Genomic DNA, 57,671 nt, shown 5'->3' on the forward strand with positions numbered 1-57,671 from the left:
CCAGCTCGTGATAGCCTCCCAGGCGAAAACATTCGCTCAGGGAGTTCCAGGCCTTGCGACTTTCCATCACAGGAAACAATCGAGCCGCCTGATGTAACGGTTCAATCGCTTCGTTATACTTTTCCTGACGGAGGTACGCTTCGCCAATCAGATAGAGCCGCATTGCTTCGAGTACCCCAGCATCTTCCAGTGAATGAAGTGTATCCAGTGCCTGGATGGGCATGCCCAGTTCCAGATATCCTTCAGCGGCCATAATCTTGTGTATGATTTTCGAAGAAACATTTTCTAACATGTTCAATTCCTTTTTTTACCGGTGGGGCAAGCAATCCATTGCCCGGCTGCATTTCTGTTTCCATAACTGGTCTCAATCCTCTGAGACACAAACACTCATACTGGTTCTCAAAAGCAACACTCGTACCAAACCGAAGTCCATCAGGAACAAATTCGCCTATCTTGCTTCCCACAAACGCCTTCCAGCAACAAGAATATTTCCTCGTATCGCAAGGATCAGGGAAGAATGCACTTTCTACTCCCCAGACGTCTGTAATTTCTACATCACCCTTTTTTGATGTCTCTTCATGCAATCATCTTCCCAATGAATCACAAAACTTGCACTTCCCCCTTGAAACCTGCATGATAGAAGTCAAATTCAATCATAATTTTCCTGCTTGATACCAGCCATCAATGCCCTGAGACTGAGGATGAAGCCTATGTTGCCGCGTTTGAAGCCATCACCCCGATTTTCCCCTTCACTCATTCTGAGTCTGGTCTTCTATTGTTCTCTCACAGTAATGGACGTGGGGCTTTCAAAGGCTCATGCCGCAGAACAGCAACAACCGAACATCCTTTTCATTTTTACCGATGACCACGCGTCACACGCGATGAGCTGTTACGGTTCCAAAGTTAATCAGACCCCGAATCTCGATCGGATTGCCCGTGAAGGAATGCTGTTTAATAACTGCTTCTGTACGAACAGTATTTGTGGCCCCAGCCGCGCCGTAATTTTGACTGGCAAGCACAGCCATCTGAACGGCTTCAAACAGAACGGCAACAAGTTTGACGGCACCCAGCAGACCTTTCCCAAGATCCTCAGAAAAAACAATTACCAGACCGCCATCGTCGGGAAATGGCATCTTGCAACGCAACCCACGGGATTTGATTACTCGGAAATTCTGATTGGTCAAGGCCCCTATTATAATCCCCCCATGATCCGTAATGGCGAGCGAATCAAGCATGTCGGCTATACGACCGACATCATTACGGATCTGGCCCTTGACTACCTCAAAAACAGCCGCGATCCGAATAAGCCATTTATGCTGATGTTCCAGCACAAGGCGCCGCATCGCAACTGGCAACCCGGTCCCAAATACTTACACATGTACGATGACGTGACCATCCCCGAACCCGATAACCTGTTTGACAACTATGAAGGGCGCGGGACAGCTGCTAAGCAGCAGGACATGACAATCGCGAAAACCATGACTGCCTTCGACCTGAAATTAACGCCGCCAAAAAACCTGACTCCCGAACAGTTAAAGGTCTGGAATGCCGCTTACGACCCGAAAAACGCAGCATTCCGTAAAGCCAATCTCACCGGGAAAGATCTGGTCCGCTGGAAATATCAGCGTTACATGAAAGACTATTTGCGATGTGTCGCTTCGGTCGATGACAACGTCGGACGGATGCTCGACTACCTGGAAGAATCGGGCCTTGCGAAAAACACCATTGTGATTTATTCATCAGACCAGGGCTTTTACCTCGGAGATCATGGCTGGTTTGACAAACGTTTCATGTACGAAGAATCCTATCGAATGCCGTTTCTGGTGCGTTGGCCGGGCGTCATCAAACCAGGCAGCGTGAATAACGAACTGGTCTCCAATCTCGATTTCGCGGAAACCTTTCTCGATCTGGCCGGTGCCCCCATTCCCGATGACATGCAGGGAGTCAGTCTGGTTCCCCTCTTCAAAGGGACAGCCGAAAAATGGCGCGACAGTCTTTACTATCATTATTATGAATTTTACAACCAACGCCGGTCAGCTCACATGGTACGTCGTCACAATGGAGTCCGCACAAATCGCTATAAGCTGATCGACTTCTATAATCTCGGCGAATGGGAACTCTACGATCTGAAAAAAGATCCGCGCGAGATGAAAAACGTCTATGCAGATCCGGAATACGCTCAGGTGGTCACTGATCTGAAAGCAGAATTAAAACGCCTGCAAACACAATATCAGGTCCCTGATGACACGGGCTCGGTAGAGAAAGATCCCCCCTCACTCCGTCTCAAGCCCCGCAACAGTGGCGCGGGACAGAAAAAGAAACCAGCCAGGAAAAACTAAACCCGGCGGCCCCTTTAGCTTGAAATCAGTGTCGAGGCAGGCGATGAAATTGGATCGCGGCAACCGCATATTGTCGTGATCCGAGATCCCAGCGCCACGGCGGTAGCATTTTGACATTCTGGACCAGAGCAGCCAGCGGGGTATTCCCTTTCAGTTGGGAAAACAAGATGCCCGGATGCACGCCATGAAAGAAGTTGCGCGACGAGAGTAACTGGGAGAGATATTGGGTGAATTGAAAATCGGGCACTTCCTTCATGTCGGTGGCAGATTCGGAAGAAACAAAATCACTCACGACGAAACCAGCCCCACCATCGTTGATGAACTCCACGATGGTTTGAAAATGCTGAGAGCGAATCGCAACCATCAGTTCTTCAAACTGGGGATGAGTATCTCCAACCGCATTCACGGTCTGAAGAATCAACTGGCTCAGCACACACGTCGAACAGACCACATCAAACGGATCAGGCAAATCCAACGCAGCAGGTTGAGAGAACCGCTGAATGATCTCACTCAAATCGGTCTCTGGCTGAACGCCCGCCGCTTCGCAGGCAGCCAGTTCCTGACCGACCCCGGTGATATCCCGCACATATCGAAAGACACGCGGATCATCTGACACTGCCTGCGATTCAACGCCGTACTCTAAAGCACTCTCATCCAAGTCGACCAGATGAATCTCACTATACACCTGCAACAGCTGCTTCAGATCAAGATCATTGCTGTTCCCCGCTCCCAGCACACAGAGTCGCCCATTACGGTCTGCCGCCAGACCAGTCAGATATCCCGTCACTTTTTCACGATGCCTTGCCCCCTGTTCCCAGTTGGGTCGGCTGGCCAGATTAAATCGAATCTCTTCCTCAAATAATTTGTTCATTGACGCAGTTTGATAGCTCCATAATGCTTAGCGATTTCACAGGTTATACAGATAGAATCAACTTTAAGTCATACACCAGATATATCAATCGAAAACTGACGAGAATTGCATTTTTCGCTACCACTAAATCCATTCTTCAGCCAAACTAAGGCATATATCGCAAGACTCTCTATTTCTTATCCTGAATGTCAGCTGTAATGTTATTCTTTGTAATTGCTTGCCTGGTCCCTGCGTTTCTGATTTCGTTCCTGTCCACAGCGGCAATGCGCAAACTGGCACCCAAATGGGGGCTCATCGATCAGCCCGCGCATAGAAAAGTGCATACCACTCCGACTCCCCTGGGAGGCGGCGTTGGCATCTGGCTGGGAGTGATTATCCCCATTGCCGTTGCCCAGTTGACCGTTCTGCTGATTCTGAAAACAGGCCTCAGCACCACCTGGATCCCTCAAGAACTGGTCCCGCATTTGGAAGGAGTCCTTTATCGCTCCGGTCAATTATGGACCGTGCTCGCAGGTGGTACCGTTCTGGCCGTCATGGGTCTGCTGGACGACAAACACAATATTTCCTGGAAACCCCGTCTGGCCATTCAACTACTGGTTGCAGTAGGACTGGTTCTGGCCGGCGTGCGAGGCACACTCTTTATCCAGCAACCCTGGGTCGGCATCGTACTGACGGTGGCCTGGATCATCGTACTGGTCAATTCATTGAACTTCCTGGATAACATGGACGGACTCACGTCAGGCATCGGATTGATCGCGGCGGTTTTATTCGCGTTGATCATGCTGAGATTCACGGGTGAACCACGGTGGCTCGTGGCGGGTGTGTTGCTGGTGCTTGCCGGTTCGATTGCCGGTTTTTTATGTCACAACTGGCCTCCGGCAAAAATTTTCATGGGAGATTCCGGCAGTTACTTCATCGGCTTGATTCTCTCAACCATGACTATTCTAGGCACATTTTACCCCGGAGACGCTCCGACGGGAGAGTCAGTCGCCAGTCGTCATGTCATTCTGGCACCGCTTTGCATTCTGGCAATCCCTCTGTATGATTTCTGTACGGTCATGATTATTCGCCTGAAAGAAGGACGCAGCCCGTTTCATGCAGACAAAAGCCATTTTTCACACCGGTTAGTCGAATTGGGACTCAGTAAACGCGATACCGTCCTGACCATCCATCTGGCGACATTGACGACCGGTGTTGGGGGACTGATTTTATATGAAGTCACGTCTTGGAATGCTGCTCTACTCGTTATTCTAATGATTTTGTGCGTACTGTGCATCGTGACGATCTTGGAGAACGTAGGTCGGAAAAATCGGGAATGAGTAAACACCGAAAACAAAACCGATCGCAGTCGCCTCAAACAAAACCCACGCCGTCTGCGCCCCCACTCCCTCGACTACCCGGGCTACTCAACGGAATTCAGCTGTTTCTGATTGGCTCTCTGATCACGGCCCGCTATTTACTCCCCGCCGAATCGGCGCCCCAGGGAGAGACTCTGCCCATTACATTCGGGTGGTTCATCGTGGCGATTCTGTTTTGTGGCACTCTACTCACTGAGCGTGCCCGCAGCTTTCAGTTAGACCGATATGACCTTGGAGTCTGGCTGCTGGTTTCGGGACAAGTGATCTCGACACTGGTCATGATCTATACTGCAGAAGGTCAGCAACGAGCCGCGTTGAACATGATGTGGGAATGGATCGGCTTAGGGCTGACCTTTTCTCTGACTCGACGGCTGATTGCAACGACATCGCTTCGCGGCACATTATTGCAGGGATTCTTAACCACAATAGTGCTGCTCTCCCTCTACGGAATCTGGCAACACCATTGGATGTATGATCAACTGGCAGAAGAATACCTGGCAGTGCGTCAGCAATATGATGTGGCTGCTTCTCCCTCAGAACGTGCCCGGTTCCAACAACAACTGTTCGCCATGGGCGTTCCTGCCGATTCTGTGACAGGCAGTGGACGGCAATTGTTTGAACAACGGCTGCTCAGCAGTTCTGAACCCCTGGGAATGTTTGCGCTCGCGAATACATTCGCCGGATTGCTGGCAGTTGGCTTCCTGATTACGTTTGCTCAAACGATTCATATTTTATTTTCCAAAACAGTAAACGCCACTTCGAAACCAGATCGGTTTAAATCCTGGATCCTGGTGCTTCCCACGATTCTGATTGGCTACTGCTTAGTCCTGACCAAAAGCCGCACCGCCTGGGTCGGCGTGATGGGAGGCCTGGTCAGTCTGGCACTCTTAAAACTGATTCAAAAACGACAAAACACAAGCGAACCACGACCACTCTGGAAAAAACAGGCCCTCAAATGGGGCATCCCCGGCGTGATTGTCGTCCTGGGATTGTTTCTGCTGGCAACATTTAGTGGTGGCTTAGACCGGGCCGTTTTGACCGAAGCTCCCAAATCACTCCAGTATCGCCTGGAATATTGGACTGGTACCTGGGATATCATTCAAGAAAACCCTCTGTGGGGCACTGGTCCGGGAAATTTCCGCAATCATTATCTCAAGTACAAATTGCCCGGCTCCAGCGAAGAAATTTCTGATCCCCATAACCTGTTTCTCGATGTCTGGGCGAATGCCGGCATCATCGCATTCGCAGGGCTACTGGTCATTCTCGGACTGGCAGGTTATCGCTGGCTGATCAAGCCCATAACGGTCTCTGAGAATTCTGAATTAGAAAACATTGAATCCAGCCATCCAATCTCACGGGATCAGATTCTGCTATTACTCGGCTTTGCACTCTCATTTCCTCTGTTGTGGGGTGAGCAATTATTTCTGCAATCCATTGATCAAGTCCTGCTCTGGCTGTTCTGCCTGGGCTGGCTGGCAATTTATTTTGTGCTCAACATCGGCTGGCAAGCCTTGAATGAGACAGACCGAGTGAATTCGAATTTCTCATTCGTGCCTCTGGCCTTAGCAGCTGCCTTTGTTGCACTTTGCATTCATCTGTTGGGCGCCGGTGGAATTGCCATGCCGGCGGTAACACAAACCTGGCTGCTGCTCCTGGCGTTGGCATTCCCTGTAAGCCTGTTACAGACGGACATCGACGCAAACACCACAGCCGAAAGCACTTCAACTTCAACACGGCCCTTAAACCCTATACATTTGAAAACTGCGGGAGTCATTATTTGCCTCCTGTTGACAGTTTTCTTTATCAGGTCATCATTTGCGCCAACAATCGAGAGAAAAAATCTCGTAAGAGAAGGAGAGCAAGTACTCTTGCGCGGACAGTCCGCTCGAATAGCACAACGATACTTAAATCAAGCCAGCCAGGCAGATCCCCTGTCTCCAGCCCCTTGGCAGGCATTGGCTGAACTACAGTTTCGTCAAGGAGTGGATGACCGGGATGCGTTTGAACAAGGGGTCAAACTGAAACAGGCGGCCATTCAGCGAGATCCAGTGAACCCGCTTAACTATTTTCAGTTAGGACAACGCTTTTATCAGCAGTATCAAACATCACAGAAACAAGAGGATCTAAATAACGCCATCGAATATCTGAAACAGGCTGTCAGCGGTTACCCCAATAATGCCCTTTATCGGGCTGCTTTTGCGGATGCCCTGTCTGCTGCCGACCAAACCAGAAACAGTCAGGAACAGGCACAGCGGGCAATCGAGTTGGATGAAGCCAATCGCCGGGCTCAGCATGTCGACAAATATTTGACGGAAAAGACACTAAATCGGCTGAAAGTAATAATTAACGTAAGACGAACGAATCAGAATTGAACTCAGGCGGTCTGCGCCTCATAATAAAAGACAGGTACCAAAAGTAGTACCTCAGCTCCAACACCGAATTTTTTCTTTTTTCTTGTATCCGCTTTAACGACTTCTTTGCTGGTGAAATTATGAATCTTCGTACCATTCTCACAACAATCGTTGTTCTCATCGTCGCACTTGTCGGTACTGTCTGGCTAGGACGGGGTAATAGCGATCTCGAGTCAACAAAACCTGCCAGACCTGCAGGAGACCCTAGTGCCGATCTCCCTAAGATCGCAGAAAAGGGCCCCTACCCCAAAGCCGTCGTCGAACAGCCACTCTATAATTTCGGTGAGATGGCCGTCGGACAATCTCTGTCGCATAAGTTTATCTTAAAAAATGAGGGTGAAGTTCCGCTGGAAGTGAAGAAAGGGAGCACCACCTGTAAATGCACGCTCAGCGAAATGAATGACAATTCAGTCGCCCCTGGCAAATCCATTGAAATCGAACTAACCTGGACTCCCAAAAGTCCGCAGGAACATTTCGGACAGACGGCAACCATCTTTACAAACGATCCGAAAAACCAGGAATTCAAACTCCAGATCGAAGGCACCGCCAATAGCCTGATTGCCTTTAGCGGAGATATGCGAGGCAGCGCCCATTGGGCTCTTCCCACCATGTCGAACAGTGACCCCGTTTCGTATTCAGGATCAATTCACACCAAGTTTATGGACGAGTTCAAAATAACAGAAATCGAGTCCGACAGCACTGGTTTGAAGACTTCCTTCAAACCGCTCACACCTGAGGAACTGAAAGAAGTCGATGCCAAGTCCGGGTATTCGATTGACGTCACAGCTGATCCCGCGAAATTTCCTCTGGGAGGATTCACCAAACGCCTGACTGTTAAAACGGATATTCCCAATGATCTGAAACCGGCTAAACCTGAAGCGGAACACAAACACCCTGAAGGACACGACCACAAGCATGAACCACAGCCCGGTAATCGAACGTTCGTGATTCAAGTATCGGGAAATCATACAGGTCCCATTCGAATTGTCCCGACATTTGGCGTTCACTGGAACCCGCAATCCATGGTATTGATCCTGGGAGATTTTTCTGCCAAAGAGGGAAAAGAGGTCATGCTATCCATGTTTGTGGAAGGCATCGATCAACCCCTGGAAATTCTCAACCAGGAAATTTCACCTGATTTTCTGAAATTCGAACTCAAAAAAGATGACAGCTTCCAATCGAAGACCAAACAACGCTACGTATTGAAATTTGCCGTCCCCGCTGGTCTACCTGCCGTATCCTTTGGACGAAATAATCTGGCGAAAGTCAAATTGCAAACAAATCATCCGAACGCCAAAGAAATTGAGTTCCGGGTCCAGTTTGTATCCTTATAATCACTGAGTCTGGCTTGGCTCTGCCTCCATACTCATTCTCCTCTGTTCATTTTTCTCTGTTTTATATTCCACTTTTCAGGGCCACCGTCAGATCCACTTTGACGCAACAACATGTTATGAGCTAAGATAAACAGCGAGGAACCCCCTACTTTGTTTATTCTCCTCATTCATTCCCATGGAAGGTCGCATTGAATGCTATCGAAACGAATCTCAGACCAACATTGTCTGCTTGCCCTGCTCTGCGTGCTACTACTCGCTGGCTGCGAAAACAAATCACCGAAGCCAGCTACAACTACTTCAGATTCAACCGTTTCTGAAACACAGTCTAAGCAACAGAGTCCAGAAAGCTCACATGCTGAAAAACAGCATTCCGATGCGACACCGGCCGACGCGACACCGAAAAAACCAGCCGTCACAAATACGAACAAAAACACCGCTAAGAAAAACCAAGCCGCTTCACATACGAAAACAACGGCGGCTTCCAAAAGACCCCCGAAGCCATTGTTTAAGGACTGGCCAGCACCTGCGCTGGCGATCGTTTTAACGGGGGAACGTCATGGCTATCTGGAACCCTGTGGGTGTACTCAGAACCAGACAGGGGGCGTCTCCCTGCTGGCCAATCTCTTCAAGCAAATCGAAGAGCGCAAATGGCCTGTCACTGCCTTTGATCTGGGAGGCCTCGTCAAACGGAATCGTCGACAGAGCCAGATCAAATATGAAACCATTCTGGCTTCGATGAAAGATATGAAGTACGCCGGGGTCGGCCTCGGACCGGAAGAGCTCCGCTTTGGTGCCGATATTTTTCTACAACTGCATAATCCCGAACCCACTTCCCCTAACACAACCCCCACATTCCTAGCCGCAAATATCCTGGTTCTGGACACTCCCGATCTGGGCAAAAGCCACTTCAAAATCATTGACGTCGGTGGCGTCAAAATGGCAGTCACTTCCATCATCGGCAAAAGTCACATGGAAAAAGTGCCGGACATCACCTGGCAGGAACCGGCCAAAGTCTTGCCTGAACTGATCAAAAAGATGGAAGCAGCTAAGCCGGATCTGATGATTCTGCTTTCCCAGTCCAACAAGGATGAATCGAAAGCACTGGCTGAGAAATTCCCCGTCTTTGATATTCTGTTAACGGCAGGCGGCGTGGAAGACCCACTCGGCGAGCCGAAATTCCTCGGCAAAACGATGATAGTTGATGTCGGCCACAAAGGGAAAAGTGCCGGCGTCGTTGGCTTCTATCCAAAACAGGCAAGCAAAGACGATCCTTCAAAACGGTTCCGATTCACGGTCATCGAACTCGATAAACAACGCTTCAAAGACACACCCCGCATGGCCGATCACATGCAGTTCTATCAGGACCGTCTGAAACAGGAAGATCTGGCGGCAAAAGAACTTCCCATTGACCATCCGCGTGGTGCAACATTCGTCGGAGCAGAGAAATGCGGCGAGTGCCATACAAAAGCCTATGAAAAATGGCTCACCACGGCGCATGCCAATGCCTACGAAAGCCTGATTAACGGCCGCAAAGATCAGATTGAACGAGGTGAGAAAATTATTTCACGCATCTATGATCCCGAATGTCTCTCCTGCCATGTGACCGGCTGGCATCCTCAGGATGTAATTCGTTACAAAAGTGGTTTTGTGAACAAGCAGGAATCGCCACACCTGTTAGGTCAGCAGTGTGAAAACTGTCACGGCCCGGGCAGCGGACACATCGAACTCGTCGATATGGACAAACTCGAAGAAGCCAAAAAAACCATGCGGGTCACGCTCGCCGAAGCCAAAAAAAACACCTGCTACAAGTGCCACGATCTCGACAACAGTCCCAAGTTTGAATTCGACTCCTACTGGGAAAAGATCAAACATCCCTGGAGCGACTAAACTCTTCGCTTAATCATCTTGAACAATCGCACCTCAACCATAGAGTCTTCAAATGCTGGAAGTAGAACAGAAATTTTTACTCGCTGACAAAGACGCTCTGTTCGATCAACTGGAGCATCTCGGCGCGACACGAGGCACGAATCTGGAACAAGAGGATCTCTACTTCACTCACCCCGTTCGGAATTTTGCCGAGACCGACGAAGCGATTCGTATTCGCCGCAATGGATTTGACAACCGGATCACCTATAAAGGTCCGAAACGGGCGACTGTCAGCAAAGTGCGCAAAGAAATTGAACTGGCGTTTGAATCTGGTCAGCTTGCTTTTGAACAACTATCAGAAATGCTCGAACTTCTGGGATTTTGCCCTTTAAGAGTCGTCAGAAAACTGCGTATCCCCTTCAACTATCTACATCATCAACATTCTTTTGAAATCACCGTTGATGAAGTCGAAGGACTGGGCATCTTTGTCGAAATTGAACTGCTGGCAGAAGAATCAGAACTTCAGGAAGCAGATGCTGCCATCATCCAACTGGCTGCCTCTCTGGGACTGACTCACCCCATCCGCGCATCTTATCTGGGTATGTTGATCGAACAGGAAACACAGTCCGATTCAGTCTGAGCTTATTGTGAATTTTCGAAGCTTTCCCTCCATTTATTCCTTTTCAGACTGGCTGAATTCTGAAATAATTGCCGACAGATATAATTGTCTCATGTTTGCTATTGTGACAGGAGAAAAATTAACTAGTATCTTTTAGTTCACATTAGTCACTTCTTTTTAGAATCCATGGGTCGAGACGGCGTTCAATAATAGCGTCCCCGCAATTCTCGATAAATTGGGCACTTGCTTCGCCTGACGAACTCGAACTCATTTGCGGGGCAAATGCCATATTATTGAAGGAAGACCTTAATGGCTGCAAAAGCACGATCAAAACGAGCCGCAACTCCCCCTCCCACTAACAATAACGGTTCTGAGGGGATGCTTGATAACGCGCTCGGACAAATTGAGCAGGCGTTTGGCAAAGGCGCGATCATGAAACTGACGGGCGAGAATGCCCAAGTCGTTCCCTCGATCGCCAGCGGCGCACTCTCACTCGACTTGGCCCTTGGTGGCACAGGCTTTCCCCGCGGACGGGTCATCGAACTGTATGGCCCAGAATCGAGTGGAAAAACAACCCTTGCATTACATGTGATTGCCAATGCCCAAAAAGAAGGAGGCATCGCCGCCTTTATCGATGCCGAGCATGCCCTGGATCCGATCTGGGCCAAAAAACTCGGAGTCAACCTTTCCGAAATGCTAGTCAGCCAACCCAGCTATGGGGAAGAAGGGCTCCAAATTGCGGAAATGCTGATCAAATCAAACTCTGTTGACGTCATCGTTGTCGACTCGGTCGCAGCTCTGGTTCCCAAAGCTGAACTGGATGGTGAAATCGGCGATACCCATGTCGGCCTGCAAGCCCGGATGATGAGTCAGGCCATGCGGAAATTAACCGGCGCCATTTCCAAATCCAAAACAACCGTGATTTTCATCAACCAGATTCGTGAGAAAATTGGCGTGATGTTCGGGAGCCCCGAAACAACACCCGGCGGTCGTGCTCTGAAATTTTACAGTTCGGTTCGTGTGGATGTCCGCCGGATCGCGACTCTGAAAGACGGAGATACCGTCACCGGTATTCGCATGAAAGCCAAGATTGTCAAAAACAAAATCGCGCCTCCTTTCCGGATCGCCGAATTTGACATGCTGACGACGGGCGGAATCAATTTTGAACTGGACCTCCTGGATCTGGCCGTCGAAAATAAAGTTGTTAAAAAGGCCGGAAGCTGGTTCAGTTACGGAGAAACACGTCTCGGACAAGGTCGCGACCGTTCCAAAACAGTACTGGAAGAGAACCCCGATATCTGCCAGGAAATCAAGCAGAAAGTGCTGGAAGCCCGTGGGCTCGCTCCTTCATCCAAGCCGGAAAAGCCGGAAGCAGTCGAAGCCTGATTTCAAACACGTTCTGTAAACGGAATCGATGATTAAGAATCGCACAAACGACCTTGATACCAGCAATGGTATTCGAGGTCGTTTTGCATTGGGTTATGCCCGAAAACAGAGTAAAATCAGGAGTTAGCAACGTCAGGCTGAATGGAAACAAGTTCACCTGTATCGCAGAACATTTCCCTTTGATTCAATCCAGGTCAATGCATGCTTAATGCTCAACCAGCACAATTTGCTCGCAGTCGTCTATTGCCAGTCATTGTATTTCTGATGGGGCTACTGCTACTCTCTCAAAGTCAGTCCCTGTATGCACAAAATCTGGATGCACGTGCCATTGCCTTTGCTGTTCAACAGCAGCTAGTTCAAGCGATTGAAAAGTCCGAAAAGTCTGTCGTCGCCATTTCAAAGATCAAAACGAAACGACAAGAGATTCGATCGCGGGTTCCTGCTCCCTTCGGTCTCGATCCGAATCAGGGGTTAAATTTATCACAAGATCCCAAAAGCCTGAATTTTATCCCTAATGAATTTGGCGCCGGAATTTTGATTCCTGATCCCACAAAACAAAACCGTGTTTTGATACTGACAAACTATCATCTCACAGAGGGAGGACCGGTTGCAGGCCGGAAAGCCATTTCGGAAAATCGACTCTATGTGCACTCCGCCAACCGACAGGGGTTTTATGCGGAACTGATCGCCGCTGACCCTCGCAGTGATCTAGCAGTCCTCACGCCCGTAAAAGGGCTTCCCAATGAGCGTCTCCGCACACTCACCCCCATCAAGTACGGAAACACCGAATCGATTCGCAAAGGCCAGTTTGTGATTGCGCTAGGAAATCCGTACGCGATCGCCCGCGATGGCTCACCCAGCGCGAGCTGGGGAATCGTAAGCAATTTTCATCGTTACCCGGTGCCTGTCTTCAAACATTTTTTAAATCAGGAACTGGATAAAGAAGAAACTCTGCACCATTTTGGAACATTGTTACAGGTCGACACACACCTCGACCTCGGAACCAGTGGCGGCGCCTTACTGGACCTTGACGGAAATTTAATCGGCGTGACAACATCCCTCGCCGCATTGGAAGGTTATGAAAAGTCGACCGGCTACGCCATTCCGATTGACCAAGCCACCCTGCGGATCATCAACAGTCTTGCTGCCGGAATGGAGCCCGAATATGGTTTTCTGGGCATCCACCCCCTGACCATTGAACGAGATCAGGCAAGACATCTCTTCGTAAGGAATTCTGTACTGCCAGACCCCTATTATGTGAAAGCCGAGAGTGTCAAGCAGTACTCCCCCGCCCAAATCGCCGGCATGCTGCCCGGTGACCTGATTCTCTCCATTGAGGGGCAAAAACTGACCCGTGAACTCGATTTAATGCGTGAAGTGGGTAAAGCAGGCGCAGGAAAGGAAGTAAAGCTTCAAATCTTGAGAGGAAAAAAACCGCGTGAGTTGACTCTGACCGTGAAACTAGGAAAATGGCCAGTGGCAGACGATGAGGGGGTTGTACAAACCCAATTTCACCATCCCCTCTGGCGCGGACTTAGAGTTGATTTTCCAACCGCGCGCAAGAAATATACCTTCAGTCCGTTTAGTTATCCGCCTGCGGTCGTCGTGACGCATGTCGCTCCGGAAAGCCCCGCACAACAGGCTGGCCTCAAAGAAGGAAACTTCATCAGCCAGATTAATAATCAAGCGGTCAGGATGCCTGATTCGTTTTACCAGGAAACACAAAAAGCAAACAATTCACCAGTAACATTACAACTTTTGGATGGCCGAAAGGTGATCCTGTCTCCCCAAGAAGCAATCAAAAAACAATGAAAACAGACGAACTTCGCGAGAGTTATCTTTCCTTCTTTGAAGAAAAAGGTTGTGTCAGAAGACCATCCGATGTCCTGGTCCCACGCGATGATCCTACCGTGTTATTTACACCAGCAGGGATGAACCAGTTTAAAGATCAGTTCCTGGGGGTTGGTAAACTCGAATTCACGCGCGCCACAACCTGCCAGATGTGCCTCCGCACGGGTGACATTCAAAACGTGGGAGTCACCGCCTATCATCACACGTTTTTTGAAATGCTGGGTAACTTCTCGTTCGGAGATTATTTCAAACGTGAAGCCATCCACTGGGCTTGGGAATATCTGACGGATAAAAAATGGCTGGGGCTCGACCCTAAACTGCTGTCCGTCACCGTCTACAAGGAAGATGACGAAGCCTACAATATCTGGCACGACGAAATCAAACTTCCCGCCAATCGTATCAGTCGCGAAAATGAACACGAAAACTTCTGGCCCGCCGGGGCGCCTTCATTAGGTCCCGATGGCGTATGTGGCCCGTGCAGTGAAATTTTCTATCACCCCAATGGTGGAAAAGACAACGTCGAAATCTGGAATCTGGTCTTCACGCAATTCAATCGTGTCGGAGATCCCCCTGATAATTTGAAACCACTCCCGAAGCAAAACATCGATACCGGCATGGGACTCGAACGAACCGCATCGGTTCTGCAGGGTGTCCCCAGTAACTTTGAGATCGATACACTCAAACAACTCTGCCTGGCGACCGCTGATACAATCGGCACCGCCTATAAGTATGAAGCTCCTGACGGGCGCCCCATCCGGCGTATTTCTGACCACGTCCGCGCTGTCACCTTCAGCATTCATGAAGGAGTCAATCCCGGCAGTCTCAAAGAGAGTTACGTGGTACGGCAATTACTCAGGCGCGCGCTGCTCGAAGGTTACCTGCTTGGTAAAAATGAACCCTTCCTGTATCAGCTTGTCCCCGCGGTCGTTGAGATTATGAAAACGCCCTATCCGGACATCGCCAAAACGGTTGAAAATGTGCAGAGCACAATCAAAAACGAAGAAGAACAGTTTCTCGACGTCATTGAAAAAGGACTCACACGTTTCGCTGGCTTTCTGAAGAAAGCAGAACAGGAAGGGAAGTCGCAAATCTCTGGTGAAGATGCCTTTGATCTGCACCAGACAGATGGATTTTTAATCGAACTGACCGAAGCACTGGCCGCCAAAAATAATATTGCCGTGAATCGGAATGAATTTAATACCTTGATGGACCGACATCAGAAAGATAGCGGCAGAGGCGCCTTCGCGAACTCGGTCATGTCGGAAGGCCCGCTCACAGCGCTACATAAAACAACCAGTGATACTGATTTCAAAGGTTATGAAACCACAGAAGCTGAAGGGAAAATCGTCGGGATTATCGCAGAAGATCGGCTAGTCGATTCGGTCGTAGAAAAAGGGCACGCACATCCCGTTGCCGTCGTCATCGACCAGACCCCCTTCTATGCAGAAGCCGGCGGCCAGGTGGGTGACACAGGTTTCATGGAAGCAGACGGAGTGAAATTCGAAGTCATGAATACCCAGAAAAATGGGGGACTGACTCTGCATCTCGGTCATCTGTTAGAAGGTCAGCTTAAGCTGGGACAAACGCTGAAAACAACCGTGGTTGAAACGCGGCGTGCAGGCATCCAGCGTGCCCACTCAGCAACACACTTGCTGCATCATGCCCTGCGAACAGTCCTGGGTGACAACGCCATGCAGCGTGGCTCCAAAGTGGAAGAAGACACACTCCGCTTTGACTTTTCGCACAGCAAAGCGGTGACCCCCGATGAACTCAGCCAGATCGAAGACATCATCAATCAACGCGTTTCCGAGGGTGCCAATGTCAGTACAGATCTAATGAAGCTGCAGAAAGCCCGTGATCTCGGAGCGATGGCGTTATTTGGTGAAAAATATCCCGATAACGTGCGCGTGGTCCAAATGGGAGATTTCAGTATTGAATTGTGTGGGGGAACTCACTTGTCTAATACTGGTCAGGTCGGCCTCTGCAAAATCGTCAATGAAGAACCGGTTGCCAAAGGGGTTCGCCGGATTCATGCATTGACTGGCGCCAAAGCCCTGGAGAAAACCAGAAACACAGAGAAACTGATCCAGGAAATTGCGGCACAGCTCAAAGAGCCTCGCCCCGAGGAACTACCGCAGCGAATCGCACATCTTCAAGAGGAATTGCGGGACACGAAAAAACAACTTTTGAAATATTCCAGCAAGTCCCTCTCAGGAACTGCAAATGAGTTGCTGGAACGCGCACCAATTGTAAACGATGTCAAAATCGTGTCTTACCATGCACAGGATGCCTCACGCGATCAACTGCGGGAACTGGCGGATCTCCTGCGTAAAAAAGGAAAGCAGGTCGCTCTGATTCTGGGTACTGTTATTGACGGAAAAGTTGCCCTGATGGCAGCCGTCAACCAAGACCTGGTAAAACAGGGACTCAAGGCCGGCGATTGCGTGAAAGCCGCCGCCAAGGTGGTAGGCGGCGGTGGTGGTGGACGACCTGATATGGCAGAAGCTGGTGGCAAAGACCCGGAAAAACTGGCTGACGCACTGGCGACAGGCGCAGACTACTACCGCGGTCAACTCAAAGCTTAGGCCTTGATGATCGGTTAAATCAACTTCCGACGGTTGAGTTCGGCAACGACGCGTTGAACAATTTGTGACACATCGTTGTTGCCAAGCTCTTCCGTGATTCCAGTAGAGCAGCCACCAATGGGCTCATTCGTAAAACCGTGTTCGGATAACATGCACTGCAGCGTTCGGCTCAGTGTGGAAATATCGGTCTGCTGCTCTGAAGTAATTGGTTGGCGGCCCTGCCCCATCTGAAAACCACGTAGTTCCACTGCTGCCCGAAATCCTTCTGGGAACTCGGCAGAATAAATCATCGTGTCAAACAGGGTCAATAAATCGTATTGCACACGACGGGCCTCATCCAGTTGGGCCGACATCGTCAGATCGTAAAGCTTGCGTGTCAGTTCAGGAACCACTCCCGAACTGGCATTGGTTCCCCCATCGGCTCCGATTAATAACAGAGGCATCAAAGCCGCATCCCAGCCCGTCAGAAATGAAAAATCGGGACGGTTCGGACGCACAGCCTGAATCATGCGAATCATATTGGGAATATCTCCCGATGAATCTTTAATCGCCACGATCTTTTCGCACTCCTCGGAGAGACGCTGGATCGTAGGCACATCAATCGGGCTGGCAAACATCGGAATGTTATACAAGGTCACATCGATCGGAGTATTATCGCCAATTTCCTTAAAATAGGCATAAACCGAAGCCGGGCTCAGCTTGTAATAAAAGGGAGCCACAATCGCCACGGCTCGAATTCCGAGACCATGATAATACTCACACGCTTTAATCGTTTCGCGTACATTGGCTTCTGCCGCTCCTGCCAAAATCGGCACGCGACCTCTAGTCTGGTCTGCAATGATCGCGACAATCCGGCGGCGTTCTTCGGGAGTGAATCGGGTAAACTCGCCGGTGGAACCATTGGGATAAAGCCCGTGAACCCCTTTTTCAATGAGCCAATCAATATAACGCCGTAATTCGGGCTCGTTGATTTCGCCTTTGGAGTCGTAGGGGACCAGATTCGGGGTAAAAATTCCACTGAGTTTTTGCTGGGGATGCATTCGGGGGACGCCTATACACTAAAACAATCAAGTTGCCAATTTACGGAGTATAGGGGAATTATAGCATACAAATCAGTAAGACGACACAGATTCAGGCCTCTTCTACGGGCTCTTCTGTAGACTCTTCCTGATCTTCAGATTTTGAATCAGCTTTATCGGTTATTTCGTCCCGCTCACTCTCACCACCCTTAGAACGATTAAATTCCTCAGCAGTCACACCCGCCTCCAGAATCGCTTTTGCTTCCGCTTCGGCCGAACGCCCATAGAACTGCAGGATCAGAAATAAGACAAGAAAACCAACCGGTAAAAGAATATAAGGTTGAATGCCGAAACCGACCGGAATATAGCCAAACACTACAGATACGACAGCAACGGTCATTGCATACGGCATTTGTGTGAGAACGTGATCTAAATGATCAGACCCGGACGCTGCCGATGAAAGAACAGTCGTATCGGAAATCGGTGAGCAATGATCTCCAAAAATGGCGCCCGCCAGAACTCCACCAATGGTCCCCAGCATCAGATGATGATTGGGCCCGGCTTCGTTCAAGGGAACCAGCAAGCTATAGGTAACGGAAATCGATAAAGGCATCAAAAGCCCCATCGTAGACCAGGAACTGCCTGTGGCAAAACTAACTGCTGCCGCCAACAAAAATGTAATCGTAGGCATCCAGTTCGGAGAGAGATGTCCCGAGAGCATTTCAACAAGAACTCCGGCGGTATTCAGATGACTCTCGTCACAAACCGTGGCAACCGACCAGGCCAGAACCAGAATCAGAATTGCCAGAAACATACTTTTGGCACCGACCGACCAGGCTTCGACACATTCATTAAGTGAAAGCGACTTGGAAAAACTGCAACTGGCAACAGCAGCGATTGATGCCAGGAAAGAAGAAATCAATAAGACGCGATTGGGAGAGGCATGTTCTAAAATGGTCCGTAAATTCTTTTCCAGTAATAATTTACCTTGCTCCAAACGCGCCAGATTCAGACGCTCGATTTCAATCGTGCCTGTCCACCACAGACCGACCATTGTCAGGCCCAGTAAAACAAATAACGGAATCAGCGCATTTCGTAATAACTGTCGATGGGCCAAGTCCCCTTTTTCTGCACTCGACTCTGCCTCGACAATATTGAAACGCCCGGGCCGCATGACCTGGTTGAATGCAATCGCACGTACCTCGGCCTTCAGCATCGGACCAAAATCGTGTCCCAGATAAGCAACCAACCAGACAAACGCCAGTAATTGCAGCGGATAAAAACGGTAAGGCAGACTGTATAAAAACGTGGTGTAATAATCTTCCGCCATTCCCAGGCTGGCATAGGAATCGGCAATGTATCCTATTTCGACTCCCACCCAGGTCGAAATAATCGCAATCCCCGAAACGGGGGCAGCTGTCGAATCGACCAGAAACGCAAGCTTCTCTCGGGAGACTTTCATGCGATCTGTTAAAGGACGCATGGAACTGCCGACCAGTAATGAATTCGCATAATCATCAAAAAATATGACCAACCCCATAAACCAGGTCATGAGTTGACTATGCTCGCGTTTTTTCGCGTACTGCGAAAGCCGATTTACTAAAGCCGCAGTTCCCCCACCGACAGACATCACGCCGACCAGCGCGCCGAGGAACATCGTAAATAAAATGATCATCATATGAGAATTGTCGGGACTGCCCGGCTCAACAATCTCATGAATCACAAACGTATCCAAGGTATGTACAAAGCCCAGAAACAGATTACCGTGGGCCAAAATCACAGCCCCGCACCAGATACTGACCAAGAGCGCCAGTATGATATTTCGAAACCAGATCGCCAGGATCACGGCCACAATGGGAGGCAGCAAACTTAGCCAGCGGGAAATGCGATACACTTCCAGTGAACCCGCACCACGAATATCCGGATCCACGACAATCGTACCGGAAGTCACAAAGACCTTTTGATTCTTGGCTAAGTCTGTTTTCAGCTCCAGGATGCCGTCTTTGAACGGGGGCAAGGCGGTATCAACTTCATCAACCCACAAATCGAGACCAATAATCTGTTGAGGATGACCAGAGAATTCAGTATCCAGTGCGCCATTGACATCGAGTGCCCGAATCGTAACTTTGCTGACAGGGACCCCGACCACAACCACATCGGGTGCTTCAATCGCATATCGAGCCGGCTCTTTTATAAGAGGTACATCCGAAATTTTCTCGGTCTGTCCTAAGAAGCTGGTCAGAATTATCAGAAAGGAATGAATCGCCGCCATCGTCCCTCAGGCTGCTTAATCAATGAAAAGTAGGGGGCAACGCTAATTCTGCTTGTGCAAAATCAACTTACCAGACGTCCTGCTGGTTATATTGAAACCGATCCCCGCCCGATCCGCAAGCGATGATTTTCAAAAAATCACTTGTTTTCACTCTCTGCAGGAATTTCCGCAGGCCAGACCAGATGAAATGTCACACCCCGATCAGGATTGATTTCTGCTTCGATCGATCCCCCGTGAAGAGAAACAATCCGCCAGCACTTTGATAATCCAAAACCTAAACCCCGCCCCGCCTGCCTGGCAGAAAAGAAAGGATCGAATAAATGCTCCCGTTCCTGGTCTGTTAACCCGGGACCATCATCAATCACACGGAGATGTAGACTCCGATTCGATCCTGTGGTCAATTCTGTGATCGATTCTTCAGAGACAATACGGATCTGACCGCCGACCTCCAGCACATTCAGGCTGTTGAGAATCAGATTACTTAACACGACCTTCCACTGCGTTTCATCGGCCCAAATCGAATGCGATTCGGAAATCTCGACCGAGATTTGAATTCCTGATGGGGAAATCGTTTCATTCAAACTCGCCAGAACTTCCGCTACTGTTTTTTGTAGATTGAGCAAACTCGGATGCGGAACAGGTGGTCTACCAAACAGCATCGCATCGCCAATCATATCCCGAACGCGATAAGCCTGCCCGCCGATCGTTGTCAGAGATTGTCTGCGGTCCGGGTCTGTTTCCCCTTTTAACAGCATCTGCACGCGTCCCACAATCGTAGCAACGGGGTTATTAATTTCATGCCCGGCACCAGCTGAGAATTCCGCCATTGCTTCCAACTTATCAACACTGGGGAACACGCGGTGCTCTGCTGCAGGCTTCTGCCCCAATTCACCAGCAGGGACTTCCTTTGTATCGACATCCGACAGACTTGGTTGTTTCGACTCCCGCACTTGAGCCAACAGGCGCTGGCTGAGTTCCACTAACTGGGAAATGAGAGGCAGTTTTTCTGTGAGTCCGTTTGAAGAAAACAGAAACACCCCGGCAATATCTGCCTGATCAGAGGGAATAGAATAGAATTCGAATGGCGCAGGGGAAATCAGCGAAAAAGATCGGCCCTGTTCAAAGACCGATATCGCCTGCTCGCTTTCCGAACCAGCATGCGCTGGTTGCATCGCATCCAAAACGAAACATTCCGTTTCATTTCGCGAAGACCGATAGATGCTGCCCGTCAATTGTTGTGGCCGGCGATCAAACACTGCAATATAAGCAGCATCCGCGCCGGTTGCTTCACACCACACAGCAGACAGCGCATTGAGAATTGATTCCAGCGAACGCGCAGGAATCAACGCAAACAGACGCCTGTAATACGCATCCGGTAAATCCAGACTCAGGGCACCGGTTTCGCTCGACATCTGACACTCCCTGAAACAGCACCCACGACGATCGGAGAAAAAACCCGACCGCCATGAAACTGATGACTGTTCATTTTGTGGAATCAGCCAGTGGCGTGAACGGATTCCAGATTCAGAAGCGTACAGACTCGATCTGCCAGTTGCTCGACTTCAAACGGTTTCTGCATGAAGTCATTGGCACCAGCCGCTTTTAAGTCGTCAATCTTGTCTGATTCTACCATACCACTGATGCAAATAATTTTCACATCGTCCATGGAAGAATCGCCACGGACTCGCTGGCAGACTTCTTTCCCATTGATGTCAGGTAGCATTACATCCAGAATAATAATATCGGGGTGATACTCTTTGACCATCATCCCGGCATCAAATCCGTTGTTAGCAACACGGACTTCAAATCGAGAGTCTGCATCGAGAACATCACGAATCAATTCTACAAGTTCTTCATCGTCATCCACGATAAGAGCCTTGCGTTTTCCACTTTCCAGTGCATCGGTGGGAATTCCATTGTCTTTCATAAACTTGAATAAGACGTCACGTGGAATTCTACGAAAGCGAGAGCCGGGTACACGAAATCCCTTTAATTGGCCAGAATCAAAACAGCGAATAATCGTTTGTTGACTCACTTTGCAAATCTTTGCGGCTTCGCCTGTGGTAAAGACCGTTTTCATATTGCTCATCCATCCTTTGAAGACCCGCTACTTGTGCGGGAAAGACCAAGCGCTGTAAGGCTATTACAACATGCAATAACCGAGCCCCTGCGCAGTGAAACCGATGACCCGTTCATCAGATTCGCTGCATGAAACTGACATCTCCATAATCAGCCTCTTATCTATTTACCTGAAAACAGGTAAAGTGATAATAAACCGCATCCTCCAAGGTGCAGTTCTGTGGCCCGTTGACTTGCCAAACGCTACTGACTTTCCAGACGCCACAAGTATCCCACTTAGATACAAACGCCAAGACTTTCAACACCGCTTGACTTTACCAGTATTATCAATAACTCCGATTGTATCTATTCTGACGATATGGTCAACACGCATTCGCCAGGTTAACCATATTATTGAAATAAACATGTACGAATTATACACTTACAGTAATCTGACCTTCACTGATTTCCATCTCAAATCACTGGCTTCATTCAAAAATGAACAACCCGCGCAGGCGAAAACGACTTTCAGCACCAAGACTTTGGAAACGCAGTTGGTCAGAAACGCAAGAATTAGGTAGCCATGCGACTGGCGCTGTTTAAATAAAGCACAAGCACCGTTAAATCAGCCGGGGTCAGACCGCTGATCCTACCCGCCTGACCGATATTTCGTGGCTTGACACGACTCAGCTTTTCCTTGGCCTCATTACGCAGGTTCGGTACCAGCAGATAATTGATATGGTCAGGTATGTGCAGTGTTTCCACATTTTTCTGTTTTTCAATCTCGGCAGTCTGACGGCGGATATAACCTGCATACTGCACCTCGATCAGCGCTTGCTGGATTGCCCGTTCCGAGAGGGAAAACCCTTGTAATGCAGGCGCGAATTCACAGACCTCATTCCAGCCAACGTCCTGGCGGCGCAACCATTCTTCCAGCGTATTCCCCTGATAGCGAGTACTTCGAATAAACTCGAAGATCTGTGCGATTTCTGCTTCGTACGCCTGATACTTCTGCCACCGCTCATCTCCCACAGAACCGACGCGACGACCAATGGGCGTCATCCGACGATCGGCATTATCCTGCCGGAGCAACAAACGAAATTCCGCCCGCGATGTAAACATCCGGTAAGGCTCATCTACGCCTTTCGTCACCAGATCATCAATCAGAACTCCCAGGTATGCCTCATTGCGATCAAGAACCAAATCTTCCTTCTCGGCAATCTTCAAGGCGGCATTCAACCCGGCCAGTAATCCCTGACCAGCGGCTTCCTCATAACCTGTTGTCCCATTCAACTGGCCGGCGAAGTACAGGCCTGCGACACGCTTGGTTTCCAATGTTGGCTTCAATTGTGTGGGGGTCGCGAAATCATATTCGACAGCATAGCCGTAGCGCATGATTTCCGTTTTCTCCAACCCTCGAATTGAATGAATCATCTCATCTTGAACATCGCGAGGCAGACTAGTGGAGATTCCATTGCAATAATACTCGTTGGTATAACGCCCTTCCGGTTCCAGAAAAATCTGATGTGAATTACGTTCTGCAAAACGAACGACCTTATCCTCAATCGAAGGGCAATACCGTGGGCCGGTCGAATTAATCTGCCCGGAATACATCGGCGCACGATGCAGATTTTCGTTGATCAAACGATGAACCTGCTCGTTGGTTTCCGTTAAATAACAGGGCATCTGCGGCTGATTGATTTTTTCCGTCATGTAAGAAAAGGGCTGTGGATTTTCATCGCCGGGCTGTTCTTCTAATACAGAAAAATCGATCGTGCGACCGTTGAGCCGTGCGGGAGTTCCCGTCTTAAAACGTTGCAGTTCAAACCCCAGTTCCGCCAGACTGTCAGAAAGCGTTCCTGTCGTCCCTTCCCCGGCGCGTCCCCCTTTGGTCTTGGCTTCCCCCGTATGCATAATCGCCTGAAGAAAAGTGCCCGTCGTCAGAATCACGGCCCGCGCACGGTAATAAGCATCGCCGTGAACCTGCACTCCGGTAATTCGTCCCTGCTCCACAACCAGACTCTTAACGATTTCCTGTCTGAGCGTCAGATTGTCCTGTTGCTCAACCTTCCATTTCATACTGAATTGATAGGCTTTTTTATCGGCTTGCGCACGCGGACTATGCATGGCTGGCCCTTTAGAAAGGTTCAGCATCCGAAACTGAATTCCCGTCTCGTCGATCACCTGACCCATTTCTCCGCCGAGGGCATCAATTTCGCGGACAATCTGACCTTTCGCCACTCCGCCAATCGCAGGGTTACAACTCATCTGACCGACGGTATCGCAGTTCATGGTCAACAGAGCGGTCTTCGCTCCCAGCCGCGCAGACGCGAGAGCGGCTTCACAACCGGCGTGCCCGGCTCCGACGACAACAACATCATAATCATACGTAACTGACTGACTCATGGTTCTTCTTTGTGAAATAAAAGTATGTAACCCTGGCTCTTACCTGAAGAGGCTGCCGCCATCGGGCAGGTTCAGTTTTAAATGCTCCATCGCGGCCATCGTGACAACTCGACCGCGCGGAGATCGCTGAATGAAACCACAACGCAATAAAAACGGCTCGACTTCATCTTCCAGAGTATCCGAGGGGATATTCAGACTGTGCCCCAACGCCTGCACACCAGCAGGCCCGCCGGAAAATGTTTTGGCCAAGGTTTCCAGATACCGCCGATCCTGCCGCTCCAGGCCGAGATGATCGATCTCCAGCATTTCAAAGGCCTGGGCCACAACTTCATTCGTTATATTACCATCGGCTTTGCTCGTGGCAAAGTCTCGCGCCCAGCGTAACAGATTATTTGCTTTACGCGGGGTTCCCCGGCTGCGGCGGGCAATTTCGAACGCGGCATCATCTGAAATCGGAGTTCTCAGTTTGCGAGCATTACGGCGGACGATTTCGATCAGGTCCTGATCTTCATAAAAATCCAGATGCTCGCGGCGAACGAAACGATCTCGCAGCGGAGCCGTCAACATTCCGCTCCGCGTGGTCGCACCGATCACGGTGAACTTCTGTAGTTTCATATTGACGGTCCGGGCATTCAGACCTTCACCCAAGGTAATATCGACCCGAAAATCCTCCATCGCAGGATAAATAAATTCTTCGACCGTCGCCGGCATCCGGTGAATTTCATCAATAAACAGAAATGAACCGTGGCTGGCATTGGTCAGAAAAGGCAGCAGATCCTTGGGAGCACTTAAGGATGGTCCTGAAGTAATCTGCAGTTCGGTTCCCAGCTCGCGAGGCAGGACTGAAGCCAGCGTGGTTTTTCCCAATCCGGGAGGCCCGTCCAGCAGAAGGTGCCCCAGAGGTTCATTTCGTTTGCGGGTCGCATCCAGAAAGATTTCCAGCCGCTCCACCACAGCACGTTGCCCAACAACTTCGCTGAGCCGTTGAGGCCGCAGCGCATCATCGTACTCCGTATCATCGGCCAGATGGCTGGAACCCCAGCCGTCTTCCCCTCCGGAAGAATCATCTTCCGGTTCCTCATCGCCTCTTATGACAGGTTCACGAACCATCTTCACATCCAGAATCTAATGTACCGTCACCAGAGACAACACAGCCTCTACCCAACGGCGGGTATCATAGCAAAAGAACTCCCCAGCCGTAAAACCCAGACTGGGGAGCTCTCAAGAATTGCAGATGATTCAAAAATGAATCCGTTCACTGGCTGGTCATCTCGGCATAAGCCACTGTCTGAGCCATATACGTGAAGGGCATGATGAAAATCAAACCGATCCCCAAGGTGACAATCCCCCCCAAGATCGAAATTCCGCCCAACGCCAGCGAAAGCCCAAGCAGGTTCAACAGATTGCCGGATGTTACTTTCCGTGATTCTGAGAATGATTCGATTCCAGGCAGATTTCGGTCAATCAGAATAAATGAGAACGGCCAGAACATGAGGGCCACTACAATCCCGGGAATAATCAATAAAATCATTCCCACGAAAATAAGAATTCCGTAAATCATGCTGCAGAGGAACATCCGCCAGAAAAAGGGGCCGCCATTAAACATGACGCTCAGATCGGGACTTTCCCCTCGCACAATCTGAAGGAAGACTAATTGGCCCCCCAGCTGTAGATAGAAGAAGATAGAGTAGATGATCAGATTTTGAACCAGCGCGACCGGAATCTGCACCAGGGGCGCCACATCATTCCCGACCCCTCCAGCCAAGACAGCTCCGATCACTGCTGAAGCGATGCCAATTACAATCGAAGCAACGAAGTAAATCCCCCCTGCCAACAGTGGCACTGCAAGGACCATCCCCAGGTTAGCTTTATAAACCTCCCACGCACGAGACAAAACCGCGCCGATACTGAAAACCCGTGGCTCCCAGTGTCCTCGACCGGAGCGTCTTGAAGCCTTGAGTGCTTCGCCACAGGCCTGACATTTTTGGGCACCTGCAGGAACGGGAGCACCGCACATGGGGCAATCGATACTTCCTCCTGAAAGAAAACTGTCTTCTTCCCGGGTAGTCCCCCCAGCGAGAAAGCTCTCTTCTTCCGGAACAGATTCGTCGAATTCGTCAAAGCCATCGAATCCCTGATCATCAGCAGGCTGCGGGACATCAATCGGCTCACCACATTGAGGACACTTGGCTCTGCGTCCCGCTTTGTCGTCTGACGTTTTCAGAACTTTATTACAATGCGAACAACTGAATTCAATCGTCAAGGTTCTGTCCCCGTTAATGGTGCTTGAGAATCAGTCGGCGGTGACCTCAGCCATGATCTCATCTGGAATATTAAAGTTTGCCGTTACACTTTGCACATCATCATGGTCTTCAAGTGCCTCCATGAGTCTCAACACTTTTTTCGCATCTTCGATTCCCAAATCGACCGTCGTATCGGGAATACGTGTAATCTCTGCCAGATTCGTGGGGATTTTCTTTTCCTCAAATGTATCAGCTACCTGCTGAAATGCCTCAATGCTGCAGGTGACATCATACACATCACCATTAGCAGAAACGTCATCTGCTCCCGCTTCCAATGCGATCTCGAACAGTTCGTCTTCTTCGACATTTTCACAGGGGATCAGGAACAGACCTTTGCGTTCAAACATCCAAGCCACACATCCGGTGCTGCCCAGGTTGCCGCCATGCACTTCAAAGATCTTGCGAACTTCACCGGCGGTTCGGTTCCGGTTCTCAGTCAGCATGTCACACAACACCGCAACACCAGCGGCACCATAGCCTTCGTAGGCCAGCTCTTCAAATTTTTCACCCGATAACTCACCGCAACCTTTTTTCACGGCACGGTCAATATTGTCTTTCGGCATACTGGCTTTACGAGCCTTGTCAATGGCATACCTTAATGCCAGATTCATACCAGGATCGCCCCCGCCATGTTGTGCCGCCACGATAATCGCACGGCTCAACTTGCCAAACAGCTTACCCCGTTTTTTATCAATCACCCCTTTCTTAGCGGCGATATTTGCCCAATGTGAATGACCTGCCATGTATAGTTCGCTCAGCTCAATAAATAAAAAATGAATTTCCTGCGTCAGAACAACGCAGATCAGAAATAACCTAAACCTACACTATAGAACACCAGAAAGGAAAGAAACCGTTTACTGATTGAGTTTTTCCTGGAGTTGCTCAATCAGCTTCGTATCAGGGGAAGTCGCCTGTTGTGCTTCTTCCAGTGCCTTCTTCCACAGTTCTGTTGCTTCCTTTGTTTTGTTTAACTTGTGATAACAGTCTGCCAGATGGTCCAGGATCGTACTATCTCCGCCGCCAGGCAGTTTCCTGGCACGCTCCAGATATTCCTGAGCCTCTTTATACTTCTGTCGCTTAAACAGAACCCAGCCCATACTGTCGAGGTAAGCCATATTGTTCGGCTCTGACTTCAATGCAATCCGAATCATCTTTTCGGCTTGTTCCAGATTCTTCCCCTGATCAGCGTAAAGATATCCCAGATCATTATTGATCGATGGGTTCTCCGGATCGTCGACGAGCAGCTCTTCCATCACCGCTTCCCCCTTACCAATATCTCCCTGTTGCACATAGGAATTCGAAAGCATCATCTTAACTTGATACACGCGTTCCTTCTGCTTCGGGTACTTTTTGATAAATTCCTTCAACTGCACAATCGCTTTATCCCAGTCGCGACTGTGATAATAGATCCAGGCATGCTGGAAATCCAAAAGGGGAAATCGAGGGGCTGCCTGGCGCGCTGCTTCGTTTACCTTAAGTGCCGCTTCTGTTTCGCCATTTTTCTCGCGTGCCTCTGCTAAGATAGCCATCAGATTTATCCGCCGAGGTGCCAATAGTGGATTTTTAATGGCCTTTTGCAATAACTCGGCGAGCTCACCATATTGATTTTCTTCTTGTAAAAGTTCACTGTATTCGTGCAGAATCAGCATAGCCCAATTGCCGCGTACTTGCGGTTTTTTATGCTTTTCGGCTGCGTTCATCGCAAACTGATAGAATTCGCTGGCCGCTTTTTTCTGTCCTGCTTCTGCAGCCAGCTTGGCAATGATAAATCCGGAAAACACATCGACGCCTGGAGGATCTTTGTCCTTCAGTTTTTGTGCTTCGGCAATCAGTGTTTTTATAAATTCTTTGTCCTGCGACATCTTCTGCAGGTCTGGTTGAATTCTTTGAATACCATCACTAGCCTGCAAGATATTAGAGAGAGTGGTAATCAGTTTGTCATACTTCTGATTTTTCTTATACAACGACATCAACCCTGCCAGGCCTTCAACGTCGGATGAATTCCCGATCGAATCCAAGTAGGTCTTTTCGGCTTCATCAAACTGTCCCGCCGCCCCGTATTGCTCGGCCAGATAGTAATGCAGGGTCCGATTGAATCGGTCTTTTTCCGCCAGTTGTTCCAGCTTGGGAATCAGCTCATCAGACCGATTCAACGCAGTCAGGATTTCTGCCTGAAACTCATATGCCTTGCGGCCTTTCGATTGCAGTTGTTCATCAAAATAGGACTGCAACGAATCGAGTGCTTGCTGGTACTGCTTGGATTTGAAATAAACTTGCGCCAGATGGTATTTCAAAATCCCGGGGCGCCCTTTTTGAGATTCCGCTGCTTTGTTGAAAGCTTCCACAGCCAGCTTTAGGCGATCGGTCGCCAAAAATGACTGGCCAATCCGTTCAAATAACTTTGCCTGCTTCGCTTCCAGCTGAGAACGCGAATTCAACTCAAAGGTATAGTCATCCGGCTTTGTCAGGGCACTAAATACGACTTCCCAACATTGCGCGGCTTCTTCGTTCTTCCCTAATCGTTCGTAGAGATTCGCTTGATCGTGTTTGATAATAACATACACACCCGATTTTTTATTAATCGTGGGAGAGTCTGAGGCTTTTTCCAGAAACATGACGGCGTCTTCAAACCGCCCCTGCCCTGCCATATGTAAACCCAGCTTCCGCATGAGTTCATAATCTTCGGGATCAAGCTCGACTGCTTTCTGTGCAAACTTAATCGCTTCGTCTGTTTTGTCCAGCCCCGATGCTAGCCTGATCAGCACACGATAGATCTCGATGGAATTGGGATTATATTCCATCGCCTGCTTATAGGCTTCATAAGCTCCAACAAAATCGTTCCGTGCCTCACGCAAACGCCCGGTCATATACCAGGCGGCAGAGTCGATTTTCTTCTGCTCTTCAGAAGTGCGCGGTTTCGCAGGGACTAACGGCAGTACAACATCATCTGCAATTCCTACTTCCAGAGAGAAGACCTTAGGCACCGGCTGTTTTTGAGTTTTTTTTTCGCTTCCCTTCTTGCCAGGCATCTTGGCTGAGACAGATGTCAGACCGATTGAAACCGTTAACGCAGGTAACAACAGGAACTGGCAGACTAACAGGATCGTTGTCTTGGGAAAACCGCTCATCTTCGAACTCCATTATGGGAAACAGAGATTAGGTATTCTCTATCCGATACTATCAACTGTGTTTAAACGCACAGTAACAGAGAGTATTTATTGTAACTTCTATTCACCACGTTCTCCAAGCCTGCTTTCTGCGGAATCTCTTTTTTTAATACAGAGAACCAGGAGAATTTTGATGGTACAGGTCGTACGCAGGCCATTTATGGTCATCTGAGAGACTGGCCGGAGAGGTTCGTTCGGGCAGCTTATTTCTTGGTGGAAGAAGATTTCTTCTTTGGGGGTACTTTTTTCTTGGTCGCCGCCCGTTTCGCAGGGACTTTTTTCTTGGCTGCTTTTGTGGGTGCCTGTTTAGTGGCTTTCTTGGTCCCCTTCGCCGGAACTTTCTTTTTCACCTTTGAAGCAGCTTTGATGGATTTCGTCGAAACTTGCTTTTTCTTCTTTGGAGCTTTTTTCTTCTGCTTTGAAAGCGGATTGGCAAACATGCTTTCCATTCGACTGGGGGCCTGTGCTAAATCGACGCCTTCTTCCGGCAGGGGATTCTTGGCTAAATTAAAGTCAGCCGCCAACTCTTCATCCGTCGCCAGACATCGTAATAAATGGCTGAATAACGGAGCATCCGACTTTCGAACAGTTGACTTCAGGTTATCGCTGGCTGTTTCAATTGACTCATCCGCGGGAACCAACCCCAGCCATTTACTGGCATTCAGAATTTTTTCATCGGCCGGTACAAGATGACTCCCCAGAATCACCTGTAAAGTATGGTTGATCACAAAGGGAGTTAACGACTTCATTTTCGTTAATTGTTTTTGTGCCTGCTCCAGTGTCTTCTTTCGCAATAGTTCCAAATCGAAACAATACTCTTTGTCAAACACATATTGCAGGACAGAGCGAACCCGATACGCCCGCCATTCAGCATCGCCTACATCAGAAAAGATGGACTCCAGCTCGGAAATCGTACTGACTCGAATTTCGTTGAGATCATGAAACCCTTCCAGCAGAGTACTAAGCACTTCATCCGCTTGTGAGTTTGTCGTATTCTCCAGACAGATGGCATGCAAAATCGTCTCTAAGACGGGACGATCATACTTTGGTAATGTTGCTGAGTATCGTTTTTTGAGTAACGCAATCAGCTTCTTACAGATAGCCTGTTTGTCGGATGTTGAAATTTTTTTAGCAACCATATCTGTCTGTGCAATATTTGAGATATTTCAAATGGAAAGTAATGAAAACAACTCTTTCATTCACGGAAACACTGCCAGCTAACCCCGCTACGATTCTTCGCCAGTGCTCTGCTCCTCTACCGAAGAAGGCTCCTGCGCTAACTCTTCCGTTTCTCTCTCGGCCTTTAGTTCATCCAAAATACGAAGTGCATCTGTCGTATCTTTTGCTGAAGAATCCAGGACAAATTTAATCACAGGTGTATAACGAGTCTGGATTCGATCACCGACTTTGGACTGAATGAATCCTTTCGCTGATTCCAAACCATGCATACAAAGTGCTTGTTCCTTTTCATCCCCCATGATCGAAATATAGACCTTGGCTGACTGCACATCGGGTGCAACATCGACGTGCAAGACCGTTACATTGCTGATTCGAGGATCACGCAAATGTAACAATACTGTTGTACTCACTGTTTCTAATATCGCCTGAGCGATTTTCGCTAATCGACGTGATGTCATTCAGTCCCCGCAAGCATTCACTATTTAGCTCGATTCTACTTGGTTGTCGAATCGAGTGTTCGTTTGACTTCATTGATCCGGAATGCTTCTAACAGGTCACCCTCTTTAATATCATTAAACCCGGATAGCAAAATACCGCACTCCATGCCCTCACGAACCTCCTTGACATCATCCTTTTCTCGCTTTAATGAAGCAATCGGATACTGGTTCAGAATTTTCTGATCTCGAATCAGATGGACTCGATCATTTCGATTGATCGTTCCATTCAGAACACGACACCCTGCAATTTTTCCAAAACGGCTGATCGAAAATGTCTGCAGAACCAACACTCGTCCGGTTTGTTCCTGAACCAGTTCAGGACGCAACATCCCTTCCAGTGACAGTTTGATGTCATCAAGAACTTCATAAATCACGCTGTAACGGCGGATCTCAACATCTTCCTGTGTCGCCAGGTTTTTAGCACGATCTTCTGCTACAACATGGAAGGCGATAATGATGGCATTCGATGCACTTGCCAGATAAACATCGCTCTCATTAACTCCGCCGACCCCTTCATGCAGAATTTTGACACGTACTTCAGGATGTTCGAACTTTCCGATCTCGCTGCGAATTGCTTCGAGAGACCCGGGCGTATCTGCTTTGATAATCAGAGGCAAGTCCTGAATCGCACCTTCACGGGCAGAATCCATAATATCTTCCAGCGTGCGTGGACCACCGCTATGCCTTGCCAGCACATCAGCACGCCCTTCGTGCCGACGCTCTTCGGCCAATGCTCTCGCCTGATCGATATCGTCTACAACGACAAAATGATCACCAGCCCCCGGCACAGTATCCAATCCGGTCACTTTTACCGGCATCGAAGGAGGCGCCTCTTCAACTTGCTGATCCATGTCATCGTACATAGCACGAATGTAGCCATAAGATTTACCACAAATCACGGCATCACCAATACGCAAGGTTCCTTTTTGAACAATCAGCCAGGCAACTGAACCACGTCCTTCGTCGCGGAACCCTTCCAGACAGGCACCAACGGCAGGCCGATCCGGATTGGCTTTGAGCTCATGCAACTCGGCAGTTAACAATAGAGTTTCAAGCAGATTGTCCAACCCGATTCCCTTGAGTGCCGAGACTCGGACAACTTCGGTTTCGCCACCCCATTCTGCGGGAAGAACGCTCTGGGCTGTCAGATCCTGCAACACCTTTTGCTCATTGATGTCCGGTAAATCGACTTTGTTCATTGCCACAACCATAGGCACGCCTGAAGCCTTAACGTGGCTGATACTTTCTGCAGTTTGAGGCATCACACCATCATCGGCGGCTACCACCAGCACCACCATATCTGTTACGTTGGCTCCCCGTGATCGCATTTCACTGAAAGCGGCGTGACCGGGTGTATCAACAAACGTCAGTTTGTGGCCGTTGTAATCAACTTGATAGGCGGCGATGTGTTGAGTAATCCCCCCTGCTTCACCTTCCACTACTTTTGAGTTTCGCAGTGAATCGACGAGCGTCGTCTTTCCATGGTCGACGTGTCCCAGGACGGTAATAATCGGCGGTCGCGTAATCAGATCTTCTGGAGCATCTTCTAACTCCATAATTTCGGTAACGGTTTCCTGTGCCCCCTTTTGTCGTTTGAAGGTCAGGTCCACACCTAATTCCAAAGCCACTGCCAGTGCAGTCTCCTCTTCGATGATCTGGTTGATCGTCACCATCTCACCAAATTCTTTGAACAAGATTGACATGATGGCTTTAGCGGGACGGCCCATCGCTTCCGACAGACTCCGCACTGTCATTGGAACTTCGACTTCCGCTTCTGTTTTGTGAACAATCGGGCCGCTGTCTTGCTTCCGCTTCGTGCGTCGAGGACGGCGACCAACTGAGACTCGTTGCTCCGTTCCATCCGGAGCAAAGCGGCGACCTTCCTTGCGCTGTTCTCGACGCTGCTTCCGCGCCTCGACCAGGCTCGGACTTCCCCGACGTCCTTTTGAATCATCATCTGGTGACTCACGTTCCTTCTTTTTCTGCTCTGTATGCTGGGCAAGATGAGCAGCCAGCGGGCTCTTCTTCTCAAGAATATCGGCAGTCAAACGCACTTCCGGCTTTTGTGCTTTTTCTTCTTTTTTCTTAACCTTCGGGATTACCGGCTGCTTATAAGCAGGCGGTGCTGCCACTGAAGGGAGAGCGGACTTGGGTCTGGATTTGGGTTGCTGTTTTGCAGAACGTGTCGAACCCCGTGGTTTCATTTCACGCATACTGGAAGATTTCATCGCTCCAGCGCCACCAGCGGGAACATAATCATCGCGACTGAGAGCCTGTTCTGGTTCTGCTTTTTCCGCTACGTCGGGTTGCTCCTCTGATTGACGTTTCAGCAAATCAGATCGAGATTCCACGGCTTCCGTTGACGCTTCTGTTTTTTCCTCAGCAGGAGACGACGTACTATCGGAAGCAGCCACTTCCGATTCTACCGCTTCCGATTCTGCCTCTTCCTCTTCGACCGCCACTCCGGCAGAACCTTCCTCTTGTTCGGAAAGCTCTTCTGATTCCTCAGAGGACGCCGAACGAGACGCCTGTGCGCGAGATGTCATTGCCTTGATCGTCCGCATCTGTTTGGGTTCCCGTTGAGGCACCAAAGTTGGCTGGTCAACGGCCTCTTCTACCCCCGCAGAAGGCTGATCCCTCTTGCTTAAATATGCAATGACTATGTCACGTTGTTCGGGCGTGATGCTGGCCAATGCGGAGTTTTTTAACTTCACCCCCGCTTGGTTACATTCATCGATCAGCACCTTGCTGTCCATTCCCAACTCTTTCGCAAGAGCAAAAATACGAATCTTCAACAGCCCTTCTCCCGTGAACAAATTTGCAAAACGTTTTCCAATCCTGTCAGACTCAAACGAATTGCCCTACGAGGCAAAACACCCCATAACACTTACTCGTAATAAAACGATTTATTCCTGCTTCTCCGTAGATTCTTCCGTCGCGTTTTCAACATTCACTGGCTCTTCCTGAGAACCAATGACTTCGTCAGAATCGGTCTCTATATCTAACTCAGCCACAGCCGCAGGCACTTCTTCCTCAGAAGCAACGGCCTCTGACTGTGAAGTCTCTTCAGTAACACCTGCTTCTTCAGTGGCATCTGCTGCTTCAATAACGCCAGCCTCTTCTTCAGTGGCAGCAGTTTCTTCAGTAACTCCTGCAGCTTCTTCAGAGACGGCAGCTTCTTCCTGTGGTGCTGGTTTTTCAACAGGCGTTTCTGGCTTCGCTGTTGAACCAGCCGGGTGTTTTTTCTTGGCAGCACGCAGCGCCTCTTCTTCTGCTTCGACGCGTTCACTCTCCCGATCAGCAACATCAACAATCTGCTCGCACTGTGCCGCGGTCAAACCGCCTAACTCTGCTAACTGATCTGGCTCAATAACCGATAAGTCATAGTAGCTGAAGAAACCCTGGGACACCAAGCTCTCTGCCAATTCCTCAGAAACACCGGGAATGGTAGAAAACGCCTCAACAGTTTTATCTAATTGCTCGTCCAGCTCGGTTTGAGTCATCACTTCGATATCCCAACCAACCAGCTTGGATGCCAAGCGTACATTCTGCCCTTTTCTGCCGATTGCCAGCGGAAGTTGATCGTCGCGTACCAGCACAATCACACGCCCTAACATCGGGCATAAAATGACATCTTCCACTTCAGCAGGCTGCAGTGAATTCGGAACCAGAACCTGCAGCGAATCATTCCAGCGAACAATATCAATTCGTTCGCCAGCAAGTTCATCAACAATATTCTTAATCCGGGCGCCACGCATACCAACACAGGCCCCGACACAGTCAATACTACTGTCCATACAGGAGACTGCTACTTTTGAACGATAACCAGCTTCGCGAGCCAGTGACCGAACATCAATAATTCGATCGGCGACCTCAGGAATTTCAAGCTCAAACAAGCGACGTACCATATCAGGATGAGTTCGAGAGAGAATCACTTTGACGCGACTCCCGGCCTTACGCACATCCAATACAATCGCCCGCACACGATCTCCAACACGAAACGATTCACCTGGAATCTGTTCGCCTCGGGGAAGAATGCCTTCAATTTTCCCCAAGTTAATCAGGATGGCTCCCCCTTCGACACGGGACACTGATCCCGAAACCGACTGGTGCTGCATTTCCATATATTCGTCAAACACCGTGTCACGTTCGGCTTCACGAATTTTCTGAATCATCACCTGCTTCGCTGTTTGAGCGGCAACGCGACCCAGAATTTCACCCAGAACATCCTGAGGCAACTCTTCATTATCACAATTAACGGTTGGCTCACCCGATTCACGGTCAATATTTACAGTAAGCTCGTGAGCATCCCCAAAGTGTCGGCGCGCAGCTGACAAGATAGCCTGTTCAATCCCACCAAACACGATCTCTTTATCGATATTTTTATCGCGTTGAATGGCATCAACAATCCGGAGAACTTCCTTACCGTCCATAATTGTGTTTCCTTCATTCGACAGTCGATCAAATCAACTGACTCGAAAACTACTCAGACAAGACCTGAATCGGTCAAATCCTTATCTATTACTTTACTTCCGAAGCCGCCACAAAAACGGGCTTCTGAGAGATCACTATAACAAAAAAAAGCGGGAACATGCCCACTTTATGACTACCCGCACCACCGTAAAACGATAGCCAAGTAGAGCTGTGATTGGCATATAAATATAACAAATCACAACAATCGGATTGGTGAGCGAGTGCTCGAGTTCCCAACCAGCCTACATATCAGAGGACTCCATCCGAGTTTACGAATGCCGATATCATCACAAAGAAACAAACAGCCATAACGGCATGTCACCCCTTGCAAGCGCAATGCTTACTGAACACCAGTATGCAAAACAATTGCGCATGAAAGTATCCCTACTATGAATACTTTCTTATCCAGTGAAATTAATCTCCACACGTTCAGAAGTCAAGCACCGCAGGCAACTATTTCACAACGACTTACCTCATAGATCCTAGAAGTAGGCGCATAAACGAGCGCTGACAACATGTGCAGTTGCCGCAAAAAAAATGCTCGCTGAGCAGAAAAGAGGTTGAAAATGACCATTTATCCAGTTTCTTCACGATGTTGAAAGATTGATCTCCTTCAAAACAGGAAACTTCTATAGTATTTAGAAGAAATCCCGTTTTTAGCGATTCCACTTTGCCGCTGTCCGGGTTTGTAAATTTGAACTACAAATTATCCTGTTTTGAAGGACACACCTATAATGTCTCGTCTACTCCCTCTTTTGATACTCTGCCTTGGAATTCCGGTCGCCGCGACTGCACAACCACCTAATCCCAACGACCCGTTTGCACAACAAAAGATGCAAGCAGATCAAGCCCAACAACAGGGTGACCATGCAAAATCCATTGAACTCAGCTCTCAGATTCTACAACAAAAACCGGATGACCACGTCGCCTTTTACCTCCGTGCCAGTGCCCGTGTCGAATCTGGCAGAGAAAAGGGAAACACACAAACCATCAGAGAAGGGGTTGGCGATGCCCGTGAAGCGATCCGCTTCAGCCAGAACCAAAATGTGAATTACTACCTCCCCTATCTATACGGGATGATGAATCTGGCTGTGATGGAAAACAAGAAAAGCCACGCAGAAACAGCCCTCAACGTTGCCAACCAGATCCTTGCACGCCCAAGCCTGACCACAGAAGAGCGTGCCAATTTCCATTACCAGCGGGGAATGATCTACCTGCCACTGAATAAACCCCAGGAAGCAGCAAAAGATTTCACCGAAACCATCAAACTGGCACCCGACCACTTTGCCGCCCTGCTCGCTCTCCCAGACGCTTACGCGTTAGCCGGAAACAACGAAATGGCACTGGCCAGCTTCAATGACGTGGTCCAGAAGCAACCTAATTCTCCCATCGTTTACAACAACCGCGCCATGTTTTATCAGCAACAGGGAAAACTCCAGGAAGCAGTCAACGACTTCTCCCGCGCAATTCAGATTGACCCTAAATACCACCATGCCATCACTAACCGAGGCTTTGCTTACCTGGAAGGCGGCAAACCACAAGTAGCTGAAGCAGACCTGACACAGTCTTTATCCATCGCTCCGAACCAGCCGTTTGTCCTGGGAATGCGAGGAGAAGCCCGGCTTTTGCAGGGAAAAATTGCTCAAGCCATCGAAGATCAGAAACAAGCCGTTCAACTTGATCCACAAAACGCCGCCCTGCACTCCGACCTGGGCTTCTCCTATTACTTCAATCAGAATTTCTCCGAAGCACTTGCCCAGTTCAATCTGGCCGTCCAGCTGGCTCCGGAACAAATGAAAGTCCTCAACCCCTGGATCTACATGGCCATGGTACGCAGCAACCAGAAACCAACGGCAGATGCGAAATTCCAAGCGACTCTTTCTCAGAAACCAGAGTCGCGCGATTCAGTCGACACCATCCTCGCATTCCTGCTAGGTGCAATCTCCGAAGCAGATCTGCTGAAATCGATCGATCCCAAAGATCCAAAACGCGCCAAAGCACAAACCTGTGAAGCACACTACTTCATTGGAGAAAAAGCACTCCTGGCCGGCGATTCAGCAAAAGCAACCCAGAACTTCCAACTGACACTCAACACCAACCTGAAGAATCTGTCAGCTTACCGCGGTGCACAATACGCGCTCAAGAAGTTCTAAGACACTCCTACTTGCAAACCCCTCACTCGAATCAGGCAGAGGCTATGCAAACCTGAAAACACGTTACAAAAACAGCCCCGGAAAGACCTGATCTTTCCGAGGCTGTTCTTCTAGACTGTGTCCAGTTTTACTGTAGCGTCTCCAAGGCCAATTGGACCGAGTACATTAGTATGGAAGATGCTATGGTTAAATGAGATGCGCTCTAGGATTCGTATAATTAACTCAGACACCACAGATAACGGACGCGCTGGCTTGCCCAAATCCTGTCGTACTGATCTTCAGAAACAACTTGTTCTCTGTTGGCAAGGGTTCATTTCGAACTACATTCAAAGGACAATCTGGATCAGGAGTTTCGTAGTTCAATGTTGGGGGAATCACGCCCTGCTTTAATGCAACCAGCGAACCACTGGCTTCAACAATCCCACAACCAGAACCAGAATTACCAAAGTAGCTCTTGAGGGCCGTCACGGGAACCTCCGAGGCCTTATCACCAAAGACATCCTGAATCGCCTGGTATTCCTGCACGTCAAATAATCGTTCCCCCAGGCCATGGGCATTGATATGACCGATGTCCCCAGGTTCAACCCCTGCACGATTCAAAGCGGCTCTGATGGAGTTTGCCATAGCAACTCTGGCATCAGCCAATCCATCCCGATTCACGACACAGGAAGCACCGGTCCCGAGGACTTCGCCCCAGACTTTGGCACCACGTTTTTCAGCATGCGTCTTTTCTTCCAGCAGCAATGAACAGGCTGCTTCCCCTACCACCTGACCGGTTCGGGCTTTATCAAAAGGACGGGAACGCTTTGTGAAATCTGCTGGAGAGTCTGCCAGTTCTTCCCAAAATTTAGCATGAATCGACTTCACTTCATGCACTCGAGTCCCTGTCACGCCGGCGACCATCACGTCGGCCCATCCGCGTTCAATCACGCGCTGTGCTTCTCCCAGCACCAGATTCCCAGATGCTTCTGCCTGGGTTATCGAATTATTCGGCCCTCGTGCATCGATAATAATGCCGATATGACACGCTGGCATGTTGGGTAGATATTTTAACAACCAGAGAGGTTCCATCTTAGCCAACCCATCCGTGCCCCAGCGCTCGAACTGAAACTGATCCCCGTCACTGCAAGCGACACAGGCACCGTACAGAACTTCTGGCGGGCTCAACATGAGATTCGCACCGAACTCGATACCAAACCGCTCACTATCGACAGCCTCAAGGTCGATTGCCGAATCTTCCATCGCCAGATTCGCGGAGGCGACCCCCAACTGAATCTCACGACACATAACCTTAATGCTCTTTCGCTGCCCTTTAAGGTACTGCTTCTTGATCGTGGTACTATTAAAATCAGAAACTTCCGCGACACACGTATCAGGTGCCGCCAGATAGGGATATAACTCCGATTTCTTGACGCCTGATTTGCCTGTCATCAAACTGTTTTGAAAAGCTTCCACTCCGATCCCGATAGGACTGAGAATACCCATCCCTGTAATCAGGATACGACGTCGTGATTCTGTGTTCATTTGAATCTCTTTAGAAAGTCCCGCTTATCTACTTACGCCAACTGCCTTCGAATAATGTACTGCCATCCTAGAAACATATTCCCCTCAGACAAGGCCCTTGCCCAATTCCATATCAAAAACCGACTACCGGTCTCACTACAGAAAAAAAGAATTTGCGCACTAAGTAACGACAATCTGCAATTCGCCTGAACCCAACCTGACGGCAAATAGCGACATACATACACCACCCAGACCCATCCAGGCACCTGTAACAAGGGATAGCTAAGACAATCAAGGCACGATTTTCAACCCTGAAGCAACCACGAGATGAAGAATTCTTTGGGAAAACTGCCCCTCAATCCACGTCACTCCCAAAGAACACTCGTCAATAACATGCGATCAGTGACACAATAGATTCAATGCAACCGCTCACTTAGGAGACTTTTTGCAGAACCAAACACGCATTGTGTCCACCGAACCCAAAACTATTCTTCAAGACCCGCTCAATTTTCATTTCGCGTGGCTCATTGGGAATGTAATCGAGATTACATCTTTCATCCGGTTCATCCAGATTGATTGTCGGAGGGGCCACCTGTTCCAGCAGCGACTTAACCGCAACCACAAACTCAACTCCACCCGAAGCTCCTAACAAATGGCCTAAATGGCCTTTTGTACTGGAAACAGGCATCGTTTTCACATGGGAACCAAATACGGAATTGATCGCCACCGTTTCTGCCACATCCCCTAAAGGAGTACTCGTTCCATGCGTATTGATATAATCAATGTCTTCAGGATTTAAACCGGCGTCTTTCAAAGCATGCTGCATGGCACGTGCCGCACCCCGGCCTTCTGGATCGGGGGCCGTCATGTGTGTTCCGTCAGCCGACATCCCATACCCAATAACTTCTGCCAAAATCGGAACGCCCCGCTTTTTCGCATGCTCATATTCTTCGAGCACTATAATCCCGGCACCTTCAGCCATCACAAAACCATCGCGGTCTTTATCAAAAGGACGGCTGGCTGACTGAGGATCATCATTGCGGGTCGACAAAGCATTCATCCGGGCAAAGCCGGACAGCCCCATTGGAGTGAGAGCCGCTTCGCTTCCACCGGTCACCATAATATCGGCGACATCATGCTGAATCAGCTTATAGGCATCTCCAATCGCGTTCGTTGCTGAAGCACAAGCAGTTGCAACGGCGCTGTTCGGTCCCTTTAGCCCATAGGTCACTGAAATATTTCCACTGGCGGCATTCACCATCAGCTTGGGAATCATAAACGGAGAAACCCGTGCCGGCCCCTGATTATACAGGCGATCGTGCTGGCTTTCGATTTCGTTCAAACCACCAATCCCGCTTCCCACCAGAACGCCTCTGCGGTAGGGATCACCGTCGAAATCTTCCAACTGGGCCTGCCGATAGGCGATATGCGCCCCCACCAGACCAAATTGAACAAAACGATCAACGCGCTTCAGGTCCCTGGCTGTAATATTGGTATATTCGGTGGCATTAAAATCTTTAATCTCACCACCAAAGCGGACTTTGTAGTCGGAACAGTCAAAGCGCTCCACTGGACCAACGCCACTTTTGCCAGCGCATAACTTGTCCCAAAACTCTGAGACATCCAAACCCAGAGCCGTTACAACAGAGACCCCCGTAACGACAACTCGCCTGCGCATTCGAGAACACTTCCTACAATGAAAAGACAGGACTCAATGAAATCAAAACACCGGAAACAGAAACGAAGTAGTGCCTGCGTCTGATCAGCTGGCTTTCTCGGTAATATAACCAACTACATCGCCTACGGTTTTGATTTTGTCATAATCATCATCGGGAATCGTAACATCGAACTCGTCTTCAAATTCCATAACAAGCTCTACGATATCGAGAGAGTCGGCCTTCAAATCGTCGATGAATTTACTTTCCAGCGTAATATCTTCCTTTGGATGGCCCAATTGCTCACTCACGATACCAACCACTTTTTCTTCAATTGACACTCTTCTTCTCCTTCACCGTCTTAGTGATTTATTTTTACTATTGTATGGCTGGAAACATCTTAACCAAACCAACTTGGATGGATTTACCAATTAGTGGTAGCGAGATATATCCAGTTTCCCTAATTATGTAAACCTTAAAATGAGACAAGAATTATGAGTCTTGTCTAATCCACCAAAGTTCTCTCATAATTTGATTGGGCTGCGTTTACCAGTCTCGGAACACACGAATTTGAGTTCCCGTAAATTTTCTTCAGCAACCCTTCGTAAGTTGTTGTAGCACATGTCGATAGATTTGATCAAGACCGGACAAACCACCAAAATGCACAGACGACACCACCGGCCTTATGCTTGCGAGCTCCGGGCAATGAGATGCCCCCGAAAAACCGCTGTTTATGAATCGTTGACCGTCTCGCAGGAAATCTTGCGATTGACGCGTTTCATTAATCCCTTCAGAACTTTTCCTGGACCGATTTCATAAAATTCATCGAAACCAGCATCCAGCATTTTCCGCAGGGAATCTTCCCAGAGAACAGGACTGATCACTTGGCGTATCAGCAATTCGCGGATTTCGTCCGGATCTTCATGGATTTCCGCATCCACATTCGAAACCACAGGAATTTCCGGTTTTTTCAGCCCCACACCGGCCAGTGCCTCAGACAGCGAACTGTCTGCTGGCTTCATAATTTCTGTATGAAATGCACCTGCCACCGCCAGAGGAATGGCACGACCGCCTTCCTGCTCAGCCAATTCGGCAGCCCGTTCACAAGCACTATTTTCGCCCGACAGTACAATATTTCCGGGACATAAATAATTGGCAATCCAGATTTTTCCAGCTGAAGAAGCGGCCTGACATATCTCAGCCACTTTTTCGCGATCCAGCAGCAGAATACTGACCATGCCCGAAGGATTCGCGTCAGCCGCAGCCTGCATCGCTTCCCCGCGACGCTGTACCACACGTAAGCCATCTTCAAAACTCATCGCACCGGCAAACACCAGCGCCGTATATTCGCCCAGACTTAATCCAGCCGCCATCTCGCACGCCAGAACTTTGTCAGGTGAATCTGCGCGGAGCATTTCCAACGCCGCCAGACTCGTCACAAACAAAGCTGGCTGGCTGATGACCGTCGAATCCAGCTCTTCACTGGGCCCTTCAAAACAAAGCTTAGCTAAATCGTACTGGAGTATTTCAGCAGCACGATCAAACAGCTCCCGGGCGGCGGGATACTTTTCGACAATTGTTTTGCCCATGCCAACATGCTGAGCCCCTTGGCCGGGAAACAAAAAAGCGATTCTGCTCACAGGTCGATCCCTCTATTTATTCTGCGCTTAATTTAATAATGTCGGGTTTACGCTACGGGCTTCTGAGCCAGATGCTCGGCAATCTGAGAATTAATGCCACGATCCTTGAACATGGCACTCCCCCTCAAAGCATTGGAAATCGAATGGGCATCACTCGAACCATGGCAAATGATACAAATCCCATCAATGCCCAATAACGGAGCCCCGCCGGTTTCATGATACCGAAACCGTTTTCCCAAATCCTGAAAGGCCTGCTTGGCTTTGCCCCGCTCGGTGTCGAGACTGCCGAGAATATGCTTCGAAGCCTCTTTCATCAGGAAATCAGCCATCCCTTCGCTGACCTTTAACACGACATTCCCGACAAACCCCTCACAGATCAAGACATCTGCTTCACCCTGATAGAGCCCACGACCTTCGACGTTTCCGACAAAGCTGTCTTTCAAAGGACTCTCACTCAACAGGCGATAGGTGTCACGATAAAGATCATTTCCCTTAACGTCTTCACTACCGATATTAATCAGCCCAATTTTGGGAGATTCAATACGCAGCACTTCGCGGGCATAGATTTCACCCATGACGGCATATTGATAAAGGTGCGAAGGACGCGCAGAAGGATTCGCCCCGACATCCATCAGGACGGCATGACCGGCAAGGGTCGGCAAAGTCACTGCAATTCCGGGACGCTTTACGTCCTTCAAAAACAACCGGGTTTTCAATCCCGATGCGACCACAGCCCCCGTATTACCGGCACTCACGATAGCATCGACCTCGCGGGACGCCATCAACTTCCAACAGACTGATATCGAGCTATCAGGCTTTTGACGCATCGCGTCCGTTGGCTTCTCCTCCATGCCAACGACCTGGCTCGCATGCACGATCGATAAACGATCGCCACAATAGCCGGAAGCTTCAATCTGAGATTCGAGTTGATCTTGAGGACCCACCAAGACCACATTCAGCGCAGAATCTGCCTGTAATGCGGAAATGGCTCCTGTTATGTTCGGTTCGGGGACAAAATCTCCCCCCATTGCATCCAGTGCAATCCGCATTGATGCTTAATCCTCAGAATCAACGATGGTCCGCCCCTGATAGAAACCACAGTGAGGGCAAATGGCATGGGAAGGGGACGCGGTTCCACACTGGGAGCAATAGGTCGGCTTAGCCGCTTTGACACCATTGTGACTGCGTCTCTTACGAGAATTGGATTTAGACATCCGTCTTTTAGGAACTGCCATAAAAAAGACCGCCTTAAAACACCTAACTTAACTTAAACAACACTTAAAACACAACTTAGCGTTAAACAACCATCCTGTAAGCGCACGGAGACCACTCTGGCCGACTTTTCTGACAGGAATCGAACATACTACGCAATTTTCAAAACAACTGTCAAGCTACAGGGCACCGAACAGACGATATCAAAAATGATATTTCCATATTGTTCCCACAACATAAAACATCAGTACACACATTGTTGTGCTAATTCCTCAGGAAATCGAGAATCGCCATGATGGATCATCGTCTCAAATCCCCTGCTCGCCGGCAATTTCTGCGAAACTTCGCCAGTTTCACACTCACCCTCCCTGCAGCCAGCTCCCTCTTGGCCCCAGGCACTTCTGCCGCAGCGGCGCCCCAGCAAATGACGCCCCAGGAACTGCAGGCGTTTGGCAAACAGATCCAGGATACAGCCAACTCACAGGATGCTGTGAAATTCCGAGCACTCTTCGACTGGAAAACATTCGTCGATCGGGTTTTAGCAGAATACGAACAAAACCCAGCGATCAAGCAGGCGATTCAACCCGTCCGCCAGCAACTCGAAACCGCCTACACTGAAAATAACCAGGGTATCGACACCGAAATCCTCGCAGAAGTCGGCAATGGTGCCGACTATCGCTTCCTGGCCATGCGCAAAGAGCAGGACCAGTACAAAGTCGTCTTCCGGTTCCTCCGCCCCGACTGGACCCTGAATTATCAGGCCCTGATTGTTGAAAAACAGCAGTCCGGCAAATTGAAAATTATCGACCTCGACAGCTTATCCACGGGCGAATTCATCTCGCAGTCCCTGCAGCGACTCTACCTGCCGGAAATCTATAAAGCCCATCTCAGCGTGAAGGATAAACTCACCGACCAGGAAAAGAGTCGGATTATCAATCAGAAAAAACGCTACGACTTCCTCACGCCCACTGAGGAAAACACGGCCCCCTTTCAGGCCTATCAGCAACTGCCCAGTCAGTTCAAAGGGGAAAAGACCGTGCTGCTCTTCCTGGCGCAAAACACCATCGAAAAAGAGAATCCAAAAAAATATCTGTCCGTTTTAGGTGCTTACCGGAAACACCATCCCAACGATCCGGCGGCAGAACTCTTAAGCGTCGAGTACTTCTCCCTGACCAAAGAATACAATCAGGCTCTGGATAGCCTGGATCGTCTGACGGCTGCTATTAAAACCGTCGACCCCTATCTCTACTCCGTCCGAGCCGGCATCCTGATCGAAATGGGGGATTATAACTTAGCCGGAAAATACGCCGGCAAGGCATCCGAAATTGAACCGGATCTGCTGCAGCCTTATCTGCATCTGATCAACATCTCGGTAATGCAGAATAATTTCGACGACACAATCAAACACCTGAATACTTTAAAAACCAAATTCGGCTTTGAATACGAAGACCTCGATCTCAGTGAACTGGAAAACTTTGACAAGTTCACGGCTTCCCCCCAGTTCAAAAAGTGGCAGGCGAGTCAGCCGCCGGCAAGCCCGAAATAGTAAACTGCTATCTTGCCGTAGTCTGCTTCAAGGGAGGTAAGCCATTACATTTCTTGAGCGCCAACAACGGATAGAGCGTCCCACTGTAGGTAATAAAATGCCAACGGTCCGTATTCAACGACCGCGTCCACCAGCGGCCCGACTCCCGTTGATGCGTCAATAACCAGTTGATTCCTTTTTGAATCTGCGGATCGTCGGCGGGCACGCCACTCTCACGCAACACCAGAATCGCCAACCCGGTCTGATGCCCGTCGCTGGCCAGATTCTGCCATGCCTTGGTAGTCTTATCAAACTCGGGCTCATCGCGTAGTTTCTCGGCCCGATTCCCTTTGCCCCAGGCTTCCGGGTCCGCAAATGTTCGAATCGACCAGCCACCATCGAGCAGCTGATGTTTCCGAACCATCTTGATCAACGCCTGTTTTTTCTCAGTACTCAATAAATCCGGGTATTGCGCGGCCGTCCACAATAACAGCAAACGACCATAATCATGCGCGGGTTCGGTGTTCCGCAAATAAGCGATCAGTCGGTCTACGCCCGCTTTCAATTTCGAATCCTGCAAACTTTCGAGCCACCCCGGTGCAGAAGCGAGTGCCCGCGCCGCCACGGTTGCTCCCTGATAGTTGCTTGATTCAAAAGGAGGCCAGCAATCCGTATTGCCCCAGCTCCCATCCTTCGACTGCAGACTCAGCATGAACCGCAGCGATTCCTCGGTTTCCGGCGACAGCCTCTTACTGACATGACGATCCCATTCCGCGAGCCCCGTCGCGACATACGCCATCTGCGTTGGCCGAATCCCGCTAAGCTGCTTTTCCCGGTCCATCGCTTTCAGCTTGCGTAATTCCGCGATAAAGAAATCACGATTCTCCACCGCAGGCGGCCCCAGCTCCAGCGTTAGCTCAGGGCGGGAAAACAGATACAGGCCATTCGTGTGACAACTCACACATTTCCGTTGCTTCGTCCAGGCTACCGCCCCCTGCTCCAGATATTGGTCCGCCAGTGCCAGCGAAAACTCCCGGCGAATCGGCTCGTCCGCACTCGCTTCGGGAATCGCAATCTGCTCATATTTGTACTGATACTTTTTCTCTTTTTCCGCCGTCTGTTTTTTCGGAGCCTCAGCCAGTACCAGCGAGACACCAACACAACTCACTACAGCAAACACAGTGATTCTTAAACGGCCCATCAATCTGGCTCCCTGAAAAAGTTCAGACTCGGTTCAACTGAAGTTTCTGCTCTCGGCAATGAATCAGCATATCTACATATTTGCCATTTCACCACTCAAAACCGAACTTTGCAGTCAGCCACCGTCTTCCAACCAGTTGGCTGGAAGACGGGCCCGAACAGGGCTACTGCGAGCGAACGCCACAGCCGTTTTTAGTATTCTCCCACAACCTGTCCATCATCACGTAAAGCAAGTCGCTGCAATGTCGAATTGATTAACAACAACTGGGCACCAGTCGTACTGCCTGAAAGTGTCCCTTTCTTGTAGTCGATATTCTCGCTCAAAAAGTGAACCGAACCATCACAGAACACAAAGTGGGCGCCACCAACATGGTTGCTGCTGAAACCACGTACGTCATGCTCGGCACCCGCTACCGCGTTGATCCCATTATACGTCAGACCAATCACAGCCATCCCGTTCCCCTTCCGGGCGTAACTGCTGCTCTGCGTATTATTAGCCCCAGAGAAGCCGATCACGTTAGCGCCACCAATTTTATTCGACCCCTTGTAGACATAGGCTCTTTCGCCGACCAGAATTGTGTTACTGCTCCCATCAGTAATATCGCGAAAACGAACACTCGAGTTAGCATACCCGACCCCATGAGCCGGACCATACTGAACTGGATACGCGGGAGGCGTGGTACTGTCCCAGGCGTTAGCCATCATCACGTAATCCGAACGAGCGATCTGGTAGGCGTTGGTACCATCGGTCACATTGAAATTATAGTTATTGGAAGCCGACGTATAATCATTGAGGTTCGGCCCCGGATCAGACGGGCAGAGAAAAACGGGGATCGGTGATTGCAACGCTTGACGCACGGTCGCATTCGCCAGGTTTTGATCCAGCGTCACACTTCCCGAATTAAGTATATTGTAGAGCGGAGCCTGATCGATATAAGGCAGCACGGATGCCCCCCAGCCATAAATCCCGAGTTCCCCCTGATTACAACCAGACCAGACCGTTGCGGAATTGCACGGGTTTTTGGTGATATACCCCGGTGGAAACGTGTTGTAGGCGTCATGGTAGTTATGCATGGCCAGACCGATTTGCTTCATGTTATTCTTACACTGCGACCGTCGGGCGGCCTCGCGCGCCTGCTGTACTGCCGGTAACAGCAGCGCAATCAGAATGGCAATGATCGCGATCACAACCAATAATTCAATCAGCGTAAATCCACGCGTTTGTTTTATTCGAATCTTTTTCATATCGGCTCTCCTGAAAAAATAAATCTCGAACTGCAAATTCAAAGCGCATAAATAAATCGCCACGGCGTTCTTTACTTGGACTTCATTTCGATATCGAAAGTGTTGCCACCTTGTTTCACATCCAGTTTCAGTTCACTTTGGGAGCCATACTTTGCAGGTATTACAAGCGCGGGCCCGTGAATCCCCCGTTCGACCCGGACGGTGCACGGCCCAAGCTTGACTCCCTTTTCATCAATCAGGTAAAGCGCTTCGTAAACACCGTCCGTATTCACTTGAGCCATCGAGGAACGCCCTTTTTCCGGTTCGAAGTAAAGATTCACGCCGGGGAGGGGTTTCCCGTCCAACGTGACGGTTCCGTGAACCTGCCCCAGCTCGGGCATATCTGAGGCGCGTTCGCTGCAACCAACGCCAATGACGACCATTGCCGTAAGAGTTGCTACTGACATCATCCGTGTCATAAGCTTTCCTTTCAGAAACTTGCGCAGCACAAAACCACTACAGAATTGAGCGGAGACACAGGCAAAATCGCTTAGATCCAAGAGAAATGAGGAAAACGTCTTCTTCGTTGCAGAGCGCGACTTAATGTTATGATTTCATTAAGCAAAGATCTGTTTAGTATCTAAACCTTAACACGAAATAGCAAGAAAATTATTTCTGATTGCACCGTTTTTGTTTTCTCTTCTTACTGACGTTTCAACGGCGGCCCCTTCTGCGGGAAATGCCTCAACAAGATCGCAGGATGATTTTGCAGACGCTCTGAAACGCGTTACAATGCAGGCCGATTCAGAATCTCCTTCGTTCGACGGCGTCAATTCTTGACAGATAAGGAATCAAACCATGCCAGCATTTGCATCACTTTTAATCGTCTTCAGCATATTCAGCACCAGTTTGACCCTGGCGGCGGACAAACCACAAGACAATGCTCAAACCACTGCGAAAAAACCCGTTATCATCCAGTCTATCGACTTGATTGTGGTGAGCCCCCAGTCGCGGGATAAACTGATGGCTTACAGCATGCAGACAAACACCTGGGACCAAATTGCGATTTCAGTCGAACCCGATCAGAAGGTAGAACCAACGGTCTCACGGAACATGGCGGCCTGTCAGCTCGGCCAATCGATCTATGCCTACTCTGCCAAAGCAGGAGTCTGGTCACGGTTGAAACTCCCGCCAGAAAGCAAGGCTCGTTTGCAGGTCGGTGATAACGCGATAACGGCCTCTGTCAAAACAAAACAGGGAAGCTGCTTCTACATCTTCGGAACAACCCTCGGAAAATGGTCAGGCATTGATCTTGCTACCGGAAAACAGATGCCTATCGAACAGGATCAAAAGTAGCCAGACATCCAATCCCATGAGTGCATTTCATCACAAAGCAAATCTGATCAGGCGGGAAGAACCGAACTACTGGTTTCAGTTCTTTCCCGACTTCATTAGTCATGAATCACTTTTTGGAGAGTTCTGCTTAAACATCCATGACGGGTCTTTTGAAATCACAAAAACCGTTGACCACTCTCAAGCAGCCTCATCAGTCGCAGGACTCGTCCACAAAATTCGAAAAGAGCACAAAACCTCGAATGCGATTCCGGAAAAAGTGGCTTTTGTTGCATAGCGTCAGATCACTGCCGGGATCTCTAATGACTTCTTTAATGTGTCTGGTCACGTTCCTGCTGACTGGCGTATTCAGAGACCAATTTAATCAGCTTCATGCGGTTGATCGGTTTGACAGAGTAATCGTCACACCCGGCTTCGAGACATTTCTGTCGGTCTGTTGCCATCGCATGCGCGGTCAAGGCGATAATCGGGCCGAAATACCCAGCCTTTCGCAGTTGCTTTGTTGCCTGATAGCCGTCCAACACAGGCATCTGCATGTCCATCAAGATCACATGAAACGGAGATCCTTCTGAATTAGCTTTCGCCACCAGATCAACGGCGACCTGTCCATTATCGGCAACAGTCACCTCTGCTCCGGCTTTCTTCATAAAGAAGCGAATCAGACGCTGGTTATCATGTCCATCTTCGGCAAGAAGAACGCGGCAACCATCGAGACGTGTTTCCGTTTCCGTTTCCGTTTCCGTTTCCGTTTCCGTTTCCGTTTCACCAGACAAATTGGTCTCGATTTTGTCTTCGACCGATTTGATCGAGTCATCAACCAGTCGCAACTTGTCTGATAGACCGGTGGGGACGGTAATCGAAAACGTACTGCCCGTTCCCATTACGCTGGACACTAAAATCGTGCCCCCCAAAAGTTCGAGTAGTCGTTTACAGATGGCAAGGCCGAGACCAGTGCCACCATACTGTCGCGTTGTTGAGCTATCAGCTTGTGTAAACGGCAGGAAGAGTTTCTCGATCTTGTCTTCATTGATGCCAATGCCTGTGTCGATCACGTCGAATCGAATATATTGTTCGCCCCCCGATTCATGCAACAGATGTGTGACCAGCTGGACCGATCCCTTTTCCGTAAACTTGATTGCATTTCCAATGACATTGATAAGAATCTGCCGCAACCGAGTCGGATCTGTGTGAATCATCTCAGGAATTTGGCCATCAAAGCGGACTTCCAGTGGAATATTTTTGGCCATCGCCCGCACTTGCATCAACGAGTAAACGTCGGCAATGATTGCCTGCGGGGAACAGTCAACCCATTCCACATCAAGTTTTCCCTCTTCGATCTTGGACAAATCCAAAATGTCGTTGATCAGATTTAGCAGGTATTCACCATTTTGATGGATCGTCCGTGCCACCTCAACATCCTCCGGTCGCTTCAATTCGCCAAGCAGAATATCTGTGAAGCCGAGAATGGCCGTCATCGGAGTTCGAATCTCATGGCTCATATTCGCAAGAAACTCAGACTTAGAATGGTTTGCCGCTTCGGCAGCTTCCATCGACTGTTGAAGCTGCAGGATCGACTGAAACCGTTCGATAGCAATCCCCGCAAGATAAGCCGTCGTTTCGATCAACTCGCGTTCATCGGTTTCTGGCAAGCGGTGCGAGCGATAGTACATTGCAAATGTGCCGAGCACTTTTCCATTGCGGGATCGAATCGGCACGGACCAGCACGCCTTAAAGCCAACTTGCACAACCAACTCTCGAATCGGTTTCCAATTCCGATGCTCTAATACATTCTCGATAAAAACCGGCTTGTTATGGAATGCTGCTGCGCCGCAGGAACCCGCCGCGGGACCAATTTTGAAATTATCTACGGCTTTGGTATAAAATTCCGGCAGGCTGGGTGCGACTCCATTCACCAGGCGCTGGCCGTCCTCATCCAGCAGAAGAATCGAGCAGTTCATCTCGGGATAATAAGCTTCTACACCATTTACAATCGTCTCCAAGACTTCTTCGAGAGGCACGGACGATGCCATCTGTTTGTAAACTCGTTTCCGACTCTTTGCCAGAGACGCTTGCCGTTGGCGTTCAGAGATATCGACAACGAACGCAACAAACACAGGGCGACCGCCAAACGTCGAAGTCTGAACATGTAATTCCACCGGATAGAGTGAACCGTCCTTGCGACGATGCACGGTCTCGAACTCGATACTATCCATTGTCCCATCGAACAATGGTGCCAGCATTTTCCCCACACTGTCTGGCGTGTGCTCTGGTGTGATATCAAGCGGCGTCAGCTGCCGAAGCTCTTCCATCGTATAACCGATGTTTTCCTGTGCCCCATGATTCACATGCACAAAACGGAATGTCTCTGCATCCGCAATATAGATTTCGTTAAGAGATTGCTCAAGAATTTTGCCAAAAGCGCTCAGATGCAGCGGTTCTTCTGTTGCCGATTCCGCTTCAAGACGAACAGTTTCCAGGCGCGCTTTTGTCTCTGCCAACTCAGAAATGATCTCAGCTGAGTGAACCATCGCATCCGACTGAGGCTCAGGCAGCCTGTTTGTTTCCTGAAGCTGATGCGAAACAAATCTCTGAACATCATTCAATGCACTGTTTAACTCAGCAGCAGCTGAAGCATCGAGTTTATTGATACACTCTCGCAACTGTTCAATCGGATCAGATGGAATCTTCATTCGTTTAGCGCCTTTGGATTCCGGCTTTCGTACCAGATCATCTATGACAGACTTGTACCACACGACAAGATCCAGAAAAAATGGTGACATCACCCACAGGAGATCTACCACCTCTCTTCAAACCCGCGCCGCTACGATTCAGCTCACACCTCGTCAGATATCAACTTCGACAATCTCTTTGCCCAGACCGAACCCAGACCGGCTTTAAAAACAACACCGCAAAACAACACCGCAAAACAACACCGCAAAACAACATAAACATAGACTGTATTTCGACAAAATGCGTAGACTAGGATCAGTCCATCAACGCGGAAGTTGCGCGGAAACCAGGAATTCGGAAGGAACATTTCCTATGAACCTTAAAATCAGATGTGAGAGGCATCGATGCCCATCCTGACCGCCTTTACTCTTTGTTACTTCTGTAGCAGCTACACAAAATAGCGGGCAAATCAACCAGAGCCAAATGGCCGTGTGTTGCTTGCACTCGGGATAAAATTCACCCTAACGGGCTCATATCTGAATCCAGACCAACCAGATGGTTAACAGCGGTCCCCTTGCTATAAATCAGTCTCGACCAGGTTCTACAAATACGGCCGAAAGAACAATAGACACATAGATACTCGTAAATACACCTGGTAACTTCTGTCCAAAACGGCCGCGATCAACTTGCCAATTGGCGGCGGAGCGATGCTGACTGTTCATTCCGGTCCAAGTTCAGATCGCGTTTTCCAAGTCAGAGGAACGATCTCAGGACAGGAACATCATTAAACATAACTCCAGGCAACTGCTGTAACCGTTTACCAAAACACCTTGCAAAATATCGATTTACGTCGTTGACCCTGAAACTTTACTTGAGAAATATAACGTCTTGCATGGAGATTCCTCTAGATTTCCTAACATTCGTAGGTATACACTTAATCCTTAAATGCACTCATCTAAACTTTGATTACTATGTTTTATTTTTTTATCAGGAGTGAGTTATGAGGAATAAGTCAAGAAAGTATGGATTTACATTAATTGAATTGCTGGTTGTGATTGCGATCATTGCCATCCTAATCGCGCTACTCTTACCGGCAGTACAACAAGCCCGCGAGGCAGCCCGCCGGAGTACATGTAAAAACAACCTGAAGCAAATTGGGCTGGCACTGCACAACTACCACGATACCCATCGCACGTTCCCGCAGGGAAATTACGGAATGACTAACAATGCCTGGCCTTTACGCGACGGGACAAACTGGCGAACCATGATTCTGCCTTACATGGATCAAGCAACGGTCTACAACCAACTGACGTTTGACAATACAGCCGCGACCTTCAACGGAAATTCCTACACCGGCAATGAAGTGTTGATCGGCTTAAAATTGCCAATATTCCTGTGCCCTTCCAGCATTCTCGACCCGTTCGATACAGGGGGGAATAATTCGACCGGAGGTCTCAACCATCATTACGCTGGAATTCAGGGCGCTGCGCGGCCCATCCCCGGGAGCAACCCCGACAAGGGAACGCGTGACTGTGGCCATGGCTGGTCATGCGATAATGGTACTTTATTCTCGAATGAATGTATTACGATCGCAAAAATCGTTGACGGATCTTCGAACACGATCATGGTAGCCGAACAGTCAGGAGAGGTGGACGGGAAAAACCTGACTGCCAATTACTACGGTGGATGGCATGGGGCGCGGAATGACTCCCGGGTCAGCGGGTCCTCTTGTTCAGACTTGTGGTCGGCCGGCACAACCTGCGTCCGATTCGCCCCGAACTCAAATATTATTCAAGGCGGTGCCACTGACACGAAATATCGTAATAACACCGTGATCAACTCGGAACACACTGGCGGAATACATGTCTTGCTGGGCGACGGAAGCGTTCATTTTATCTCCGAAAACATCGACTTCACCACGCTTAAGCAACTCTGCGTGCGCTATGACAGAGTCCCCGTGGGAGAGTTCTAATCCGCTTTAGACACTCTCGGCCTCGCGTTGGACGGCCCTTGTGTCTCGCTTGACGTATTTCATTTTCTGCTAAGTCTGCTAAGAAAGAGATCACCATGAGAAAGTATGGATTCCTGATTGCCCTGATGTTTGTCGCAGTATTTACGAGCGGCTGTGGGCCATCTGAGCCAGTGTTCAAAACCGGAACGATATCCGGGACCGCAAAGATCGGCGACAGCCCATTTAATGCGAATGCGGTGCTGATGTTTATGGATAACTCCTCGGGACAAGCCTATACCGCTCCGGTAGCCGCAGATGGGACGTTTACCGTCGACGGAGAAGTCAGAGCAGGAACCTATGTGGTTTACCTCGCTCCGAAGCTACAGGGGGATGGCAATGCCGATGAACAGCCTATGGCCGTCAAAATTGACACTTCAGTACCAGAGAAATACTGGAATGAGGCCACCAGCGACGTCAAAGTGACCGTCGAAGAAGGAGAAAATACCCCAACCCTCGTCTTCGAGAAAAGCTGAGCGGAAGAGAGATTGGTCGAGGTTTATCGAATTAGATTAAGGGGGGAGGTGGAACAATTCTGCCGCCCCCCTTCTTCACATTCCTTACTCAGGTTGATAGCCGCGCCAAGTCCAGATCAGTGTATCGGCCAGAGTTTGTTCGAACACTTTGCGATCACAGTGTCTCGTGCCACGACTAAAGACATAGCGGTAGTCATAACCTTTGGCCTTGAGAGCCGCGGCCGTCCGTTCGTTGGCCATCACCCAGTTGTGATAGGTGGACTCCGGATCTTTGGCGCGCAGATCATTTTCGGCAACATGCGTGAAGATTCGCAGCGGTTTCTTATCACTGTTTTCGATCAGCTTCATACTGGAATGATATTCCCACGCACCGAGGGGGTACTTCGCTTCTTCGGGTGCATCATCATCCTGTTGATCAACGAACGTACCAGAATACGTAATCAGACGACGAAATAAATCTGGACGAAACCAGCCCATCGTCAGTGCAGCCGCACCGCCGGAACTACAGCCCATCGCAGCTTTGCCCCAGGGATTTTCTGTAAACGCAATATGGGGATAGGCGGCTCGGATCTCCTTATTCTTCAGCACGGCCGGCAGGACTTCGTCATTAATGAACCGGGCGAAGCGATCGGACATCGTATCATATTCCAAGCCGCGCTCGCTCCCCTTGCCGTCGTTACCGCCGTTCTGCACGCCGATCACAATGAAGGCCGGCAACTTGCGTTCCGGGTCCTTTGAGATGGTCAGATTATCCAATGCATTGCGAACCAGATCCATACGGCTCGGCCCGTCATGAGTGACCAGAATCGGTGCCTTCGTTCCGTCCTTGTAGGCGGCGGGTACGTAGACGAAAATCTTACGTGTTTCGCGCACGGGCTTTTTAGAATCGAGCGTCTTATCATCGCCGGGAAAAATCTTGCTGTCTGCCAGCGGCATGGAAAACTCAAAACTCTTCCCTTTGGGATTGCCTTGATCGGTAAGATCCGGGGCGATTTTATATTCGGGACCAACCACGAAATTTCCATTCCCTTTTGTGCCGGGGTTCTCTTTATATTTCTCAGCATTTTTCTCAGCAGAAAACACAATGCTGGAGGCGAAACTCACAACAGCCATTGTGAGAACACAACAGATCAACTTTGACAGGAACTTGGAATTCAACAACATAACACATTCCACCGATTGCAGGAGATCATTGGGGTAAAACAGAAACGACCAGCATATGAGACTACTCGATTTGAAGGCCGCTTTCAATTTATGCCTTGAAAAAAGCAAGAACGGCCACAAGCGCCTCACAACATTCGCTATCGCCCCCTGCTCTCTCGAAGCCTTTCCCGTCTGATGCGTGACATCATGTAGCGAATTAAGTAAGCTGACAGGGTCTGTGTTAACAAAAGTTTCCATTAAACATAAAGGAGTCTGAAATGACCATTAAACGAACAGGATCAGCAGTCTGGCAGGGTGGACTGAAGGATGGTAAAGGGACGGTCTCCACAGAGAGCGGTGCGTTAACCAATTTGCCCTATGCGTTCTCCAACCGATTTGAAGATCAGCCGGGAACCAATCCCGAAGAATTGCTGGGTACCGCGCACGCCGGCTGTTTCTCAATGGCGCTCTCCATGATTCTGGGCGAAGCCGGCCTCACGGCTGACAAGCTGGAGACGACAGCAGAAGTCTCGTTGAATCAGGTCGATGGCGGCTTCGCGATTACCGCCGTGCATCTGACATTGAAAGCCAGCGTCCCCGGCGCCGATGCCGACAAACTAAATGAGCTGGCAGGCATGGCCAAAGCCGGCTGCCCCGTCTCAAAACTATTCAATGCCGACATCACACTGGATGTGACGTTGGTTGATTAAAGTCAAGACATTAGAATTCACCAGAGCCTCAGTATCGAAAACGGTTTAGATAGTCGATGCTGAGGCCCTGCTATTCTAGCCTGAGAAAATAAAAAAACAGAAAAAGGTTCCTGACACCTTTTTATGTCCATCTTGTCAGTCAGTTTGATACGTTATCTACATCAGTTACATCAAAAAAAACTGCGAGTGATTTTGCAGAAAGCCTTCAAGGTAAAGGAACTTATACTGGGGTTGATACATATAGAGATATTACTCTTAAGAAAGGCAAGGTAATTTATGGAGGTGCTCCTGGTCAAAGTGAATTTTACACAACATCGAGTGCGATAAGGCGAGCGGAAGGTAGTGCTGAGAAGTTATTTCAAGGGCTCCAAGTGTCTCCGCACCCACAGTATGGATATCGTCCAGGTGTAACAGCATACGAGGTTTTAGAAGATATACCAGCTGCATTTGGTAGAACACTTGCTAATCCACAACATGGTACAGGAGGCCTTCCTCAAATCGTTATTGAAAATTACTCAAAGTATCTACGTCCCTTGTATAGTATCCCACTTAAGTAGATTTATGATTAATAAAGTGAATGGAGAAATCGAAATTGGGAATGTTCGGGTAAGTCCATCAACTACTTTGAGCAATTTTTCAAAATCAACACTTGGTATAAGCTCAAAAGTTCTTATCAAGAATAATGACTATGTGACGCTTCAGGTAGTTACAGCCTCTCAAATTGGGCTTAACCTTTCGTTTTCCAATGACCGGCTCTCGACCGTGATAATTTATCTGAAATCGCCGGAATCTACCTGGTCATCTTGGTCAAAAAATGAAGAACATGAAAAGAAAACCAAACATGATAAGATCCTTAACGCAGATCTTGGTTTAGAACCATATCGATTTTCATGGGGGGAAGTTGAATCAATTTCAGATTCCAAGTCAGGCGATAGTTATGTTCTAGTTAAATATCGAACGAAATGAAAACTATTATGAAACCTGCAAATTAACCATATGTGTGCCGGAGTTGAAAACAAATCATTATGAAGTACGCCTAACAAAGAGTATGGAGATGAGAATTAGCAGACAGATAAAAGAATCAGTACACTCTGATCGAATCACGAGTCTCTGGAACGGCAATTAGGTATTCTTTTTCAAATGAGGAAATATCCGGCAGGATATACACTACTCGTGGAATAGTGAATCGTACTTATGGCTGAAAT

General features: G+C 49.2%; 45 protein-coding genes (2 of these 45 cut by a window edge). 18 read left to right on the forward strand and 27 right to left on the reverse strand.

Going from position 1 to position 57,671, the window contains the following annotated elements; genetic code table 11:
• Both AAC022_RS20395 and AAC022_RS20400 read right to left on the reverse strand, forming a co-directional pair.
• Positions 1–292, reverse strand: the 5' portion of a protein-coding gene (locus AAC022_RS20395; protein ID WP_339733943.1) for a hypothetical protein. 170 nt of this gene lie to the left of the window's left edge; 292 of the gene's 462 nt are visible here — the first part of the coding sequence; the start codon lies at positions 290–292; the stop codon falls past the left edge of the window.
• Positions 243–584 carry a hypothetical protein gene (locus tag AAC022_RS20400; RefSeq protein ID WP_339733944.1) on the reverse strand — a complete coding sequence of 114 codons (342 nt, stop codon included), beginning with the start codon at positions 582–584 and terminating at the stop codon, positions 243–245. Before AAC022_RS20400 ends, AAC022_RS20395 begins: the two co-directional genes overlap by 50 nt.
• A 126-nt stretch (positions 585–710) precedes the next feature.
• Here AAC022_RS20400 and AAC022_RS20405 point away from each other — a divergent pair, with 126 nt between their 5' ends.
• Entirely contained in the window at positions 711–2,339 is a 1,629-nt protein-coding gene (locus AAC022_RS20405) for a sulfatase (RefSeq protein WP_339733945.1), read from the forward strand.
• A 25-nt stretch (positions 2,340–2,364) separates the two neighbouring features.
• Here the strand turns inward: AAC022_RS20405 and AAC022_RS20410 are convergent, their stop codons facing one another.
• Entirely contained in the window at positions 2,365–3,210 is an 846-nt protein-coding gene (locus AAC022_RS20410) for a hypothetical protein (protein ID WP_339733946.1), read from the reverse strand.
• Between the two features lie 197 nt (positions 3,211–3,407).
• On the opposite strand from AAC022_RS20410, the gene AAC022_RS20415 reads away from it, so the two are divergent.
• The 8 genes from AAC022_RS20415 (at position 3,408) to alaS (ending at position 16,620) form a co-directional block, all read left to right on the forward strand.
• A complete protein-coding gene (locus AAC022_RS20415) occupies positions 3,408–4,529 on the forward strand; it encodes an MraY family glycosyltransferase (protein WP_339733947.1) in 1,122 nt (373 codons plus the stop codon).
• Positions 4,526–6,940: an O-antigen ligase family protein gene (locus tag AAC022_RS20420; RefSeq protein ID WP_339733948.1), complete on the forward strand. Its 2,415-nt coding sequence runs from the start codon at positions 4,526–4,528 to the stop codon at positions 6,938–6,940. Before AAC022_RS20415 ends, AAC022_RS20420 begins: the two co-directional genes overlap by 4 nt.
• Before the next feature lie 119 nt (positions 6,941–7,059).
• On the forward strand, positions 7,060–8,313 hold the full coding sequence (locus AAC022_RS20425) for a DUF1573 domain-containing protein (protein WP_339733949.1): 1,254 nt from the start codon (positions 7,060–7,062) through the stop codon (positions 8,311–8,313).
• 192 nt (positions 8,314–8,505) lie between these two features.
• Positions 8,506–10,200 carry a multiheme c-type cytochrome gene (locus AAC022_RS20430; protein ID WP_339733950.1) on the forward strand — a complete coding sequence of 565 codons (1,695 nt, stop codon included), beginning with the start codon at positions 8,506–8,508 and terminating at the stop codon, positions 10,198–10,200.
• Between the two features lie 52 nt (positions 10,201–10,252).
• Positions 10,253–10,819, forward strand: a complete 567-nt coding sequence (cyaB, locus tag AAC022_RS20435) for a class IV adenylate cyclase (protein ID WP_339733951.1) — start codon at positions 10,253–10,255, stop codon at positions 10,817–10,819.
• A 288-nt stretch (positions 10,820–11,107) separates the two neighbouring features.
• Positions 11,108–12,184 carry a recombinase RecA gene (gene recA / locus AAC022_RS20440; RefSeq protein WP_339733952.1) on the forward strand — a complete coding sequence of 359 codons (1,077 nt, stop codon included), beginning with the start codon at positions 11,108–11,110 and terminating at the stop codon, positions 12,182–12,184.
• Positions 12,185–12,385: 201 nt separating this feature from the next.
• Entirely contained in the window at positions 12,386–13,996 is a 1,611-nt protein-coding gene (locus tag AAC022_RS20445; RefSeq protein WP_339733953.1) for a trypsin-like peptidase domain-containing protein, read from the forward strand.
• Positions 13,993–16,620, forward strand: coding sequence for an alanine--tRNA ligase (gene alaS / locus AAC022_RS20450; RefSeq protein ID WP_339733954.1), 2,628 nt, complete (start codon positions 13,993–13,995; stop codon positions 16,618–16,620). Before AAC022_RS20445 ends, alaS begins: the two co-directional genes overlap by 4 nt.
• 14 nt (positions 16,621–16,634) lie before the next feature.
• Here the strand turns inward: alaS and AAC022_RS20455 are convergent, their stop codons facing one another.
• The 13 genes from AAC022_RS20455 to nusA form a co-directional block, all read right to left on the reverse strand.
• Positions 16,635–17,660: a dihydrodipicolinate synthase family protein gene (locus tag AAC022_RS20455; RefSeq protein ID WP_339733955.1), complete on the reverse strand. Its 1,026-nt coding sequence runs from the start codon at positions 17,658–17,660 to the stop codon at positions 16,635–16,637.
• A 91-nt stretch (positions 17,661–17,751) separates the two neighbouring features.
• Positions 17,752–19,911, reverse strand: coding sequence for a Na+/H+ antiporter NhaC family protein (locus AAC022_RS20460; protein WP_339733956.1), 2,160 nt, complete (start codon positions 19,909–19,911; stop codon positions 17,752–17,754).
• Positions 19,912–20,048: 137 nt separating this feature from the next.
• Positions 20,049–21,323: a HAMP domain-containing sensor histidine kinase gene (locus tag AAC022_RS20465; protein ID WP_339733957.1), complete on the reverse strand. Its 1,275-nt coding sequence runs from the start codon at positions 21,321–21,323 to the stop codon at positions 20,049–20,051.
• A gap of 83 nt (positions 21,324–21,406) precedes the next feature.
• Positions 21,407–22,000, reverse strand: a complete 594-nt coding sequence (locus AAC022_RS20470; protein ID WP_339733958.1) for a response regulator — start codon at positions 21,998–22,000, stop codon at positions 21,407–21,409.
• Positions 22,001–22,542: 542 nt separating this feature from the next.
• Entirely contained in the window at positions 22,543–24,375 is a 1,833-nt protein-coding gene (gene mnmG / locus AAC022_RS20475; RefSeq protein WP_339733959.1) for a tRNA uridine-5-carboxymethylaminomethyl(34) synthesis enzyme MnmG, read from the reverse strand.
• A gap of 39 nt (positions 24,376–24,414) precedes the next feature.
• Complete coding sequence (gene ruvB, locus AAC022_RS20480; RefSeq protein ID WP_339733960.1) at positions 24,415–25,485, reverse strand: Holliday junction branch migration DNA helicase RuvB; 1,071 nt, start codon at positions 25,483–25,485, stop codon at positions 24,415–24,417.
• Positions 25,486–25,630: 145 nt separating this feature from the next.
• Positions 25,631–26,638 carry a zinc ribbon domain-containing protein gene (locus tag AAC022_RS20485; protein WP_339733961.1) on the reverse strand — a complete coding sequence of 336 codons (1,008 nt, stop codon included), beginning with the start codon at positions 26,636–26,638 and terminating at the stop codon, positions 25,631–25,633.
• 30 nt (positions 26,639–26,668) lie between these two features.
• The gene (locus AAC022_RS20490; RefSeq protein ID WP_339733962.1) at positions 26,669–27,421 is read right to left on the reverse strand and encodes a YebC/PmpR family DNA-binding transcriptional regulator; all 753 of its coding nucleotides are present in this window, start codon (positions 27,419–27,421) and stop codon (positions 26,669–26,671) included.
• Between the two features lie 111 nt (positions 27,422–27,532).
• Positions 27,533–29,806: a tetratricopeptide repeat protein gene (locus AAC022_RS20495; protein WP_339733963.1), complete on the reverse strand. Its 2,274-nt coding sequence runs from the start codon at positions 29,804–29,806 to the stop codon at positions 27,533–27,535.
• Positions 29,807–30,048: 242 nt separating this feature from the next.
• A complete protein-coding gene (locus AAC022_RS20500) occupies positions 30,049–30,984 on the reverse strand; it encodes a hypothetical protein (RefSeq protein ID WP_339733964.1) in 936 nt (311 codons plus the stop codon).
• An 87-nt stretch (positions 30,985–31,071) separates the two neighbouring features.
• Complete coding sequence (gene rbfA / locus AAC022_RS20505; RefSeq protein WP_339733965.1) at positions 31,072–31,482, reverse strand: 30S ribosome-binding factor RbfA; 411 nt, start codon at positions 31,480–31,482, stop codon at positions 31,072–31,074.
• A gap of 35 nt (positions 31,483–31,517) precedes the next feature.
• The gene (gene infB, locus AAC022_RS20510) at positions 31,518–34,316 is read right to left on the reverse strand and encodes a translation initiation factor IF-2 (protein WP_339733966.1); all 2,799 of its coding nucleotides are present in this window, start codon (positions 34,314–34,316) and stop codon (positions 31,518–31,520) included.
• A 111-nt stretch (positions 34,317–34,427) separates the two neighbouring features.
• Positions 34,428–35,954 (reverse strand): transcription termination factor NusA, encoded by a 1,527-nt coding sequence (gene nusA / locus AAC022_RS20515; protein ID WP_339733967.1) that lies wholly within the window; start codon positions 35,952–35,954, stop codon positions 34,428–34,430.
• Between the two features lie 774 nt (positions 35,955–36,728).
• On the opposite strand from nusA, the gene AAC022_RS20520 reads away from it, so the two are divergent.
• Complete coding sequence (locus AAC022_RS20520; RefSeq protein WP_339733968.1) at positions 36,729–38,147, forward strand: tetratricopeptide repeat protein; 1,419 nt, start codon at positions 36,729–36,731, stop codon at positions 38,145–38,147.
• A gap of 222 nt (positions 38,148–38,369) precedes the next feature.
• Here the strand turns inward: AAC022_RS20520 and AAC022_RS20525 are convergent, their stop codons facing one another.
• The 6 genes from AAC022_RS20525 to rpmF form a co-directional block, all read right to left on the reverse strand.
• Complete coding sequence (locus AAC022_RS20525; protein WP_339733969.1) at positions 38,370–39,671, reverse strand: beta-ketoacyl-[acyl-carrier-protein] synthase family protein; 1,302 nt, start codon at positions 39,669–39,671, stop codon at positions 38,370–38,372.
• Between the two features lie 412 nt (positions 39,672–40,083).
• Complete coding sequence (gene fabF / locus AAC022_RS20530) at positions 40,084–41,328, reverse strand: beta-ketoacyl-ACP synthase II (RefSeq protein ID WP_339733970.1); 1,245 nt, start codon at positions 41,326–41,328, stop codon at positions 40,084–40,086.
• 84 nt (positions 41,329–41,412) lie between these two features.
• Entirely contained in the window at positions 41,413–41,646 is a 234-nt protein-coding gene (gene acpP / locus AAC022_RS20535) for an acyl carrier protein (RefSeq protein ID WP_145306926.1), read from the reverse strand.
• Between the two features lie 390 nt (positions 41,647–42,036).
• Entirely contained in the window at positions 42,037–42,945 is a 909-nt protein-coding gene (gene fabD, locus AAC022_RS20540) for an ACP S-malonyltransferase (RefSeq protein ID WP_339733971.1), read from the reverse strand.
• A 47-nt stretch (positions 42,946–42,992) separates the two neighbouring features.
• Positions 42,993–43,994, reverse strand: a complete 1,002-nt coding sequence (plsX, locus tag AAC022_RS20545; RefSeq protein ID WP_339733972.1) for a phosphate acyltransferase PlsX — start codon at positions 43,992–43,994, stop codon at positions 42,993–42,995.
• Between the two features lie 6 nt (positions 43,995–44,000).
• A complete protein-coding gene (gene rpmF / locus AAC022_RS20550; protein WP_339733973.1) occupies positions 44,001–44,180 on the reverse strand; it encodes a 50S ribosomal protein L32 in 180 nt (59 codons plus the stop codon).
• A gap of 269 nt (positions 44,181–44,449) precedes the next feature.
• Here rpmF and AAC022_RS20555 point away from each other — a divergent pair, with 269 nt between their 5' ends.
• A complete protein-coding gene (locus AAC022_RS20555) occupies positions 44,450–45,703 on the forward strand; it encodes a hypothetical protein (RefSeq protein WP_339733974.1) in 1,254 nt (417 codons plus the stop codon).
• A 7-nt stretch (positions 45,704–45,710) separates the two neighbouring features.
• Here the strand turns inward: AAC022_RS20555 and AAC022_RS20560 are convergent, their stop codons facing one another.
• From AAC022_RS20560 to AAC022_RS20570, 3 genes are all read right to left on the reverse strand, one after another.
• Positions 45,711–46,883 (reverse strand): prenyltransferase/squalene oxidase repeat-containing protein, encoded by a 1,173-nt coding sequence (locus AAC022_RS20560; RefSeq protein WP_339733975.1) that lies wholly within the window; start codon positions 46,881–46,883, stop codon positions 45,711–45,713.
• 191 nt (positions 46,884–47,074) lie between these two features.
• Positions 47,075–48,127 (reverse strand): DUF1559 domain-containing protein, encoded by a 1,053-nt coding sequence (locus AAC022_RS20565; protein ID WP_339733976.1) that lies wholly within the window; start codon positions 48,125–48,127, stop codon positions 47,075–47,077.
• Positions 48,128–48,198: 71 nt separating this feature from the next.
• Positions 48,199–48,585: a hypothetical protein gene (locus tag AAC022_RS20570; RefSeq protein ID WP_339733977.1), complete on the reverse strand. Its 387-nt coding sequence runs from the start codon at positions 48,583–48,585 to the stop codon at positions 48,199–48,201.
• 379 nt (positions 48,586–48,964) lie between these two features.
• Between AAC022_RS20570 and AAC022_RS20575 the strand changes: the two genes are divergently transcribed.
• Positions 48,965–49,462, forward strand: a complete 498-nt coding sequence (locus AAC022_RS20575) for a hypothetical protein (protein WP_339733978.1) — start codon at positions 48,965–48,967, stop codon at positions 49,460–49,462.
• Between the two features lie 16 nt (positions 49,463–49,478).
• Positions 49,479–49,736, forward strand: coding sequence for a hypothetical protein (locus AAC022_RS20580; protein WP_339733979.1), 258 nt, complete (start codon positions 49,479–49,481; stop codon positions 49,734–49,736).
• Positions 49,737–49,770: 34 nt separating this feature from the next.
• Here the strand turns inward: AAC022_RS20580 and AAC022_RS20585 are convergent, their stop codons facing one another.
• A complete protein-coding gene (locus tag AAC022_RS20585) occupies positions 49,771–52,149 on the reverse strand; it encodes an ATP-binding protein (RefSeq protein ID WP_339733980.1) in 2,379 nt (792 codons plus the stop codon).
• Between the two features lie 980 nt (positions 52,150–53,129).
• Here AAC022_RS20585 and AAC022_RS20590 point away from each other — a divergent pair.
• Together AAC022_RS20590 and AAC022_RS20595 are read left to right on the forward strand one after the other, a co-directional pair.
• The gene (locus tag AAC022_RS20590) at positions 53,130–54,101 is read left to right on the forward strand and encodes a DUF1559 domain-containing protein (RefSeq protein WP_339733981.1); all 972 of its coding nucleotides are present in this window, start codon (positions 53,130–53,132) and stop codon (positions 54,099–54,101) included.
• Between the two features lie 95 nt (positions 54,102–54,196).
• Entirely contained in the window at positions 54,197–54,613 is a 417-nt protein-coding gene (locus AAC022_RS20595) for a hypothetical protein (protein ID WP_339733982.1), read from the forward strand.
• A gap of 84 nt (positions 54,614–54,697) precedes the next feature.
• Here AAC022_RS20595 and AAC022_RS20600 read toward each other — a convergent pair whose 3' ends face one another.
• A complete protein-coding gene (locus tag AAC022_RS20600) occupies positions 54,698–55,777 on the reverse strand; it encodes an alpha/beta hydrolase-fold protein (RefSeq protein WP_339733983.1) in 1,080 nt (359 codons plus the stop codon).
• Between the two features lie 257 nt (positions 55,778–56,034).
• On the opposite strand from AAC022_RS20600, the gene AAC022_RS20605 reads away from it, so the two are divergent.
• The 3 genes from AAC022_RS20605 to AAC022_RS20615 form a co-directional block, all read left to right on the forward strand.
• Positions 56,035–56,466, forward strand: coding sequence for an OsmC family protein (locus AAC022_RS20605; RefSeq protein ID WP_339733984.1), 432 nt, complete (start codon positions 56,035–56,037; stop codon positions 56,464–56,466).
• A gap of 561 nt (positions 56,467–57,027) precedes the next feature.
• Positions 57,028–57,432: a hypothetical protein gene (locus AAC022_RS20610; protein WP_339733985.1), complete on the forward strand. Its 405-nt coding sequence runs from the start codon at positions 57,028–57,030 to the stop codon at positions 57,430–57,432.
• Between the two features lie 228 nt (positions 57,433–57,660).
• Positions 57,661–57,671 carry the beginning of a polymorphic toxin-type HINT domain-containing protein gene (locus tag AAC022_RS20615; protein WP_339733986.1) on the forward strand. Its footprint extends 1,135 nt past the window's final position, so the window shows 11 of its 1,146 coding nt (coding positions 1–11); it begins with the start codon at positions 57,661–57,663; its stop codon lies beyond the right edge, outside the window.

Source organism: uncultured Gimesia sp. (assembly GCF_963976445.1).
GTDB lineage: Bacteria > Planctomycetota > Planctomycetia > Planctomycetales > Planctomycetaceae > Gimesia.

Excerpts from the sequence above, each read along its gene's own strand:
- AAC022_RS20575 (WP_339733978.1), top strand. The coding sequence starts at position 48,965 with ATGCCAGCATTTGCATCACTTTTAATCGTCTTCAGCATATTCAGCACC.
- rbfA (WP_339733965.1), bottom strand. The coding sequence starts at position 31,482 with ATGACATCACGTCGATTAGCGAAAATCGCTCAGGCGATATTAGAAACA.
- AAC022_RS20585 (WP_339733980.1), bottom strand. The coding sequence starts at position 52,149 with ATGAAGATTCCATCTGATCCGATTGAACAGTTGCGAGAGTGTATCAAT.
- AAC022_RS20555 (WP_339733974.1), top strand. The coding sequence starts at position 44,450 with ATGATGGATCATCGTCTCAAATCCCCTGCTCGCCGGCAATTTCTGCGA.
- AAC022_RS20610 (WP_339733985.1), top strand. The coding sequence starts at position 57,028 with ATGATTAATAAAGTGAATGGAGAAATCGAAATTGGGAATGTTCGGGTA.
- ruvB (WP_339733960.1), bottom strand. The coding sequence starts at position 25,485 with ATGGTTCGTGAACCTGTCATAAGAGGCGATGAGGAACCGGAAGATGAT.
- AAC022_RS20460 (WP_339733956.1), bottom strand. The coding sequence starts at position 19,911 with ATGGCGGCGATTCATTCCTTTCTGATAATTCTGACCAGCTTCTTAGGA.
- AAC022_RS20600 (WP_339733983.1), bottom strand. The coding sequence starts at position 55,777 with ATGTTGTTGAATTCCAAGTTCCTGTCAAAGTTGATCTGTTGTGTTCTC.
- AAC022_RS20410 (WP_339733946.1), bottom strand. The coding sequence starts at position 3,210 with ATGAACAAATTATTTGAGGAAGAGATTCGATTTAATCTGGCCAGCCGA.
- rpmF (WP_339733973.1), bottom strand. The coding sequence starts at position 44,180 with ATGGCAGTTCCTAAAAGACGGATGTCTAAATCCAATTCTCGTAAGAGA.
- mnmG (WP_339733959.1), bottom strand. The coding sequence starts at position 24,375 with ATGAGTCAGTCAGTTACGTATGATTATGATGTTGTTGTCGTCGGAGCC.
- AAC022_RS20580 (WP_339733979.1), top strand. The coding sequence starts at position 49,479 with ATGAGTGCATTTCATCACAAAGCAAATCTGATCAGGCGGGAAGAACCG.
- nusA (WP_339733967.1), bottom strand. The coding sequence starts at position 35,954 with ATGGACGGTAAGGAAGTTCTCCGGATTGTTGATGCCATTCAACGCGAT.
- AAC022_RS20490 (WP_339733962.1), bottom strand. The coding sequence starts at position 27,421 with ATGGCAGGTCATTCACATTGGGCAAATATCGCCGCTAAGAAAGGGGTG.
- AAC022_RS20420 (WP_339733948.1), top strand. The coding sequence starts at position 4,526 with ATGAGTAAACACCGAAAACAAAACCGATCGCAGTCGCCTCAAACAAAA.
- AAC022_RS20425 (WP_339733949.1), top strand. The coding sequence starts at position 7,060 with ATGAATCTTCGTACCATTCTCACAACAATCGTTGTTCTCATCGTCGCA.
- AAC022_RS20445 (WP_339733953.1), top strand. The coding sequence starts at position 12,386 with ATGCTTAATGCTCAACCAGCACAATTTGCTCGCAGTCGTCTATTGCCA.
- AAC022_RS20590 (WP_339733981.1), top strand. The coding sequence starts at position 53,130 with ATGAGGAATAAGTCAAGAAAGTATGGATTTACATTAATTGAATTGCTG.
- AAC022_RS20430 (WP_339733950.1), top strand. The coding sequence starts at position 8,506 with ATGCTATCGAAACGAATCTCAGACCAACATTGTCTGCTTGCCCTGCTC.
- AAC022_RS20465 (WP_339733957.1), bottom strand. The coding sequence starts at position 21,323 with ATGTCGAGCGAAACCGGTGCCCTGAGTCTGGATTTACCGGATGCGTAT.
- AAC022_RS20405 (WP_339733945.1), top strand. The coding sequence starts at position 711 with ATGTTGCCGCGTTTGAAGCCATCACCCCGATTTTCCCCTTCACTCATT.
- recA (WP_339733952.1), top strand. The coding sequence starts at position 11,108 with ATGGCTGCAAAAGCACGATCAAAACGAGCCGCAACTCCCCCTCCCACT.
- AAC022_RS20595 (WP_339733982.1), top strand. The coding sequence starts at position 54,197 with ATGAGAAAGTATGGATTCCTGATTGCCCTGATGTTTGTCGCAGTATTT.
- AAC022_RS20500 (WP_339733964.1), bottom strand. The coding sequence starts at position 30,984 with ATGGTTGCTAAAAAAATTTCAACATCCGACAAACAGGCTATCTGTAAG.
- AAC022_RS20455 (WP_339733955.1), bottom strand. The coding sequence starts at position 17,660 with ATGCATCCCCAGCAAAAACTCAGTGGAATTTTTACCCCGAATCTGGTC.
- plsX (WP_339733972.1), bottom strand. The coding sequence starts at position 43,994 with ATGCGGATTGCACTGGATGCAATGGGGGGAGATTTTGTCCCCGAACCG.
- cyaB (WP_339733951.1), top strand. The coding sequence starts at position 10,253 with ATGCTGGAAGTAGAACAGAAATTTTTACTCGCTGACAAAGACGCTCTG.
- AAC022_RS20415 (WP_339733947.1), top strand. The coding sequence starts at position 3,408 with ATGTTATTCTTTGTAATTGCTTGCCTGGTCCCTGCGTTTCTGATTTCG.
- alaS (WP_339733954.1), top strand. The coding sequence starts at position 13,993 with ATGAAAACAGACGAACTTCGCGAGAGTTATCTTTCCTTCTTTGAAGAA.
- AAC022_RS20495 (WP_339733963.1), bottom strand. The coding sequence starts at position 29,806 with ATGAGCGGTTTTCCCAAGACAACGATCCTGTTAGTCTGCCAGTTCCTG.
- AAC022_RS20525 (WP_339733969.1), bottom strand. The coding sequence starts at position 39,671 with ATGAACACAGAATCACGACGTCGTATCCTGATTACAGGGATGGGTATT.
- AAC022_RS20470 (WP_339733958.1), bottom strand. The coding sequence starts at position 22,000 with ATGAGCAATATGAAAACGGTCTTTACCACAGGCGAAGCCGCAAAGATT.
- AAC022_RS20520 (WP_339733968.1), top strand. The coding sequence starts at position 36,729 with ATGTCTCGTCTACTCCCTCTTTTGATACTCTGCCTTGGAATTCCGGTC.
- AAC022_RS20560 (WP_339733975.1), bottom strand. The coding sequence starts at position 46,883 with ATGGGCCGTTTAAGAATCACTGTGTTTGCTGTAGTGAGTTGTGTTGGT.
- fabF (WP_339733970.1), bottom strand. The coding sequence starts at position 41,328 with ATGCGCAGGCGAGTTGTCGTTACGGGGGTCTCTGTTGTAACGGCTCTG.
- AAC022_RS20565 (WP_339733976.1), bottom strand. The coding sequence starts at position 48,127 with ATGAAAAAGATTCGAATAAAACAAACGCGTGGATTTACGCTGATTGAA.
- AAC022_RS20605 (WP_339733984.1), top strand. The coding sequence starts at position 56,035 with ATGACCATTAAACGAACAGGATCAGCAGTCTGGCAGGGTGGACTGAAG.
- AAC022_RS20570 (WP_339733977.1), bottom strand. The coding sequence starts at position 48,585 with ATGACACGGATGATGTCAGTAGCAACTCTTACGGCAATGGTCGTCATT.